This window comes from Siccirubricoccus sp. G192 (genome assembly GCF_019084075.1).
Lineage (GTDB): Bacteria > Pseudomonadota > Alphaproteobacteria > Acetobacterales > Acetobacteraceae > G192.
Genome location: NZ_JAHREN010000001.1, coordinates 1083706 through 1139592, shown reverse-complemented (window position 1 = coordinate 1139592; position 55887 = coordinate 1083706). Strand labels below are relative to the sequence as shown.

Here is a 55887-nt window from a genome sequence, read left to right as displayed (position 1 = left end):
CGTCGTCGTGACGAAGCGGCCGAAGCTGGCGTGTCGCGCCTGCCCCGGCGTGGTCATGCAGGAGCCCGCGCCGGCCCGCCTGATTGAGGGGGGCATGCCGACCGAGGCAACGGTCGCGCATGTGCTGGTCTCCCGCTACGCCGACCACCTGCCGCTTTATCGCCAGTCGCAGATCCTGGCGCGGCAGGGGATCGAGATCGGCCGCGAGGTGCTCGCCGACTGGGCCGGCACGGGTGCGACGGAGATCGTCCCCGTGGTCCGGCGGATGCGCGAGATCCTGCTCGGCTCGTTGCGGCTGTTCGCCGACGAGACCACCATGCCGGTCCTCGACCCAGGACGCGGCAAGACGAAAAAGGGCTATGCCTGGGCGATCGCGCGCGACGATCGGCCCTGGGGCGGAGTGGACCCGCCGGCGGTGGTGTTCCACTACGCGCCGGGCCGCGGCGCCGAGCATGCAAAAGCACTGCTGGCCGGCTACCAGGGCATCCTACAATGCGACGGCTACGGTGCGTACAAAACGCTGGCCGCGGCGGATGGCGGCATCACGCTGGCATTCTGCTGGAGCCATGTGCGGCGGGAATTCATCGAACTGGCGAGGGGCAAGACCGCGCCGATCGCCCAGGAGACGTTGAAGCGCATCGCTGCCCTCTACGCGGTCGAGACGGAGCTGCGCGGCAAGCCACCTGACCTCCGTCGAGTGGGCCGGCAGGAACAGAGCCGTCCCCTCGTCGAGGCGCTGTTCGCCTGGCTCTCGGAGCAACTGGCACGCCTGCCCGGCGGCAGCCCCACCGCGGGGGCCATCCGCTACGCGCTGAACCATCGCGACGGCTTGGTGCGGTTCCTGGATGACGGCAGGATCGAGCTCGACAACAACACCGTGGAACGCGCCATTCGGCCGATCTGTCTCAGCCGAAAGAACGCGTTATTCGCCTCCGGCGACGATGGCGGGGCAAGATGGGCGGCCGTGGCCTCCCTGGTCGAGACCTGCAAGCTGAACGGCGTCGACCCGCAGCGCTACTTCACTGACGTGCTGACCCGCCTCGTGAACGGCTGGCCCAACGGCCGCATCGACGAGCTCATGCCGTGGTGCTGGGCGCCCAACCACAACGGCTGACCGTCAAACGCGAGCCACACGGGCCTCGTCGCCGCGCTTACCTTCTTGCTGAAGGGATGGGAGGAACCGCAGCCCGCCGGGACCTATGCCGTCGAGACCGAGGAGGAGCTCATCGAGGGGCTTTCCTTCCCAGCCTATCGCCGAGTCTCGACCACCATCATGCGCCAGGCGTCCCGCACCGGCGCATTCACCCAAGCGATCCCCGTCGACCCACGAGAGCTGGCCGAGGCGCAGGCGGCCGACGGCGGCTGAACCAGGTAGCCGCGAGCCACTGCCGAGGCGGTCGGCGCCTATCCGTGGCGAAACCTGGCAATTCTACCATCTCGTAGATGCCAAATACCAGGACAGTTCACGTGGCGCTTTACCGTACCCGCCGGAGAGGGCACAGCATGTTTGGGATGATGAGGGTATTCCTCGGCAAGATTCAATACCGCCGACGCTGGGGCCGGCTTGCCGCGGCCGCGGAGGCGGCTGCCGACAGCGCCACCGCCGATCTCGACCATCGCGAGCAAAGCCGGAACTTCCGGCATCTGCATTCGCAGATCGAGCATACCGCCGCGTCCTCCCGAGCCATGGAGCCTCAGCAGGCGGCGTTTCGTCGGTAGCCGCATGACCGACCAGAAAGGGGATGAAGTGCATGGCTCGTGAGGTTTTAATGGAAGGCGGCGCTATTCGGGAACATCGCTTTCCCGTTGGACGCCGATGTCTCCCGGAAGCGTATCATGCTAAACACTGACGCATACGCATTGCAGCGTTCAGACCTGAATGGGTTCTTGTTCGCTGAGGTCGGCGTCGAGGCGAGCGGGATGGCGCTGAGCGTGCTCTCGACCCTTGCGCGCCTGGAGATGGACCCGTGGCAGGAGGCAGGGCGCTTGGCGCATTTGCCGCGGCTGGCCGCGGTTGACGGACTGGCTCGGATCATAGCCCTAATGCCGGCCAGCATCTGGTCCCTTCCGGATGCTACCATCATCGCGGAACGGCTAGTGATGCTGCTGCCGGCGCGCGGCAGTGTCGGCCCCTCGACCGATCCACCAATGCCGCAAGCATCGGACAACCGTCAACCATCCCGGCATGGGACTGCCATGCTGATTCTGATCGGGGCCGCGCTTGCCGCCGCACTGATGCTGAGCTTCGCCGGTCACTAAGGTGTGGTGGGGCCGGGCAGTGATGCCACCACACGGTGGCCGGCTAGCCAGTGGATTTTCCCCTCTCAGGCATGTTGTTGCACGGGTCGCCCAGTCCGGGGCGGTTGGGTAAGCTGGGGAGGAGGGTGAGCCCTCGATTGAGGGGAACCCGCGATGCCGTTCAAGTCGAATGCTGCTCGCCGGCACCATATTCCGGCCCAGCGCCAGAAGGTCATCAACTGGGCCGAGTACGATGCCGGCCTGCGGGCTCGCGGCAGCCTCACCGTGTGGTTCACAGCCGAGGCTATCGCGGGCTGGCGGGCCGAGGCGCGCGTTGGCCGAGGTGGTCAGCCGAAGTACTCGGCCTTGGCGATCGCAACTGCCTTGACGCTGCGGGCCGTGTTCCGCCTGGCGCTGCGTCAAACCGAGGGCCTGATCGGCTCCATCCTTGCCCTGCTTGGCCTTGAGCTCGCCGTGCCGGACCACTCCACCCTCAGTCGTCGGGCCGAGACGCTGCAGGTGCCGCGGCCGAGGACGGGCAGCCGGCCAGTGCACCTGCTGGTCGACAGCACTGGCCTACGGCTGTGCGGTCCCGGCGAATGGCTGGAGGAGAAGCATGGCAGCAAGCGGCGCCGGGCCTGGAAGATGCTCCACCTTGCGACGGACGCCGACACCGGCCAGATCGTCGCCTCGGTGCTGACCGAGAGGGATGCCGACGATGGCTCGCAGGTCGGCCCCTTGCTCGACCGGGTTGATGGTTCCGTGGTGTCCTTCATCGGCGATGGTGCCCACGACCGAGACGATGTTTACGCCGAGGTCGCAGCGCGTCATCCAGATGCCGACGTCATCGTGCCACCACGCGCGAACGCGGTGCCGAGTACAGCGGCTGGGACCACGCCGACCCAGCGAGATGTGCATCTGCGATGTATCGCCGAGCGCGGTCGCATGGGCTGGCAGCGAGCGTCGGGGTACAATTGGCGTGCTCTGGTGGAAGCCGATGTCTCGCGCTGGAAGCGCGTCATTGGAGATAGGCTACGCTCGCAAACGAACGGGCGACAAGCAACCGAAATGGCCATCGCCACCAACGTCCTGAACCGGATGCTGGACCTCGGGCGGCCGAAGTACATCCGGATCACATGACCCCGCACGAGGCAGGGGTCGACGCGTCCATACCGTCGACCGATGCAACACGATGCCTTGCCACCCCATATCCGACGGAGATGACTGGTTTCTCCGCAACACCTCTCCTCGACATCCACCGCATCTATTTCGAACCCGCTGCGGAGGCCTATGCCCGGGGGCGGGAGATCCTGGCGCGCTTCCCGGCGGCCGAGCGCATTCCCGTCGAATCGCACTGGCGCATCCCGGACCTGCGGGAGAGCGATCCTGGTGACTTCCTGCGCCCGAAGCGGGAGGTGCTGGTGCTCGGCCTCAAGAAGGGCCTGGCCTGCCGGCCGAATGGCCGCAGCGCCGATTTCATCGCCCCTTCGACCTCTAATGGCTGCGCCATGGCCTGCGCCTATTGCTACGTTGCGCGCCGCAAGGGGCACGCCAACCCGATCACCGTCTTTGCCAACATCGAGGAGATCTCGGCCGCCATCGTCCGCCATGCCGCGCGGCTCGGCCCCAAGCCGGCGCCGAACCAAGTGGACCCACGGGACTGGGTCTACGACATTGGCGAGAATGGTGATCTCTCGGTGGGCGCTCTTATCTCCGATAATGTCCGGGAACTGGTGGCAGTCTTCCGCAACCTGCCGAATGCCAAGGGCAGCTTCGCCACCAAATGGGTGAACCGCGATCTGCTCGGCTATGACCCGCAGGGGCGCACGCGCGTCCGCATGTCGCTGATGCCAGCGAGCCCGGCAAAGCTGCTCGACGTGCGGACCTCTCCGGTGGCGGAGCGCACCGCTTTCATTCCCGAACTGCACCGCGCCGGCTACGAGGTGCACCTGAACTTCTCCCCCGTAGTGCTGCGCGAGGGCTGGGAAGCGGAATGGTCCGAACTCTTCGCCGAACTCGATGACGTGTTGCCGGCGTCGGTGAAGGATCAGCTCGCCGCCGAGGTCATCATGCTGACCCACAATGCCGAGCTGCACGAGGTGAACCTCGCCTGGCACCCCAAGGCCGAGGCGCTGCTCTGGCGTCCCGACATCCAGGAGGAGAAGCGCTCCGAGGGCGGGCAGACCAACCTGCGCTACCGCGCCGGCTGGAAGGGCCGCTGGCTCCAGCGCTTCCTCGACCTGCTGGCCGCGCGCATGCCCTACTGCCGGGTGCGGTATGCCTTCTAGCGCGGCCGCTCAGAACAGGCGCCGCGCTCGGGCATACCAGGGCGCCGCTCTCGGCCCGCCGGCCCGTGCACGGGGCGCCAGGGCCCAGACCAGCGCGGCAAGGCCGGTCGCCAGGGCGGTGGCGCTGGCGATCGGCCTCATCTGTGCCTCGAGCAACAGGCTGGTCTGGCGGGGTGGCAGACCCCTTGAGGCTGCTGCGCTCTGAGAGGTCCTCCCGCGGTTCGTAGAGGTTGTCCCGTCGTTCTGGCCGTCCAGGGTCGTCGGTCGACTGCAACGGCTTGGCCGTCGCCTCCATGATGTAGTCGGTCAGGCGCGGCGCCAGGGCGCCGGCCACCGTGGTCAGCCAGCCGCCGGCGCCAACATAAAGGTCGCGCACCAGCGTCTCGCAGGCGTGCAGGATGGCCCGCGCCGCGACCCGTGGGTGGTAGGACGGCGGCGGGTTCCGGGTGCCCCGGGTTCCCATGGCATTCCGCGCATGCTCCATGAACGGGGTGTCGATCGGCCCGGGCTTGATGAGCGTGACGGAGATCGGCAAGCCTGCCGCCTCAAACTCCATGCGGAATGCATCCGTGGCGCCCTTCACTGCGTGCTTTGCCGCGCAGTAGGGCCCCTGCAACGCGATGGCCCGATCGCCCAGCACGCTGCCGAGGTTGACGATGGCACCACCCCGCTCCCGGAGATGGCGCGCCGCGGCCAGGGTGCCATGCACCACGCCCCAGTAGACCACGTCGAACAGGCGCCGCTGGTCTTCGAGCGACACCTGGTCCGTGCGGCCATAGATGAAGGCGCCGGCATCGTTGATCCAGGAGTCGAAGCCGCCGAACTCCGCAATGGCCTTGGCCGCGATCGCTTCGACCTGCGCCGGGTCGGCGACATCGGCCACCTGGTACGCAGCCCGGCCGCCCTGTCCACGGATCTCCTCGGCCAGACGGCGTAGCGCCTCCTCGTTGCGGGCGGCGAGCACAACGGCGGCGGCGAGGGGCGGGGAGAGGGCATCGGGCATGCCGCACAAGAACAAACTACGAACAAGCCGTGGAAGCGGAAAATGCGGAGGTGCGGCAGCAGGCGCGCTGGTTGGTAGGATAGCTCTTCCTGTTGCTGTGCATTTGTGCACAAACCCTGTTGCTGATAGTCTCCGCTGCATGGACCGGCCCGCCTTCCTCTCCGTCCGCGTCGCGCCGGAGGTCCGCAACCGGGTCAAGGCACTCGCCGCCAGCCGCGGCCTGACTGTACAGGATCTGGTTGGCGATCTGGTCGAGCGCTTCCTGGCCGAGCAGGATCGCCAGCCCCCAGTCCTCGCCGCCGTCTTGGCCCGGCTGCGCGCCCAGGCCCCCGCACTGCGGCAGCGGGGTGTTGCCAAGCTGTGGGTCTTCGGCTCCATCGCTCGCGGGGAGGCTCGTCCGGACAGCGACATCGACCTGGTCGCGGAATCGCACCCGAAGCCAGGCTCTCCTTGACTGGCTTCGCCAGCCTGCGGGCTGACCTCTCGGAGATGCTCGGCGCCCCGGTCGACCTGGCGGAATGGCACATCCTGCGCCCGCCGGTCCGCGAGCAGGCGGAGCGCGACGCCGTGCAGGTCTTCTGATGCGCGACTTGGCGGAGCGCCTCGCCGATATCCGTGCCGCCGCGGCCGACATCCTGAGCTTCGTCGAGGGCCTCGACGAGGCGGCCTTCGCCGCCCTGCCGCAAGCCGACCGGCGCACCTACCGGGCCATCAAGAACGGCCTCAGCGAGATCGGCGAGGCCATCAAAGGCCTGCCACCGGAGATCCTGGCAGGGCACCGCGAGATCGACTGGCGGGGCTTCGCCGGGCTGCGCGACATCGTGGCGCACCAGTACTTCAGCCTTGAGCTGCCGCGGCTCTGGCCGACGGTCACCGAGGAACTGCCCGCTCTCATCGCTGCGGTCGACGCTGAACTCGCCCGCCTGTCTTCGTCCTATGACCAGGCGGCTGGTCGGGCATGATGGTGCCACATGGACGAAATCGTCCCAACGGAGGTCAGGACACGAAAGTGCTCTGAGTGTCCGGCAGCGGAAAAGGTCCGGAAATCCAGGGTCTTGCGGACGGCGGGGGGATGTCCGCCAAGCCCGGGAGCGTAACGCGAAGGCGGACAGATTGATTGGCGGACGAGAAAGCGGACAGCTCTTCCCGATCTGTTCGCTCGAACCGGACGCCGGCGCGACTTTCGTGTCCTGACCTCCGATCAGGGTCACGACATAAGGCGGGGGCCGGATTCACCATAAGCGGCCAAGTAGTCGCTATGGTTGGAGAAAATAGAAGCGCACACCCCGGGGCGTGAGGGGCCCGTCGTCAGTGAGCTGGCGGTGGGGTGCATCGCCAGGGACGAGAAATCAGGCGCTTGAGAGGCCGAGCTGCCCGTGCTTGAGCGCGGTCCGCGGGGGGGGTTCCTGTTCCGTCCTGCCAAGCGTAATTCCAGCCTCCGCCCTATGTCGTGACCCCCAATTGAAGTCTGGGCACCAAAGGCAATGCGGCGTGACCGCATCTATCTGACGGCTTGAGACGGTACCGCCGGTAGCACCCGACCCAAGGACCTTCAGGGGTTGGTACCGATAGGGCAAAGCGAAAGAAGCAGGCCTTCGACCTGTACCGGCATGCTTGCGCCTGCGAAATGCTTTGGTGCGCCACTACTGGCCGTCACAGGCCCGCTGCGTGCCGTTGCCGATTGGCTGTGACAGCGCATGTCCGGAGTCCGGGAAGGGATCTAGCCGGCCGAGGCCCACCGGACCGGACGCGGTCTCAAAGTTGCCGCCGCCCTGCGCCAGGAAGCAGAAATTCTCGAAGGGTACCGATACCGGGAATCCCCGCACGCCGAAGCGCGTCGGCTCCGGGTAGATGTATTCGTTGACCGGCGCGGTGTAGAGGCCAGAGGTCAGCCCGGTCGCCAGCTTGGCGTTCGGGCTGCCGACCACGCGCACCAGCACATCGCGCCGTACCGCGCGCGCATCGTCCTTCGCCGGCCAAGTGTTGCGGAAGCGGCCGAGCTGCGGCCCGTTCGACGGCGGCAGCCCCGCCGGCCCGGTGAAGGAGGTCCCAACCTCGTTCCGCCCGCTGTCCACCAGCCGCACCTCCACATTGCGCGACGGGTCAGTGGTGAAGCCGACGATGCGGAACCGCGTCGTCTCCTCCTGCGGGATGCCGGAGAATGACTCGCCCTTGGTGCCCTGGATCGCCTCCTCGACGAAGAGATAGACCGGCTCGGTCCCGGGCGAGGTGTAAATGCCGAGCTCGGCCTCCAGCCCATGTGCGGCAATGAGAAAGCCGCCTGCTGGATCGGCCTGCAGCATGCCGACATAGGTGACGTAGTCGCCGATCGCGAGCGGCACCGGGCGTTCCGGGTCGCAGGCATGTGCCGGCGCATCCGGCGAGGCGGCTGGGGCGAGCCCGCCCGGCTGCCCCGATGCGGCGCGGCTGCAGGTGAAGCGCAGGACCCCGGCCGGCCGATTGCCGGCCGGGCATTGCGCTGAGGCGCCGGGACGCGGGATGCAGACGGGGAAGCCGGTGCGCGCATGCACGGGCGAATTGTCCGGGTCCAGGGCGAAGCGCTCGTCGAGCGGGATGCCGGCCTTAGCCCCCGCGCCATTCGCTACGCCATAAATCCCCGTCGGGTCGTTCAGCCGCACGCGGGCGCCCGTCGCGCCGCCTTTGGCGCCGATGCGCAGCTCGCCGGTGGCCGGGTCGATCGCCTGGACGAAGCCGGCGCCGATATGCAGCGCCCCCTGGCTGATCCGCACCACCCCGGCGATGTACTGCCCACCCGCGATGTTGCCGATCACCTCGGCCTCGAAGGGCACCCGCGGCGGCGTCGGGTCGGCCAGGGCCAGGCCGCTCCTTGGCTGCACGACGCCACCTTGCGGCCCGCGGAACAGGTCCTGGGGGGGTCATGTAGCGGCCGGGCATGGTCACCAGGAGGTTGCGTGGCAGCAGCACCGGGATGCCCCGCAGCGTCAGCGTCGCGGCACCGACCGGATCGGCCGGCGATGCCAGGGTGAAGTCCTCGATATGGCCGGTCAGGGCGAAGGAGGGTGTTTGCGCGCCTGCGGCCCCGGCACCGCCGAGGGCAAATAGGGCGGCGAGGCCGAAGCCCTGCCAGGGCACGATGCCAGTCCCAAAGCGCATGGTGTCAGCCTCCCCGATCGCTGCTGGCGGCGCGGCGCGCGCCGGTGATCTCGATGGCGTCGGCATCCCAGCCATGCCGCCGGTGCTGCCCGAATCGCAGGGGGGCGCCCGGCAGAGGCTCGTAGCCCCAGGCGGATGCGCGCTGCTCCGGCAGGGAGCCCTCGTGCAGCACGGCGCCGGCGCGGGCCAGCCACTCCGTCGCCAGTCGTGCCGCCGCCCGGCCGAGTTGCCGCCAGGGGTCGGGGCGCTGCCCGCCCTCGCCCGGCTCCAGCAACGCCGCCGGGAAGGGCAGCACGAGCTGTGCCTGCCAGCCTTCCGGCAGGCGACCACCAAGCGCAGCGAGGCCGGCGAGCCCGAGGCCGAGGCAGCCTGGGGCACCGGCCTCGCGCAGCGCCGCCACCAGCGAGGGCGCATCCGCGAACCAGCGTAGCCCCGCATCCTCACCCGGTGGCGCTTCGGCGATGCGCAGCGCCAGCCGCCGTCCGGGTGGGCCGCAGCGCGTCATTGCCTGGGCCAGGGTGGCCTGCTGCTCGGCCAGCGGCGGCAGCAGGTCGGCGGTCCAGGGCCCGGCCTCCCGTGCCTCCCCCCGCACCGCAAGGCCGCCAATGTGCGGGACCCGTGCGGCCGCGAGCATGACCTCTGCCACACCCTCCTTTGGCCAGAGCCCGCCCACCACCGCGTGCACCGGCTGTGCGAGGAGTTGCCGCACCGCCGCCTCGGCCCCGAGCGCGACGCCATCCGCCTCGACAAGCCGGATGCGCCTGCCATGTACGCCGCCCTCCGCTGACACCGCGTCGAACACCTCGCGCAGCCCCGCCAGCACGGCCCGGCCGCTGCCGGTCGCCGGCCCGGAGAGGGGCAGGACCGTGCCCATGGTAACGGTATCGGCGGTGACGCCCGACGGCAGGTCCGCTGCCGTGCCGGCGCGGCGCAGATACTCCATCAGCGCTTCCAGCTCCGCACCGGTCAGCCGATAATGCGGCATGACGGGGTCGAGCGGCCGGCCGCCGCGCCCGATGCCAGCAAGGATCGCCTGGTCCACCGCTTCCGCCGAGGCATAGGGCGGTTGCTCCCCCCTGTGGGCGCATCAGCTTCGCCCAGGTGATCGGCGGGGCTGCGACCCCGCCCTCTCGCCGTCCCTGCGCCAGCGGACCATGGCAGCCGGCGCAGGCGGCGTATTCTGGGGGCAGACGGCGGGCGGTGGCCTCCCGTCCAGCGGCGAAGGGGGTGAAGCCGTGATAGAGCGCCCTGCCATCCGGCGGCTCCGCAGCGGCGGCGTGCGGCAGCAGCAACAGCGCCGCGAGTGCCGCCGCCCGCCTCACTGCGAGGGCTCCAGCAGCAGGGCGGCGAGCCTCTCCGGCGGCTCGAAGGCGCTAACCCGGCGCCACACCCGGCTGCTGGTCCGGCCGATCCAGAAGAAGGCGAGATGGCTGTCCGGGCCACCGCCCGGCACCTCAAAGGCGGACCAGACCCGGGCGAGCGCCGCTGGCTCGCCGCCCAGCATCAGCCAGCCCCGCTCCAGTCCCAGCGCGATGCCGAACCGTTCGGCATAGCCCCGCATTGCTTCCGGCGTGTCGCCGGTCGGATCGAGCGAGATGGAGAGCAGCAGTGGCCCTGCCTCGGTGTCCAGTGCGGAGCGCCGGGCAAGTTCGCCCCGCAGTTCATCCAGCGCCGCGGTTTGCGGCGGGCAGATCGAGGTACAGCCGGTAAAGAAGAAGCTCACCAGCACCGTCCGGCGACGGCCGAGTTCAGCCAGCGGCCAGCGCCGGCCGGACTGGTCCACCAGCGCCACGGGCGGGAGCCGCATCCCGCGCGGCCCATTTTCCTGCGCCTGTAGTCCGCCAGGCAGCAGGCCGGCGGCGGTGGCAAGCAGGCAGAGCCGGCGCGGAATCATGGCGCCGCCTCCAGCCGGAGCGACCCGAGCCTGCCTTCGGCGAAGCTGAGGTTGCGGGAGGCGCTGGCGGCCAGCAGCTCGTATTGCGCGGGCGCGGGCAGTCGGAGCCGCGCCTCGTATTCCCCTGGCGCCACCTCCTCCAGCCGCAGCCGCGCCTGCCAGCCGCTACGCCGGTCGAAGGCCAGCAGCACCAGGTCTCGCACGCCGGCCAGATCGGCGGCGCCTTCCGCCTGGTGCAGCCGCACCCGGATGAGCCGTTGCAGCGGCGCCTCCGATGTCGCCGTCACCAGCTCCGGCCGCAGTCGCGGCTCCGGCGGCGCCACGCCCGGGACCGGCGCCAGCCGCAGGGTGGCACAGAGGGCGAAGCGCGGCGCCGCGCCGCTGAGCACCAGTTCATGCGCGCCGCCCTGGGCGTGGCGCACCGGGCTGCGGTAGCGGCCCGGCGCCACCTCGCGCAGGGAGAGGTCAAGCAGGGCAAGCCCGAGTGCGGCGCGGCGGTAGTTCGAGTAGCTGCCGATCGGCGCCATCATGCCCTCGCCATACTGGTAGAGCATGCCGTCCACCGCATTGGCCGCAAGCAGCCCATTGCCCGCTGGCGTCGCAACTGTGCGGGCGGGGCCGGCGAAGCGGGGTTCGGCGCCGGGATCGGGCCGGCCCAGCATTACCTCCACCGGCTGCACCCGACCCTGCCGCAGATCCTCCAGCAGCCAGAGGCTGGCCTGCCCCTCCCGCGCGCTGACCGCATAGGCGAAGCGATCGGTCAGTAGGATCTCATCTGCCCCCGGGGCGGCTTCGAGCCGTGGTCCTATCTCGCCCGAAGCGAGATCGAGGACGCTCGCTCGCCCCTCGCCGAGCGCGAGGGCTCGCCGGCCGCCGTCAAAGAGAGCGAGTGCCCGCACGGCATGGCCGAGTTCGCGCTGGCGTTCTGGCGGCGTGCCGGGCTCTGCCTCAGGATCGATCCAGGCAATCCCCCCCCGCCTCCGTCGCGACGATCAGCCGTCGTGCCAGCGCGCTGTAGCGGGCCAGGTGCGGCCGCCCCGCGACCTTCCAGCGCCGGGCCACACCCTCGCTCTCCCGCAGCGCTACGCCGCCATCCGCCTCCAGCGTGACCACGCCGCGCAACCGGTCCTCCGCATCCGCGAAGAGGCCGAGCGGCGCCGCGCCAGGGAGGACTCGCAGCCCCTCCTCCGGTCGGTCCGGGTCCAGCCTGCCAAGGCCGGCCACTCCTGGTAGGCCGAGCCACAGCAGCCGCTCTTCCACATCCCAGGCAAGGCTTGGGGTGCCCTCGCTCTCCGGCAACTCGATGGCGCGGGTGATGCGGCGGGCATGCAGGTCCACCGCCACCAGCCGCGCCGGCCCCGTCAGCACCACCCAGGCTTCCAACCGGTCCGGCAGGGGCAGCCAGGCCGAGGGCCTGCCGCCAAGCTCAATAATCGATTCGAGCTTGGCGTTGTTCAGCCCGACAAAGGGGTTGATGACCGCCAGCGTGCCATCCGTGTTCAGCGTCAGCAACCGGTAAGCGTTAAGGTCTATATCGGCGCGCCGGCCGATCCCTTGGCTAGCCAGTGCCTTCACCTTGTCGCCGCAGGCGATCTCGGCCTCGGGCAGGGCGGCGCGGCGCCGCTGCAACCAGGCGGCGAGGCGGCCGCGGTCGTAGCGCAGCGGCGCACTGGTTGCCGCATCCGTTGTCTCCACCTCCAGCATGCCAAGGCCGGCGGCCTCGCCGGAAAGGTAGCGCCAGGCAATGCGCACGCCACCTTGCTCTGCCATGCCGCCCTGCGCGGCCTCCTCGCCTGCCGCCGGTAGGGCCATGGCCAAGCTAAGGGCGAGGAGCAGCCGGTGCATGCGGTGCGCTCAGGTTATGCCGTGCAGCGGGCAGACCGCGATGCTGTCGAAGCGCCGGCCCCGCCCGGTGGAAATGGTGAGCCGCGCCTCCCGGATGCTGGCTCCCCCCTCCGCCTTGGCGCCGATGAAGGGCGCCGTTGCCGTCCCGCCGATGACCACGGTCCCCAGCCGGCCGTGGGTGGTGAGCGGCGGCTCCCAATCGGCGGCACCATCGCACTTCACCCAGAGCACGGCATCGAAATCCCCGCCAGTCGCACGCAGCCCGGCACCCGCGACGCGGGTGCCGACGGCCTTGACCGGCGTGGAGAACACCAAGTGAATCGGCGCGGTGTTCGGCGAGGGTTGCGCCTCGGAATCGACCGCCGCGACCAGGAGCCCGTCGCCCTCGCAGAGGTCGCAGTCGAAATCAACCTGCGAGCAGAGGCGGATCCTGGCGGAAGGTCCGTTCGGATTCACCGTTACCGTCGTCTGCGGCAGGACATAGGCGACTCCGTCCACCCTTCGGTCCGATGCTAGGGGATGCTGGCGCAGCGGGCGCATGTCGGTCACGGCGCCCTGCCGGGCCAGCACGGTGCCGAGCAGGGCATCCGGGTCCTCCGCCCAGTCGAGCCACCAGCCACCGGCGAAATCGGCGGGGCTGGCCAATTGCGTGATGCCGGCCATCAGCGTGCCTCCTGCCCTTGCCGCCGCGCCGGTGGCTCCACCCGCAGCAAGCCCCAGAGACCGTTGTCGAAGACGAAGCTCGCTTGGCTGCGGATCAGGTAGTCCATCGGCACCCGTGCCGCGCCCCCGGCATCGAGTTGCAGCGAGATGCCCATCATCGGCGCGAAGGCGTTGAACACGCCCTGATGTAGGCCGGTGCGGCGCCCGGCATCGAAGACACGGGAATCCGCCGACCAGGGGAAGGGATTCCAGCCATGGCCGCTGACCGCCAGCCCCTGCTGCCGCGTATGGCCGCCGGGATGAACGAAGTGCAGTCGCACCACCTCCCCTGCGCGCGCCGTCAGCACCGGTGTCTCCGGGTCGCAGGGCGTTGGTGCGCGCAACGACGGGTCAATGCCGGCAGCGCAGCCGCCATCCTGCAGCCGGGCGGAGGACAGCACCCGGCTGTAGTCCATCTCGTTCCGTTCGGGGAATCCGACGCTCGGGTCGTTGCCGCGGCGCGCCCAGAGGGGCTCCGTGCGGTAGTTGAGGGCCTTCAGCCCATAATCATCTGGCTCCTCAGCGCCGAAGAGGTTGCCGACCGGCAGGCCGCCGCGGGTGGCGTTCACCCCGTCCTGCACCATCAGCACGTGGTCCACGTAGCGCCGCCCACCAGGCGCGCAGATCTCTGCGCTGACACCGCCCGGCCAGGCCGAACCGTCCGGCCGCCGCCGCGCGGCGCCGAAGCGGTCGTCCGGGCAGACCTCCGACCGCTCTGGCCCGATCACCAGCGCGCCGCCAAGGCCGTGCATCGGATGCTTGATGGGATCTCCGAAGGAACGCAGCGGCAGACCGCCGAATTCCACCGGCGCATGGCCGCGCTCCAAATCCGTAGCGCTCCACCAGAAGCGCGTCTGGCAATTCTCGCCATCCTGCCGCCGGCAGGGCAGCAGCAGCGAGCCCTGACCCCAGGCGGCCGGCCCCGCGTCGCGGTCAATGACGGCGCCGTTCAGCCCGATATTGGAGCCGTCGGCCCAGAGCGGGTGCTGCGCGACACGCGGTGCCGAGAGACCGACCGAACTCGACATGCGGAACTGGTTCAGGTTGAAGCCATCCGTAATCATCGGCAGGAAGTTGTGGTAGGCGCCTGCCTCCGGCACCTCGGCGGGCTTGCCGTCCTCGCCCGTCGTCGGCCCGTCCTCGAGCGTGAGCGGCAGGTGGTTGCGCAGCGTCACCTCCAGGCACTCGCCCGCAGCGGCGCGCAGCACCAGCGGCTCCAGCGGGCGTCCCTCGGCGAAGTCGTGGCGGAGGGATTGCAGCACCTCGGCATTGCTGCGCCGTGCCGGATCGCCGCAGCCGCGCGCCAGGTTGTCGGCCATGCAGTGCCGCGGCGCGCCATTCTGCACGTAGATCACGGAGCGCTCGTCGCGGATGCCGAAGCGGCGGCTGTATTCCAGCCCGCTCGGCGCCGGGCCCCCGCAATCGCCGAAGAGGTCGCAGACCCGAACGGCGCTGACGTCGAAGGCGCGGTAGGGCACTGCGGCACCGGGCCGCGCTGGGCTGCAGACCGCAAGCTTCTTGTCGCCGGTCTCCGGCCGTGGTGGCGGCGGGTTGCCGAGCGTCGCCAGGAACTCCTGTGGTGCAAGGCGCGCCTCGCCGGCGCTGGCCGAGCTGGGCAGTGGCTGGGGCGCCGGTGAGGTCTCCGGTCGCGAGAAGCTGCGCATGACACCCCACAGTCCATCCCAGAGCTGGTCCACCGAGGAGCCGAAATAAAGATAGTCAACATGCGGGGCGTCGAGCGGGTTGACGATGACGTCGAACTCGAAATGCTCGGAGATGCCGATGGATTGGGCGTTCACGAAGCCCGGGCCCGACTGCCCGGGCGGCCGCGCGGCGCTGCGGCCAAGACCGGGCACCCGCGGCCATTTCACCCCGTTCATGGTGAAAACGTGCTGCGCCTCCTGCGCGCCCTGGATCAGCCGGATCTGCACCGGGTCACCTTCATAAGCCGGCAGGATCGGCGTCGCCGGGTCGCCAAAGACGCGCCAGGGCTCCCGCCGCTCGATCCTTGGGTCGCAGCGTTCTGCCTTCCTGTCATCCTGGTCGCCGTCCCAGGCGGGCAGTAGGGAGGCCGGATAGAGGGCACAGTTGAAATCGCGCCGCCACTGCTCGACCTGGCTGAGCAGGATGTCGAGCCGCGCCTCATGCGGCGTGCCGCGCAGTAGTTCGCGCGTCGCTGCGGTCACTGTCGCCGGCTGCCGGTGGCCCGCCAGCCACTCGTCGCGCCCGGCATGGACGCGCGTGCTGAAGGCATTGGCCATGTCGCCGAGGCAATCCGCATCCCCCGGCCGGCAGGGGCTCGCCCGGTCGGCGCGCTGGCGCGCCTGGCGATAGTCGAAGCCGCCCCGTGCCCGGTCCTCGCTCGCCTCGGCAATGCGCAATGGCAGCGGCTCGTGCCGATAGTTCACGAGCTGGCTGCCGGGATCCTCCGAGGAGATGCCGAGCGGTCGCGCCGGCGTCTCGGCCACGTGGCGCCGGCCAAAACGGATGCTGCTGGCATCGCGCAGCATCGAATCCCCGCGCGGCTCCGGATTGATTGGCTCCAGCGCCGTGTTGTAGGCGATGCCGAAATCGGCGATGGCAATGGCGAATTCCCGCCGTGTGTCGTCGCTTGCCTGGTCTGGGGGGGCAGCCGGCGGGGCCTGGACGGTTGCGCCCGACATCGGGCTGCAGCGGGTTGGAATCGCCATCGCCGATGCAGGCTGGCGCGATGATGTTGGCGATCGTCGCCGTCGGGCCGCCATCGCCGCGCAGCCGCAGCGGCTCGCGCGGCTCTAGCCGGCGGAGCAGATGGCCTTGCTCGCGCCGCAGCGCCGGCATGGTGGGGCGTGCAAGGTTCGAGCCACCGAGTAGCCTGGCCTCCACCGCCGAGCCTGGGGTCGCGAGCCCCGCCACCTCCGCCGGCGTCAGCGTCTCGCCCGGTTTTAGCCAGAGCGAGTTCGCCGGCTCGATCACCAGCCCGGCATAGAGGCCGTGCTGCTGGTGTGAACTGGGGCCCAAATGGTCATGGGTGAAGACGGTGCGCAGCGTGTTGTCGCGGCCGCTGAGGCGGTTGAGGATCGGGTCGGCCCACCAGCGCTGGGTGGTTCGCTGCGCGCCGCAGAGCGGGTGCTCCGTGTTCAGCCGCTCGGCATAGGCCTCGTCGGGCTCGGTCAGCTCCTGCGCCGGGCAGAGTCCACGCCGCAACAGGCGGCCATGCACCGGGTGGCTCACATCGCCGCCCGCGGCTTCCCAGATACTGCCGCCAGGGCGGAACAGCGGATGCGCCTGCGGTGCCAACCGCGGCTCTGGGCTGTTGGTGGCATTGAGGGTGCGGTTATAGGCGAAGATCCGCTCCCGCACCTCATCTGGCGAGAAGGTCGCGTCCTCGTAGTTCCAGCCATTGCTGGAGCCATCGGAGGAGGTGACGTCGAACTTCACCAGATGGATGTGCTGACCGATCGTGTCGGTCGGCGTGTAGATCTGGAAGTCGTCCACATTCAGTGCGCTGGGCATGAAGTTGGACGACAGGAACTGGATGCACTCGCCGGAGTTGGCGCGGAAGAAGAGCGGCTCCGGCAGTCGGGTGCGGGTCGCCGGATCAATGATGTCCTTGATGTCGTCCTCAAGGATGAGGATCCGTCCCTGCGGGTCGAACCAGCCGTGGCGGTTGTAGGTCAGCTCCGTTTGGATGAAGGCGCCGCGGTAATGGCGGACCGGCGTACCTTCCGGGCAGGGATTAGCGAAGGGGGCGCCAGGCGCGCGCGGCAAGGCGTTCACCTGGAACAGGCCCTTCTCCCCGCGGGGCCGCTGGATGGGGATGGTCGCCGCGGTGTCGGTGCGGTAGGCGAAGCGCGGCTGCCACCAGCCCGGGTTCGGCGGCGTCGGCACCGGCACCGGCACCGGCTCGAAGCCGGGGGCCCGCAGCCTGCCCTCGTGGAATTCCATGGCAGTGCGTTCCGCCGGCTCGCCGCTGTGGCGCAGCGGGCGGATAGTCAGCGTCTCCCATTCACTGGCCAGCGCCGAGAGCGCCCCAGGGTCCTGCCGCCGGACGCGCGCGGCGATGACCTGCGCGGCCTCGCCGCCGCGCCGGGCCGCGCGCTCCAGCACCTCCGGCGTGTTGCGGAGGAGCGTGCCATGCTCCACCACATGCCGCGGCAGGCCGCCATTAACGATGGCCTCGGTCGGCGGCTCGGTCTCGGGGTCGGTCCAGTTCGCCGAGGCGAGCACATCCATGTCCAGCACCGGCTGGGGCGGCCGGTGGCCGGGGTTGCCGGGGATGTAGAACGGATAGCCGCGGAATCGGAGGTCGGCAGCGGTGCGAGCGCGGTGCCCGGGATCGGCACGATGGCCGGCGTGGCGATCCCGTCCGCCACCTCGCCGTCCGGCAGGCTGCGGCCGCGCGGATCATTACTGGGGCCCGGCGGCCTTGTGGGGTCGAACAGGCCCCGGCGGCCATCCTCAAAAGTGTCGTGCACCCGCCACAGCTCCCACATGCCCTGGGCGAAATGCGGGTAAAGGTGACAGTGAAAGATGCTGTCGCCGACGGTGAGGTTGCGATTGCCGCCGCCACCGAATTCAATGCCGTAACTGAAGGTAGCGCCAGGCGAGATGGTCTGAGAGTCGAGATAGACGGAGTTGGGGTCCTCCGCATCCATGACCCACTGGTGCGCATGCAGGTGGAAGACATGCGTCTCCTTCGGCCCCGCATGTAAGTTGCGGAACCGGACCGGGTCGCCAAGATAGGAGTGGTGGACATTGGCGGGGTCGTCCGGGTAGCGCGCTCCGACCGGACGCTCGCCCTCGTAGTCCAGGATCAGCGCCGGGTCGCCATTGGCCCAGGAGCTCAGGAAGAACTCCTCGGCGCGGCATTCCGGGCAGTTGCGGGCGACGCCGGTGTTGCGCATGGCCGGCGTGGACATCACCAGCGAGCCCATGCTCGCCACGCCATAATTGATGCCCATGCCATCGCGGATGAGGGAGAGCGGGTTGTTCTCATCCTCAAGCTCGGCGAAAGCCTGCGCCGCATGCACCTCGTCATGCATGATGACGGTGAATTCGCGGAAGGATCGGCCGCAGGAGCTGCCGAACATCGCATCGCGGCAAGCCGCCGGTTCGCCGCGGCCCGGCGGTTCGGGCGCCACCACCACGGCATTAAGGTCGCTGTGCACAATGCGGTTTTCGCTGTCGAGCATGGCGAGGATCGGCACCGGGCGACCGCCGATGCTCCGCTCCTTCCCATAATCCAGCGCGGCATAGGGGTGGCGGCCATTCAAGGCCGGCCGCGCCACAGCCTGCAACTCCGCCTCGGTGACCTGCGAGCGGTACCAGACGGAGCCGGCCGGCTCGACGGTCACTGCGGCGAAGAGGCCAAGGCCGATCTGGCCGCCATCGCCCTCCCCGCCCACCGGAGCGGCGGTGGAATAGGCGAAATAGGTGCCCTCCTTGGTCGCACGCCAGCGGGTGACGGCGCGCTGGCCTGGCTTCGCCAGGGAGCCGAGATCAAAATCGGCGCGCACCGCCGCCGCCGTCTGCGGGTTGAAGGCGATGCCCTGCCGGCCGGGCAGGCCGACATTCGCGCCATCCCCGCCGCAGATCGCATCCACGGGGCATTGCGCCGGCGGGATCGGCACGAGATCGAGCCCGGTGATGTGGAAGGAGGCGGCGCGGGTGCGTGGGGCATCAAGGCTGACCGGGCTGGGATTCACCTGCCCCGGGCGCGGCGGCGCGCCGGCATGGCTTGCAGCATGCGCCGGCAGCCGGCCCCCATCCTCCTGTGGGATGCCGCCCTCCTCCTCCCAATCGGGCGAGAGGAGGTTCTCGAACTGCACCTCGAGGCAATCGCCTTCGTTGGCACGTAGGACGAGGGGGCGCGGCCGCTTGTCCGGCCGCAGCTTCACATTGCCGGGGCGGAGCGGCCCGCTACCCTCGCGCGGCACGACATCATGCCGCAGGGCATAGAGCATGCCGGCGGGCACGAAGGCGCCGAACCGGTTCAGGATATAGGCCTGCTCCAGCGCCACCACATCGGCGGTGACGATCCGCTGACAGGCAGCGTCCGGCTGCGGCGCTGTGGAGGGTCTCTCGCGTGGCGCGGTCTGCGCCTGGTCGGCGGCGAGCAGAGCAACAGCGAGAACGGCAAGCCCGCCGAGGTATTGGCCGGCCCGGGCGGCGCATATGGTCTTGCCCAGAGTTCGCATTGCAAACCCCCACAAATTCCCTGCGCCCACGGATTGGTAAGCTGCGCTTCAGCTAGGTTGGAAAGAGCCGAATACGCACCAATTCCGCTCCATCTTGAACGCCTAGATGGAAGCATCGCCGAATTCCGTATACGAAGTGAGAGAATGTTTAATCGATCACGAATTTCTTATTTATCCGCAGCGCCCTAAATCTTCTGTCTCGGTACACTGCCCGCTAGTGCGCCTCAGGGCCAGGCGGGCAGAGGCGGCCGCATATAGGCCCATTACGGAAGCACTACAGCCGGGGTTCAAGCTGGCTGCGACGCGCCACAGCCTTCCTGGGGCATCCGCCCCTGTCCCTGGACAGAGGGGAGATGTCCGCCCCTCCACGAATCTCGCGGGGTTTTTTGGCCCACTCTCGCCGGGTAATGGCTGGTCGGACATATAGCTCAGCATGTTTCAGCGCCCCTGTCCTATCCTGGGACGCCGGCCCCGAGCGGATGCCGAGGGGGTGTCCGCCACCGGCGAAGGGTGCCACCTGCCCGGCGCGGCGGCACCAGGAGGGGCATGCTCCATGACCAGGCCTCGCCCACATCCGCCCCGTGCCGCATGGGCGGCGCTCGCCTTCGCGGCCGGGTTGCTGCCCGCCGCCCTCGCGGGTGCGGAGACCTTGCAACCACCGCCCGTGTTCGCCAGCAGCAACGGGCTTCTCGACCTGATCATCGTCGCCGCGCCGCGGCAGACGGTGCTCGGCACCAGGCAGGTCCAGGCCTGGACCTACCAGGTCTGCCCCCGTCCCGCCGGCGGCGGCGACGCCTGCCCACCCGACGCCGCGGCACCCTATGGGGGCGTGCGGCTGCAATTGCAGCCCGGCGACAAGCTGCGCATCCGCCTGGTCAACAGGCTGCCGGCGCTGCAGAACTGCGACCAGGCCAAGCACGCCGTGGTGAACGACCTCGGGCTGCCGCTGCTGAGCAACCCGACCAACCTGCACACCCATGGGCTGATCGTGGAGCCGCGCCGCGCCACGCCGGCGCTGCCGAGCTTCGGCGACTACGTGTTCGTGCTGGTGCAGAATCCGTATCAGGCGCCGCCGCCGCCTGCCACTCTTCCCCCGGACACCTGCGGCGCCGTCCAAAGCCCCAACCTGTCGCCGGTCGGCGGCACGCATCCGGCCGGGCACGGCGACATCCACGACATCGCCCAGGGCGCGGTCGAGTACGAGATTGACCTGCCCGACAACCACCCGGCCGGCCTGTTCTGGTTCCACCCGCACGGGCACGGCCTGGCGCTGAACCAGGTCACGGCCGGGCTCGCCGGCACCATCACTGTAGGCGCGGTGGGCCGCTATCTCTGCGACGACCCCGATTGCACCGGCTTCAGCGGGCGGATCCGCAGGGAATACCTGATGCTGAAGGATAGCGAGGTCGAGGGTGACGGCACCTTGCTGACGCAGCAGGACCCGGGATTCTGCGCCGCCGAGCCCGCCGCGGGAAACAGGCCGTGGCAGGGCTCCTGCCCTGGCGTCCCCGGCCATGACGGCGGCGCCTGGTTCCACACGGTCAACGGGCAAGCCTACCCGGAAATCCATGTGCCGCCCGCCGGCAGCATCTGGCGCATCACCAATGCCGGTGCCAGCCGCACCTACCACCTCCAGCTCGTCGCGCCCGGCAGCGGCACCCCGATGCTGGTGCAGGTGCTCTCCATGGACGGCATCGCCTTCGACATCCCGCGGGGTACGCACTTCGAGGCGCTGCAGGGGATGCTCGGCCACAAGATCGACCTCGCGCGCTGCCCGGACGCGGGCCCGACCGTCTCGCCGCAGGGCGGCCACCGCCCGCTGCGGGGCGAGCCGGTCTGCGCCACCGGCCTGCACATGATGCCGAGCGCGCGTGCCGAGATCTGGGTGGCGCGGCGCGACCCGGCGCAGGGCCACCACCTCGCCCTGGCAGGCGCCGGCCCCTCGCATGCGGTGTTCCGCACCACCAAGGTGCAGACCGGGGAGACAGAGCAGCTTGGCGACAATTGGCCGGCCGTGGACCTCGCCAGCGTCACCTTCACGCCGGCACCGGCCCTCCCGGCGCCGCCCGTGCCCTTCCTCGGTGTGCGCGGCGAGGCCATGGCAATGCTCGATCCGCAGGGCGTCTTCGGCACGGCGCGGCTGCGGGTGCCCGGCGCCGAGCGGCCGGTGGAGGTCGCGCAGGCGCAGCAACTCGCGGCACAGGCGGCCGCGGCGCCGCTCCCGGCATTGCCGCCCGGCCTGCGCCTCGCGCCTGGCGGCATCAGCCCCGAAGTGAAGCTCGGCCACCCGGCACCCGGCGTGGATTGCCACCGCCTGCCGCCCGGGCATCGCCGCCGCATCTTCTTCGGCAAGGTAAAACCCGGCATCGACAGCCAGAACAAGCCGCAGCCCGGCGATGACAGCTTCGGCCTTGGCTATGAGGAGGTGGACGCGCAGGGCAACCCCGTCGGCCCGACGCAACCCATCACCTCCTTCCGGGCGGACGACATCACGGTCTGCGTGCCGGTGCCGGTGCTGCATCCGCCCGGGGCTCCGCCGGTCGAGGAGGAGTGGGAACTGGTGAACCTCACCGCCGAAGACCACAACTTCCACATCCACCAGACGCGCTTCCGGTTGCTGCGGGGCGGTGCCGGCCTGCCGCCGGTGCCGGGCAGCATCCAGGGCAGCGCCGTGCTGCAGGACAATGTGCCGGTGCCGCATGGCCGGATGCGGCAGGGCTCGCCGCAGCGGGCGCCGGGCTGCGACGGCACCATCGCCGCCTGGCGCCCGGCGGGCGGCGGCCAGGGACGCTGCGACTCACCGCCGGTGGTGGTGCGGATCCCGTTCAGCCAGATCGGCGACTTCGTGTACCACTGCCACATCCTGGAGCATGAGGACGGGGGCATGATGGCGCGCATCCGGGTGCAGCCGGTGCTGCTGCAGCCGCACTGACCCCGCCTTGACCGCGGCGGCGGCGGCTCGACACTACCGGGACCCCCGCCGTCGCGGCTTCTCCCCCGAACCGCGCGCCGGAGGGAGGAGCGGGGCCCCCGCCATAGAACGGGCCTCGACTTTGGCCAATCTGCGAAAGGAAGCCTGCAAAATCAGTGGCTTAGCTCACCTGGTTCGTAACAGGGGCAAATTCCCGGGCGGCTCAGGCTGGGGCGTCGGCCTGGCGGACGAGATCCGGCAGCGGCGGGATCGGCTCGGCGCCGGGGACGCGCAAGCGGTCGCCGAGGTAGCGGTAGAAGGAGACGCCGAGCTTGCGGCAGGTCTTCATCAGGCCGAGCAGGACGTCGCGGGCGGTGCGTCTCGCCTCGCTCATGGTGCCGCCGGAGATCTTGCGCTTGGTGACGCAGGCGCGGATGTCGTTCTCCGAGCCGTTGGTGTGCAGCGGGATCTCGGGCCGCTCGAGGACCCGCAGCAGTTCGGCCTTGCGGCGGTGCAGGCGCGCCAGCAGCCGGTCCAGCACGACATGGCCGGTACAGCGGGTGAAGATCCGGTCGAACCGCGCCCGCAGCGCCGCCGCCCGTCTGGGGCAGGGCTCGCGCCGCCAGGCCTTCAGGTCGGCGTAGAACCACCAGATCAGGGTTCGGGTGAGCTCAATGGCGCGGCGTTGCTCGTCGGTGGTGGGCACCAGCTTGTGCACCAGGCGCTCGGCATGGACCCAGCAGAGCGCGTGGTCACCGAGGCGGAACTGGCCGGCATCGTCGGAGACGATCACCGTCCCGGGCAGCAGGCCATGCGTCTTGATCGTGCCCCAGAGCGCTCCCTCTGTGGCAATCCGCACCGGGTCGGGGGTGACCGCCAGGCGGTCGATGCCGAGCACCGCGAGGTGCGCCGTCCAGGCGGCTTCGTCGGCGAAGACCTTCGCCGGGTGGCTCGCCAGCAGATTGACCACCGGCCCAGCCAGGGCGCGTCCGCGCATGTAGTCGAGCGCCGCCTCGCTGATCACGTATCCGCCGTGCCCGGCACGGAGCGTCGAGAGGAACGCCTCGCGCGATTTCGAGGTGCCGGTGCGGAAGGCGGTGAACCGGTCGTCGCCGATCTGCGTCGTGAAGCCGTCCTGCCGGGCGTGCCGCGCCGCGGTGTCGTCCACCGTCACCCAGCCTGCCGTGGCCAGGCCGGCGCGCAGCACCTCCCGGTCCTCGACGATGAGGTCGTCGAGCCGCGCGGTCAGCAGCCGCACCACCTGGCGCTTGGAGATCTCGATGCCGACCCCGGCCAGCAGCGCCGTCAGCCGCTCCGTTGTCACCTGGCCCTGGGCGTGCGCCACCAGCAGAAAGCGCCGCAGCCCGGGCCCGAAGCCGCCGACGATCCCCTCAGGCAGCGCCGCCAGCACCGTCTCGCCCGAGGGCGCCAGCCAGCGCTCGCGGCGATAGCGCACCACCTCGGCCGTGAGGCGCAACTCGCGCACCAGAATGTCCTGGTAGCCCTTGAAGCGCGACCCAGCTGGGGGCTCGGCCTTCACCACCACCTCAGCGGTGACTGCCTCCCGGTCGCGCTTGGCACCCCGCCGGCGCCGTGACCGCTTGCCGCCTGGGCCCGTCCCGCTGCCGCCGCCGGTCGCCTGCTCCATCCCGGAAGGCCGCGACGGCGGCCGCGGCGGAAGCCCCTTCAGCCGGGCTACCTCGTCGCGCAAGGCTTGGCTCTCAACCTTCAGGCTCGCCATCGCCGCCTGCTGCGCCTCGCTGACGGCCCTCAACCGTGCGACCTCCGACGCCAGCGCACCGACGAGGTCCCGCAGTTCAGCGAGCGAGAGGGTCTCCAGCAAGGCGGCATCCGGCGGCGACATGCACAGCGTGAATCACGCCGCCGCTCCCAGCGCAACCACCACGCCCAGGAATCTGCCCCGGTTACTCGTCTGACCCTGTATGCCGTTGATAGATCTGCATAAACAACATACTGCTCGGCTTCATCGACAGCCTCCCGGCTACATTACAGGGCAGGGCCAAGTGAGCCCAACCTTCGCATTCCACTCGCGGTGGCCTTTTGGGCCGGACAGGCTGATAGCGTGGAATTGACCAGGAGGCCGAGCTCTCAAAGGATGGAGGCCCTTAGTGGTGCATCCGGCAAGTTGAGGAGGCTTTTTCGCGTCCGGGGCGTTGGGGCTGGTGCTGACTGTCCCCAGGAATTCGGCCATGACCATTCGGGTGCGCGGACTGAGCGATGAGGAGGCGCAAGGGCTGGCGCGGATGACGCGCTCACGCACGCTCGGCGCCGGGCTGGTCCGACGGGCGCAAATCGTGCAGCACGCGGTGGACGAGGGCCTGAGCGCGCCGGAGATCGCCGCCAGGATGGGCCTGTGCGGTGCCACGGTTCGGTTCTGGCTCAAGCGGTTCAATGAGCACGGCCTGCCGGGGCTGGAGGAGGACATGCGCTCGGGACGGCCGCCGACCTACACGGCCGAGGAGCGGAGCGCGGTCATCACCGCCGCCCTGAACCGTCCGGCCGAGCTGGGCCTACCTTTCGCTTCGTGGACCCTGGACCGCCTGGTCGCCTATCTCGGTGAGCAGGGCATCGGTATGCGGCGCAGCCGGATCAGCGAGGTGCTCCTGGCTGAGGGTCTCAAGTGGCGCCAGGAAGAGACCTGGTTCGGGGCGCGGGTTGACCCGGACTTCACGCGTAAAAGGGGGCCATCGAGCAGCTCTACACCGCACCGCCCGAGGGCAGCATAGTCGTCTGCCTCGACGAAATGGGCCCGCAGGCCAGCAAGAGCTATCCCGGACGACGGCTGGTCCGGCCGGTCGGGCCTCGGGCGGAGCGGGCCAAGCAGGAGATCGACTACGGCCGGCGCGATGTCGCGGGCTACGTGTTCGGCGCCCTGCAGCCAGCCACGGGTGCCGCCTTCACCGTAACCTACGAGCGCCGTACCACGGCGAACTGGGTCGACTTCCTGGGCCAGGTGGAGGGCTGGATCGGCACCGCAGCCGAGCGGGTCTGCGCCGTCATCGACAACCTCAATATCCACGGCGGCACGGATGTGCTGCTCGAGTTCAAGTGGTCGTCGCAACACCTGTGTGCGCCGATCTCAGCAACTCGTCAAAGGCTTCGGCCGGCGTTCTCCATCCGAGTGTCTTGCGCGGCCGGCTGTTGAGCGTTGTGGCCACCGCGGTAAGGGCTGCCGCGCTGTGGTCGCTCAGGTCCGTGCCCTTCGGGAAATACTGCCGCAGCAGCCCATTGGTGTTCTCGTTCGTCCCGCGCTGCCAAGGGCTGTGTGGGTCACAGAAGTAGACCTGCACACCGGTATCGATTCGCAGCTGCGCGTGCTGGCTCAGCTCCGCACCTTGATCCCAGGTCAAGGATTGTCGCAGCTGCTGGGGCAGCGTCCTGATCGAGCGCGTGATGGCGCCGCATACCGCCACGGCACCATGGCCCGCCAGGGCAGGCCCGTTTTTCACCCGATCACCCCCCCCCCGTGTCCCGCCATGCGCGGCAGGTGGAGCAACAGGGTGAACCGTGTCGTCCGCTCGACCAGCGTGCCGATCGCCGAACTGCCCAAGCCGAGGATCAGGTCCCCCTCCCAGTGGCCTGGCACCGCCCGGTCGGCCACCTCCGCCGGCCGTTCGCTGATCATGACCTCGGGCGTGACATGCGACTTGCCCCGTCCGCGGCTGCGCGCCCGCGGCACCCGGAGCGCCCGCCCGGTCCGCAGGCAGGCGGTCAGCTCACGCCGCAGCGCGCCGCGCCCCTGTACGTACAGCGCCTGGTAGATGGCCTCATGGCTGATGCGCATTGTCTCGTCACCAGGGAAGTCGAGCCGCAGCCGTCGGGCAATTTGCTCGGGGCTCCACGCCCTCGCCCACCGGCGGTGCTGCCGGCGCCCGTGCCGACGGCCCCTCCAGGGCACGACGGGCCCGCCAACCGAAGCCCCGCCCGGACCGGCAACCGCACCCGCGAGCCGGTCCTGAACATACTTCCGCAACGTCGCGCGCACAGCCAGCTTCGCCGGCTTTGGCCGACGCGCCGCCCGCTCGGCATGCCACTGCGCCGTCGTGGCCCGGTACTCCAGACCGCCGCTACGCGTGGCTGCGTTCCGTCGCAGTTCACGCGAGATCGTCGAGGCGTCCCGCCCCAGCCGCCGGGCCGTCTCCCGCACCCCACAGCCCTGCGCCCGCAACAGCGCAATCTCCTCGCGCTCCGTGAACAACAGGTACCGCTCCGAAGGTGGCTTCGCCGATGGTGCAAGTATCTTTGGTGGCATGCCGCCCGCCTCCCGGAACCAGCGGAAGCCTACTGGCGGCGACACGCCTGCACCAATCGCCGCGTCCTCGCTCGACAGGCCCGTCGCAATCGCCGCCCAGAACTGCCGCCGGTTCTCGCGCTGAGCCACGCCTGGCCGCCCAGGTGACCGCCCCAACACCGCTCGCAGTGCTCGTTCCGAACGCCGCCGACCTGCCATCACTGACCGTCCCAACCAGAGTGTTGCGACGACCACTTGAATCCACCCTGCTCTTTGCTCTCGCCCATCCGCGCTGGGAGTTCGTGTTCCAGCCGAGGTATGCGGCCTACCTCAACCTCATCGAGCCGTGGTGGAAGGTGCTGCGCTCGCTGGCCCTCAAGGGGCGGCGGTTCGAGGCCTGGGCGGAGATCGAGCAGGCCGTCGCGCGTGCCACCACCTACTGGAACACGCACAAGCATCCGTTCGTCTGGGGCCGCCGCCGGCGCCATCGCACACCCCGCCGTCTCGGCTTCGCCGCTCCGCCAAATGTCGCACTCTTTTAGCGGATGCACCATTTAGCGCGCTGCCTCGCGTTCGAGTGCGGCCACCGTCGCAGAGATCTTTGCTTCGTCGTCGCCGAGTTCGGCCAGGATCTCGCTTGTGTGCTCGCCGATGGCGGGAGCCGGGCGGCGTATCTCGGCGGGCGTGCGCTCGAACCGCGCCGCCGGGCGGGCCTGGCGGATGCGGCCGAGGCCGGGCTGGTCGAATTCGACGATCAGGCCATTGGCGGCAACCTGCGGGTCGGCGAGCAGCTCTCGGCGGGTCAACACCGGCGCGCAGGGCACCTCGGCCTCGTCCAGGCGCGCGAGCCAATCGGCGCCGTCGCCCTGGGCCAGCATCTCGCCCACAAGACTCAGGCGCGCGGCAGCGTTGGCGGAGCGGACGGAGGGGGTCCTGAAGCGCGGGTCGTCGATCCATTCGGGCTTTTCGAGCACACGGCAAAGGCCACGCCATTCCGCGTCAGAAACCGTACCGACGGCGATGTAGCCGTCGCGTGTGCGGAAGACCAGATCCGGCGCCGACTGCGCCCGATCCGCCACTTCCTCCTGGCCAACTAGGCTGTAGCCGGCCATGCCCTCGGGCCAGAGATAGGCGACGACGGCATCGAGCATCGCTAGTCGCACGTGCTGGCCCTCGCCGCGGACCGCCTTGTTATAGAGCGCGGCGGTGATCGCCTGGGCGGCAACCAGGGCCGTAGTCTTGTCCGCAATCAGGGTGCGGATCATCTGCGGCCGGCCGGTCTCGACATTGCGCTGGATGTCGGCGAGGCCAGAGAGTGCCTGGATCACTGGGTCGTAGACGCGCTTGCGGATATAGGGCCCGGTCTCGCCGACACCGCTAATCGAGACATAGACGAGGTCGGGCCTGATTGCGCGCGCCGCCGCCTCGCCGAAGCCGAGCCGGTCCGCGACGCCGGGGCGGAAATTCTGCACGAGCACGTCCGCGGTGGCGATCAGCCGGCGCAGGATGCCGGCCCCGGTCGGCTGCTTCAGGTCTACCGCGATCGAGCGCTTGCTGCGGTTGGACGAGACGAAGCCTGGCGTGAAGCCGCCGCGGCGCATGATGTCACCGCCCGGCGTTTCAACCTTGATGACGTCAGCGCCCTGGTCAGCCAGCATCATCGTCGCGTTCGGCCCGGAGACCACGCTGGTCAGGTCCAGCACTCGCACGCCCTGTAGAGGTCCGCTCATTAAATTTTCCAGTATTCGGGCCGGTTTGCCTGCTGGGCCGCGGCATAGGCAGGCCTTGCGGTCGCCCGGTCGCGGAAGGCGAGCAGACCGTTGGTCAGCGGCAGCTCATAGCGCAGCGCCCAGTCGAGACAGGTTGTGAGGAGCATGTCGGCGCCGCTGAATGCCTCGCCCAGAAGCCAGCGCCGGCCGTCGTCCAGGGCCGCGGCGACGGTCTGCACCTGCTTCTGGAAATACGTCGTAGCTGCCTCTACCGCGGTCGGAGCCTCGCCATAGACCTGCGGCAGGCCGACATGGCGGCGCAGGATGTAGAGGCTGGTCGCGTCCAGTTCGCACACGATGAAGAAGCACCATTCGTCATAGCGCGCCCGCCCACGCGGGTCGGTCGGCACCAAGCGGTTGCCGTCCCGACCATAGGTCGCGGACAGGTAGTTGATGATCGCGGCACTCTCGGTGATGGTGAAGTCACCGTCCTGCAGCGCCGGGATCTTCTGGCGGGGGTTCACGGCGGTGTAGCGCGAGGTTTGCGTCTCGCCCGAGCGCGGCAGGATCGGCTCGCAACGATAGCGAAGGCCCAGCTCGTGCAGCGCCCAGTGGGCCCGGATGGTGCGGGCGGTCGTGCAGCCCCAGAGCACCCGGTCGGCGGTGTCGCTCATGACGGCGTTCCTCACCAGGGCTCGACGGCGGGGCGCAGGTCAAGCTCGTGCGTCCAGCCGTCGCGTGGCTGAGTGTGCAACATCCAGTAGGCGGCCGCCACGGTATCGACAGCGATCAGGCTGCCAGGCTCCGGCGGTGGCGCGTCGGGGCCGAGGCGGGCGCGGCGGCGGGCATGGATCGCCGGGCTGTCGACGCCCCCGTCGATCAACAGGTGCGCAACATGGATGCCCCGCGATCCGAACTCGCGGGCGAGGCTCTGAGCGGTCGCGCGCAGGCCGGCCTTGGCCGCGGCGAAGGCCGCATATCCCGCGCCGCCCCGCAGGCTGGCGGTGGCGCCGGTAAAGAGCAACGTGCCGCGCCCGCGCGGCAGCATGTGCCGCACCGCCTCGCGGCCGGTCAGGAAGCCGGCGTGGCAGGCGAGGCGCCAGACCTGCTCGTGCAGCCGCGCGCTGGTCTCCAGCGCCGGCATCCGCGTATTCGCGCCGGCATTGAACAGGCAGACCTCGACCGGGCCGACCTCGTTCTCGATCCGCTCGAACAGCGCGGCGACGGCAGCCTCGTCGCGGGCATCCAGGCTGAAGGCCCGCGCCCGGCCGCCTGTGCCGGCGATCTGCTCGACATGGGGCGCCGCCTTCTCGGCCGAACGGCGGGCCAGGCAAACCGTGTAGCCGCCGGCCGCGAAGCGCCTGCCGACCGCCGCGCCGATGGCGTCGCCCGCGCCGACGATCAGCGCGACGCTATTCCCGGCGCCGGTCACGGCGCGCCTCCCGCGAGGATGGCCTCCTCGACATCGCGCAGCCGGTCCTTGCCGAAGAAGATGTCATCGCCGACGAAGAATGTCGGCGCGCCGAAGGTGCGGCGCGCGACCGAGGCCTCGGTATTCCCGGCAAGCCGGGCCTTGACGGCCGGATCCTGGATGCGCTCGGAGAAGCGGGCGCCATCGAGGCCGGAGGCGTCAAGCGCGGCGCGGACCACGTCTGGCTCGTCCATCTTTTTCGGTTCCTCCCACATGTGGTGGAAGACCGCCTCGACATAGCGGGGGAGGTCGCCGTCGATCTCGGCCGCCGCGGCGCCGCGCATGAGCTGCAAGGTATTGACCGGGAAGAACGGGTTGCGGGTGAAGCGCGTCAGGCCATGCTTGCGGATGAAGCGCTCGGTCTCCAGCCGCTCGTATTCCGGCTTGTTGCGGATGCCCTTGAAGGTCTCGCCTGGCGAGCGATTGCCGGTTGCCTTGAATACGCCGCCCAGCAGGATCGGCACGTAGCGGAACGTGGCGCCGGTGCGCCGCTCGATGGCGGGGATCACCCGGTGCGCCAGATAGGCGTTCGGGCTGCCGACATCGAAGTGGAATTCCACGGTCGGGGGGGATCGGCATGGCGCGCTCACCAGGTCTCGCGGGAGGGGCGGATGTCGAGCTCGTGCGTCCAGCCGTCGCGCGGCTGCTGGTGGAGCTGCCAGTAGGTTTCGGCGATGGTGGCCGGGCTGAGCAGCCGGCCGGGCTCCAGACGTTCGGCGGCGGAGGGGTCAGTCGCCATGCGCTTCTCGATCCGCTCCCGCACCCATGCGGTATCGACGCCGCTGTCGATCACCAGATGCGCGACATGGATGTTCTGGGGCCCTAGCTCGCGCGCCATGCTCTGAGCGACGGCGCGCAGGCCGAATTTGGCGCTGGCGAAGGCGGCATAGCCGATGCCGCCGCGCATGCTCGCCGTGGCGCCGGTCAGGAAGATCGAGCCGCGCCCGTGCCGCAGCAGCACCCGTGCCGCCTCGCGCCCGGTGAGAAAGCCGGCATAACAGGCCAGTTCCCAGACCTTGCGGAACACCCGCTCGGTCGTGTCGAGCAGGGGGAAGTTCACGTTGCCGCCGATGTTGAACACCACGACCTCGAGCGGCGCCGCGGCGTCGGCCTCCGCCATGAACTGCGCCACCTGCTCCTCCTGGCGCGCGTCGAGCGAGCGGCCGACGCAGATGCCGCCCGCGTCCTCGATCTCCGCCACCAGGGGCTGAAGCTTCTCGCCGTTCCGCCGACCGCAGAAGACGGTATAGCCCTCGGTTGCGAACCTACGGGCAATAGCGGCGCCGATGTAGTCGCCCGCCCCTACCACCGCCACGCTCGCATTGCGCGTTCCCATGGTCTCCTCCGGTGGGTGTGTTTTTTGAACTGGGCCCAGAGTGGGTTTGGAAAAGGAACTCGTCAAGCCTATTCTGTCCAGGGAAAAGGGAGATGCGGATGCGGTGGAACGAGTTGGCGGACCAGACTTGCTCGGTGGCGCGCACTGTATCGGTAATCGGCGACCGCTGGACGCTGCTGGTCCTGCGCGACTGCTTTTTGCGGATCCGTCGTTTCGAGCAGTTCCAGGAGAAGCTCGGCATCACCCGGCCGGTCCTGGCCGACCGGCTGGCCAAGCTCGTTGCCGCCGGCGTGCTGGAGAAGGTGCCTTACCAGCTGCGGCCGGTGCGCCATGAATACCGTCTGACACAGAAGGGCCTTGACCTCTACCCCGTGTTGATGGCGATCGTGCACTGGGGCGATGTGTATATGACCAGCGAGGCCGGCCGGCCCCTAATGCACCGGCATAAGGCCTGCGGCCACCTATTCGACCCAATGATGGTGTGCTCGGAATGCCGCGCCGATCTGACCGCGCGCGCGGTCACTGTCGAACCCGGCCCTGGCGTCCGTGCCAAGCCCGCCAACCCGCCGGCCGGCAAGGCCGTTGGCTGACCCGACGCAAGGCCATCGCCCCGGCACTCGGCAGCCGAGCGCATCCGCGGTCTCAATGTGCCGCTGCATCTCAGGGCCTCGCCATAGAACGGGCCTCGACTTTGTCCATTCGGCGGTAGTGTGCTGGGGAGCGCCTGCCGTCATGGTGCGTAGCAGGCATGTTGTTGCACGGGTCGCCCAGTCCGGGGCGGTTGGGTAAGCTGGGGAGGAGGGTGAGCCCTCGATTGAGGGGAACCCGCGATGCCGTTCAAGTCGAATGCTGCTCGCCGGCACCATATTCCGGCCCAGCGCCAGAAGGTCATCAACTGGGCCGAGTACGATGCCGGCCTGCGGGCTCGCGGCAGCCTCACCGTGTGGTTCACAGCCGAGGCTATCGCGGGCTGGCGGGCCGAGGCGCGCGTTGGCCGAGGTGGTCAGCCGAAGTACTCGGCCTTGGCGATCGCAACTGCCTTGACGCTGCGGGCCGTGTTCCGCCTGGCGCTGCGTCAAACCGAGGGCCTGATCGGCTCCATCCTTGCCCTGCTTGGCCTTGAGCTCGCCGTGCCGGACCACTCCACCCTCAGTCGTCGGGCCGAGACGCTGCAGGTGCCGCGGCCGAGGACGGGCAGCCGGCCAGTGCACCTGCTGGTCGACAGCACTGGCCTACGGCTGTGCGGTCCCGGCGAATGGCTGGAGGAGAAGCATGGCAGCAAGCGGCGCCGGGCCTGGAAGATGCTCCACCTTGCGACGGACGCCGACACCGGCCAGATCGTCGCCTCGGTGCTGACCGAGAGGGATGCCGACGATGGCTCGCAGGTCGGCCCCTTGCTCGACCGGGTTGATGGTTCCGTGGTGTCCTTCATCGGCGATGGTGCCCACGACCGAGACGATGTTTACGCCGAGGTCGCAGCGCGTCATCCAGATGCCGACGTCATCGTGCCACCACGCGCGAACGCGGTGCCGAGTACAGCGGCTGGGACCACGCCGACCCAGCGAGATGTGCATCTGCGATGTATCGCCGAGCGCGGTCGCATGGGCTGGCAGCGAGCGTCGGGGTACAATTGGCGTGCTCTGGTGGAAGCCGATGTCTCGCGCTGGAAGCGCGTCATTGGAGATAGGCTACGCTCGCAAACGAAGGGGCGACAAGCAACCGAAATGGCCATCGCCACCAACGTCCTGAACCGGATGCTGGACCTCGGGCGGCCGAAGTACATCCGGATCACATGACCCCGCACGAGGCAGGGATCGACGCGTCCATACCGTCGACCGATGCAACACGATGTCTGGCGGTGCTTCTGGACGGATTGCGGTGGACGCCGAATTGCGCCGCACTCACGGGGCCGTCTCCAACTCCTCCGAAAGGCTGCCGTGTTCGCGGTAGAGGGCAGCGAAGCCCTCCAGGGCCGCCTCGGTGCGGGCCCTTTCTGCATCCGCCCGGGCTTCTCGGTGGGCCAGATCCGCGGCCAGGAGTTCTTCTACATAGGCCGAGAAATTATCGACGCCGACCTTGCTTTGTTCGACCAAATCAGAGTTTAGGTTGAGATTTACGGGCCGTTTTGGCGCGGAATGGTTATAGCCCACGGGCGCCTCGTCATGTTTGCGCAAGCTTGCGCAAAGCTAAGGGGCTGCACGCTGCCTTTCAAGCTGTCGCGTTGAGGTCAAGGCCAAGCAGTGCAAGGGTGGAGCCGAGTAGGCCTTCAGGCTGCGCAGCGTCAGGGCGATGGTGATCGCCAGGTTCGAGTACTTCGGATCGCCGCCTCGGCCGGTGCGCACCTCGGCTCGCCAGCCCTCGATCACCTCCTCGGCCTCGGCGAGGACGGGCACGGTCCAGCGGAGCACGCCCAAGGCCCAGGCGAGACGATCGAGGGCCATGGGCGCCTCAGCCCTCGACCCGGCCGGCGCGAAGGTCGGCCGGACCTAACGAAATGGGCTCGACTTTGGCCATTTCACGGCGTTGAGAGGTTAGGCGCGGATCCAGAACGCCGGTTCTGCCGCGATGAAAGCCAGGGCGTCGCTGATGGGCAGGACGGCGCCGAACGATCCAGTGCGGCCCCAGGCATCGCGGCGCCACCAGAGAACCTCGACACGACCATCGGACGGGAGCGGCTTCAGCCTGGCCACGGGCGCGCCCATACGGACGGAGGTCAGGGTGTAGCCGCCGCGGATACGCCGCGCTTGTAGGCCGCCGCGTGGCCAGGGATAGGCCGCGATCTGCTGCAGCACCGGATCGTCCGCCGCCATGGCAATCCTCCCCGGCCGTGACCCGTTGAGACCTGCGGCCTCACCGTAGCCCAGCAGGTCCGCCATGGCCCACCCCGCCCTCCACCTGCCTCCCAGCTTTCTCGCCTGGCTCAGCCCGTACCTCGCTGTCTCATCGTGTTGCATCGGTCGACGGTATGGACGCGTCGATCCCTGCCTCGTGCGGGGTCATGTGATCCGGATGTACTTCGGCCGCCCGAGGTCCAGCATCCGGTTCAGGACGTTGGTGGCGATGGCCATTTCGGTTGCTTGTCGCCCCTTCGTTTGCGAGCGTAGCCTATCTCCAATGACGCGCTTCCAGCGCGAGACATCGGCTTCCACCAGAGCACGCCAATTGTACCCCGACGCTCGCTGCCAGCCCATGCGACCGCGCTCGGCGATACATCGCAGATGCACATCTCGCTGGGTCGGCGTGGTCCCAGCCGCTGTACTCGGCACCGCGTTCGCGCGTGGTGGCACGATGACGTCGGCATCTGGATGACGCGCTGCGACCTCGGCGTAAACATCGTCTCGGTCGTGGGCACCATCGCCGATGAAGGACACCACGGAACCATCAACCCGGTCGAGCAAGGGGCCGACCTGCGAGCCATCGTCGGCATCCCTCTCGGTCAGCACCGAGGCGACGATCTGGCCGGTGTCGGCGTCCGTCGCAAGGTGGAGCATCTTCCAGGCCCGGCGCCGCTTGCTGCCATGCTTCTCCTCCAGCCATTCGCCGGGACCGCACAGCCGTAGGCCAGTGCTGTCGACCAGCAGGTGCACTGGCCGGCTGCCCGTCCTCGGCCGCGGCACCTGCAGCGTCTCGGCCCGACGACTGAGGGTGGAGTGGTCCGGCACGGCGAGCTCAAGGCCAAGCAGGGCAAGGATGGAGCCGATCAGGCCCTCGGTTTGACGCAGCGCCAGGCGGAACACGGCCCGCAGCGTCAAGGCAGTTGCGATCGCCAAGGCCGAGTACTTCGGCTGACCACCTCGGCCAACGCGCGCCTCGGCCCGCCAGCCCGCGATAGCCTCGGCTGTGAACCACACGGTGAGGCTGCCGCGAGCCCGCAGGCCGGCATCGTACTCGGCCCAGTTGATGACCTTCTGGCGCTGGGCCGGAATATGGTGCCGGCGAGCAGCATTCGACTTGAACGGCATCGCGGGTTCCCCTCAATCGAGGGCTCACCCTCCTCCCCAGCTTACCCAACCGCCCCGGACTGGGCGACCCGTGCAACAACATGTCTAGGCCCGTCAGACGGTTCGCTCGAGCCGAGCCGCTGGCGCGGTGGCGAGCGATGCCGCGACCTGGTCTGCGAGCTGCTGCGCGGTGACAGGCTCGCGCAACAGGGCGAAGGTGCCGTCGACGGCCGCGCCAACGGCGAGCGCGGCCGCATCGCCAGCGTAGCCGGTGACCAGGATCGCGGGCAGGCCGGGGCGACGGCCCTGCGCCGCCCGGATCAGGGCGACCCCGTCCATCCCCGGCATCGCCAGGTCGCTGACGAGGATGTCAAAGGGCGCGCCCCGGTCCAACAGGTCGAGCGCGGCCGCGCCGTCCCCGCCTTCCGCCACCTCGTATCCCATCTCCCCGAGCTGGGCCGCTAGTACCTCGCGCACGACCGGCTCGTCGTCCACCAGGAGCACGCGGGGGCGCCGGCCTTGCCCGGCGGGCGGAGGCATCCAGTCCGCCGACGCGGGACTGGGATGATGGCTCGGCTCCCGGTCGGTGACCGGCAGCCAGAGCGACACTGTTGTGCCCTGGCCCGGCTCGCTGGCAATGGCCAACGCCCCGCCCGACCCCTTGGCGAAGCTCCGCGCCATGGCCAGCCCAAGCCCAGTGCCCTGACCCTGGGGCTTGGTCGTGAAGAAGGGTTCGGACGCCCGCGCGAGCGTGTCCGCGCTCATTCCCTGGCCGGTGTCGGCGATCGCGAGGTGCACGTACGGGCCGGCTCCCTTGAGACAGCCGGGGCCGCCTTCGCCTCCTGCCCGGTGCATGCGGGTAGACAGCGTGAGCGTGCCCCCGTCCGGCATCGCGTCGCGCGCGTTGGTGGCCAGGTTGACCAGCACCGTCTCAAGCTGGCCGCGGTCGGCCAGCACAGGCGGCAGGCCGGGCTCCGCCTCCACCTCCACCCGGATCCGGGGCCCGAGCGTGGCCGACAGCACCTCCCGCAGGCCGCCCAGGAGCTCGCCGGCGTCCAGGGCGGCCGGGCGCAGCTCCTCGCGGCGCGAGAAGGCCAGCAGGCGCCGGGTGACGGAGGCGCCGCGCCGGGCCGCCTCCTCCACCATGCCGGTCAGGCGCTCGACGGCCGCTCTGTCACCGGCGCGGCGGTGGATCAGGCCGATGCCACCGGAAACCGCTTGCAGGACGTTGTTGAAGTCGTGTGCGATGCCGCCGGCGAGCTGCCCCACCGCCTCCATCTTCTGGGCATGGCGTAGGCTCGCCTCCGTGGCGCGGTGCTCCGCCATCTCTGTCCGCAGCTTGGCGTTGCTGACGTCCAGCTCGCGCGTGCGCTCCGCGAGGTCGAGGCGCAGCCGCAAGGTCTCGCCGAAGTACCGGCTCGAGCGCCTGACGGTCACGACGAGCACGACGAGGAACACGCCGATCATGGCGGCCGCGGCGAACCGGCGTCCCGAGCCCTCCAGGGCAAACCGAATGGCCAGGAGGCCGCCGGCGGGGATGATGAAGGCGAGGGCGCTCGGGAGGTGCGCGTAGTGCAGCGCGGCGGCACCGGCGCACATGCCGGCGATCACGAACGCCCAGAACAGCTGGTGGATCTCGGTCTGGGGGAACAGCAGGACCGAGCCCCCGCCCCAGAGCAGCCCGGCGGCGAGCGCGCCGCAGATGCTGGTGGCAGACCAGCGCCGGTGCTGCGCGATCGCTGGTCCGGCGCGGCGGTATGCCCACCAGGCGGCGAGCCGGGCCGCCGCGACGAGCACGGCCGCGCCTAGCCACGTGTAGGTGCCACTGCCCTGCCCGTCCGCCACAAGGACCGCGACCATGAGCGCCGCGTTCGTCATCGTGGCAAGCGCGGCGACCGGGATCTGCTCGAAGGCGGCCCTGACCCGCTCGGTCTGGAGCTCGGCCTCCTTAGTCATGCGACAGCCGTCGGGAGACTCGGGGCATCCTCTCGATCCGGGTGGTTCCCGGAAGCAGCGTAGTTGAGGATAGGGCGGAAGGCCACAATCGCCGGGGGCATAGGTGCGTTGAGGCAGCATAGGCCATCGCGGCGCCCCACAGCGCGAAGCCGACGAAGGCGCGGCCGGTCAGGCACAGCATCTCGGGGCGCAGCTGCTCCAGCAGCGGCGGCGCCAGGTCGAGCTCGCTGACGTCGTAGCGGTCGAGCGCTACCGCGAAGACCGCGTTCGTGCGGCATTCAGCCAGCCCCAGCAGGCGCCGCTGCGGGAAGCCGCTGACCCCACGTGAGGCGCTCGGTCGGCCATAGCGGCCCTTGAGTTCGGGCGTGTCCAGCAGGTCGAGGGTGGTACAGTCCAGGCTGACCAGCCGGCGGCCGCGATACCACGCCCCTGTGGCGCCGGGCGTGGCGAAGGGACGGGCGAGATGCCGGAAGACAGGCTTAAGTCAACGGTATTGGGCCTAGACCACCACCGATCCAAGCCGGTCATCCGCCGTCCGTAAGATGCCGGCGTGCCTCGGTGACCCGGTGCCGATCGGCCGCGTCCGCCACCAGCCCGGCCGCGGAGAACCCCTTGAACGCGGCATCCACCTCCGCCGAGGCGGCGAGCAGGCCCTGCTCCATCCGCAGGCCTGGTCCGGCCCAGAACGCCTCGACTTCGGCTGCCGGCAGGCCCTTCAGCTTGCGATGGGCCGCCAGCAGATGCTCCTGGCCGGCCTGGAAGGCCAGCAGCGCCCGCCGCAGGCGATCCCGGACCGTGACCTCGTCCCTAGCCGTCACACGCCGCCCTCCGGTATCTCCGGCCCGGTCGGGTGCGGGGTGGTGGCCGGCACTCCTAGCCGGACGGCAGCGATCTCGAGGAGCCGCACGTCGCCTTCACGCCATTGCCGCCGGATCAGCAGCCTCTCCGCCTCGTGCGCTGAGATCCCGAGGATTGTGCCAACCGTCTCGGCGGCGGCTTCGATTCCTCTCTCTTCCAACACTCGGCCGATGGCCATCCGCAGGCGCAGCGCCGCAAGCCGATCTGCGTCCCGCGCCCGCCGCTCCGTGGAGGAGAGTCTGGGCTTCGGTGGCGGCATGTCCTGATCGTTCACCCTGGCTTACCTTCTACTTTCGCCGCTGCCTTCCTGTGGTCCGGCAGGCGGCCCTCATCCAGCCAGGTATCGGCCTGGCACATGCTGCCGCATCATGGTCCCAACGGCGAACGCCTGCCCGTCCAGCGGGTGCCGTTCCCACCAACAGGCCGCAGGTGTGCGTACCCCCTCATGCACTCGATGTGAGCCCCACGGCACCAGACGGTCGGGCCGCCTCATGGGTCTTTCTGCTCGGCCACCTCCGGCGAGCGGTGGATCGGCGGTGCTGGTAGGAGCGTCATAAGGGTTGCGGTTCACCCTCTAGGCTGCGGCAAGGCGCTGAGCCCCTCCATCAACGTCGCTGCCGCTGCCGCTGCCGTTGCGCTTACGCGTAGCCCGTCGACCGAGAACACGCCGCAACACGGCCTCGCCTGCGTCGTGATGACCAAGAGCTGCCAGTTCCTGGGCGAGCTCTATCCGTGCCTGGCGGCCTTTAGGATCGGCTGCCACGGCTGCTTTGAAATATCGCACGGCAGCCAGCCTGTTGCCGCTTTGCCGTGCCACTATGCCGTCGCGCATGAACTCCGGCGCATCGGCCGGCGACAGACGGTGGGCCATCGCAATAATCCTTTGCCTCGAGGGACAGGTTAATATCGAACCAGATTAGATACGTCCCATAAGTCCGGCTCCAGGAATGTATTGCAACTAAAAGTTTTATGCGTGCGGCTGAATGCGCGCTTTTAGGGCTTCCACCTCTGCGGCCACGAGACCGTCCAGAACCTGGGGGGGTCTTACGCTGTTGGGCGGAACGGCCGGCGGGCCCACTGCTCGGCGGCGACATGGTCCTTGGCAAGGGTGTCATTCGCAACGGCGGTGCGGACCTTCAGCATCCAATGTGCGCCCCTTGGCGACCATCGCATCTGCTGGTTGGCGCCCATCCGACGGTGCAGCAGCCACTGCACCGTGCTCTCCGTGGTCGCCGTCGAGATCGGCTCGCCGCTGCGCCGTGCCGTCGCGTAGTCTATGATCAGGTCGGCCTGCCCGGCGACGTAGGTCTCGAGCCCTCGCCGTAAAGCCGTCACCTTCGCAGCGGCGGCTGGTGCCGCGTCGGGCATGCCCTCGAGCCACGCCAGTGTCTCGCCGATGAGATCGAGCGCGCGCCGCACCTGGCCGTGCCAGAGACGCCATCGGATGCGCTCGACCGCGTCGGCCAGCCGCGCGCCGTCCTCGCGCTCGCCCGGCGTGTCGGCAGGCCATCCCTTGGCCGCCTGCGCCACATGCTGGATGCGCATGGCAAGATGAAACCAGTCGAGCACATGGTTGGTCGGACCGATGCAGACTGCCTCACCGAGCGAGCGCGGCCCATCGGCGCCATCACTCAGGATGGTGACTGGCGTTCGCGGCGTCGCGCCGAGGCGGAGCAGCACACCCCGCAACTGTTGTTGCTGCCGGTCCGCCTCGGCCTGCACGCTGCTGAACACGACAGACTTGCCCTCGTCGCCGCTGATCTGGGCAACAAAGACCTCGAAGGAGCGCACCTGGTAGCGGCGCACCGACCGCACGTGGCCGCCGTCAATGCCGAGCGCAATCGAGCTCGCCTCAGGTACCGCGGCGGGCGGTTGAGGAGGCGCGAGTGTCGCGCGCTCGAGCCGGGCACCAACCCGCAGGGTCCGCTGCCGCGTAGTCTCGACCGCGGGGGCATTCCTCAGCGGGAAGAACTCGCCCAACAGCTTCAGGGCTCGGCGGTAGGGTAGCGCGGCACCCATGGCGGCAACAACGCGCTCATACTCCGGCGTGCAACGGTCGGGCATGATCTCCGCCACGGGCGTGATCGAGCGCCGGCAGGCGACACCGCACCGGCATGGATCGAAGCGGGGGGGGCACGCACCTCCACCACCCCGAACAGCGAGATCAATCGCCGTGGCCGCCGGTCTTTGAGCGGGCGCTGCGCCCCGCACCGGTCGCAGCGGCGCCGGCTGCGGCAGTGTTCGTCCACCTGCGCCGCGACCAGATGGCACTGCACCGCGGCCAGGATGGCCTTGCTCTCCTCCAGGTCGAGGCCCAGCATCGCTGCGGTATGCCCAGTTGAGATGCGCTCGCCAGAGCCGACCTCATGCCGCTGCGGCGTACCGTCGAGCCCGGCCAGCTCCAGCATGATCCACCACCGCATCGTGTCCCCGCCCCACAACCGCCAGCGGCGAACATAGCAGCCCCCCAGCTTCTGGACGGTCTCGTCGACCATCCCAGGCTCAGGAAATGGCCAAACCCGAGCGAAGCGGACATGAACAAATCCGATCCAGCTTGCAGCGGGGGCGAAAACGGCGTCTGATCCTGGGCGGGCCCGAAACGTGCCGCACACCGCGCGGACGTGGCGGACGGGAGGCCATGATGGTACGCAAGGCCATCGCGACCGGATTGTGCGTGCTGCTTCTTGCCGCCACCCGGCCCGCGAGCGCGGAGGATCGCGCGCTGCTGCAACTCGACTGGATCCCGACGGGCGAGCACGCCGCCTATTTCGCCGGCCTCGCCCGCGGCTTCTGGCGCGAACAGGGCATCGTCCTGTCGATCACTCGCGGCTACGGCTCGGGCGACACCGTGAACAAGGTTGCGGCAGGCGCCGCACAGTTCGGCGTGGCCGACATCGGTGCAGTGTTGGCGGCGCGCGCCCGGCAGAACGTGCCCGTGCGCTCCATATCCGCGGTCTACACCCATTCGCCGCACTCGCTCTTCGTGCTGCGCAGTTCCGGCATCACCAATTTCCGGGGGCTGGAGGGCAAGCGCATCGCGATCACCCCCGGCAACAGCCACCGCCTGTATTTCCCGGAAGTCGCCCGCCGCTCCGGCACGGACCCGAGCCGCATCACCTGGGTCAATACCGATGCCTCCGCCATGGCGGCGATGCTGATCAGCAAGCGGGTGGATGCCGCGCCCTTCTATTCCATGCACTGGTACTACCAAAACAAGGCGGCGCGCCGGGCGGGGGAGGAGATTGTCGTCCTGCCCTTCGTCGAGACCGGCTTTGCCATCTACGCCGCCTCCCTCATTGCAACAGATGAGCTGATCCAGCAGAACCCTGACCTGGTGCGCCGCTTCTTGCGCGGGGCGCAGAAGAGCTTCGAATGGGCCAATGCCAACCAGGCGGAAGCCTGCAAGCTGCATGTACAGCGCAATCCGGAGGTGGAGCAGGACGACTGCGAAGGCTCGCTCCGCGCCACCATGGGCTTCGTCTTCAACGACCATGAGCGGCAGACCGGCCTCGGTCGCTTCGACCCGGAGCGGCTGGCCTTCACCTGGAAGGTGGTGGCGGAGAGCCTGCAACTGGACCCGGCCTGGGACCCCACCCAGGCGGTCGATACCAGCCTGCTGCCGTGATCCGGCTGGAACGCGTCGGCAAGACCTTCCCCGGCCGGGAAGGCGGGGTGGAGGCGCTGCGCGAGGTCTCCCTGCGGGTCGCGCCGGGGGAATTCGTGGCCATCGTCGGCGCCTCCGGTTGCGGCAAGTCCACCCTGCTGCGGCTGGTGGCGGGGCTGGTGCCACCCAGCGCCGGGCGGGTCCTGCTGGACAGCGTGCCGGTGGAGGGGCCGCGCGCCGAGACCGCTATGGTCTTTCAGGCGCCCACCCTGCTGCCCTGGGCGGATGTGCTGCGCAACGTCACCTTCCCGCTACGCCTGATGAAGCGGGCCGGCCCCGCCACCGAGGATCGCGCCCGCGGCCTGCTGGCCACCGCCGGCCTTTCCGGCTTCGAGCACCGCTTGCCGCGTGAGCTTTCCGGCGGCATGCAGCAGCGCGTGGCGATCTGCCGCGCCCTGTTGCAGGAGCCGCGGGTGCTGCTGATGGACGAACCCTTCGGCGCCCTGGATGCCCTGACGCGGGAGGAGATGAGCCTGGAATTGCTGCGCATCTGGCAGGGCAGGCAGATGGCGGTGCTGTTCGTGACCCATTCCATCCCGGAAGCAGTGCTGCTGGCCGACCGCGTGGTGGTGATGTCGCCCCGCCCTGGCCGCGTTGCCGACATCATTGAGGTTGGCCTGCCCCGCCCGCGCGGCTTCGAGCAGGAGGGCAGCGATACGTTCCAGCACTGTGCCCGGCGCATCCGCGCCCTCATCTACGGCGACCGCCTGTCCCGTGCCGCCTGACCTGCCCCAGCCTGTCCCCGCTATGCAGGAAAGGCCTGCGGGACCGGCGGGTGGCGGTTTCCGCCTGCCTGCCGCCCTACGCGGCGCCGCCCCCGGCCTGCTGGCCGTCATTCTGCTGTTCCTGATCTGGGAGGCCGTCTGCCGCCTCTTCGGTATCCGCGAATTCCTGCTGCCGACGCCCTCCGCCATCTTTTCAGCCAGCATCGCCGCCTGGCCGCTGCTGCTATGGCATGCCTGGGCGACCTTCCTGACCGTGCTCTGGGGCTTCTTCGCCTCAGTTGCCATCTCCCTACCCCTGGCGATGCTGATCGCCTCCTCCCCCGCCGTCTCGGCCGCCATCTACCCGCTGCTGGTCATCACCCAATCCATCCCGAAGGTGGCGCTGGCGCCCATCCTCATCATCGCGCTCGGCGCCAATGAACTGCCACGCATCATCGTCACCTTCCTGGTCGCCTTCTTCCCGCTGGTAGTTGGCACCGTGGCCGGCCTGCTGGCGACGCCGCCGGAGCTGATCGAGCTCGGCCGCGCCTGTCGCGCCGGGCGGATGCAGGAGCTGTTGCGGATCCGCCTGCCCTTCGCCATCCCCTTCGTCTTCGGCGGGCTGAAGGTGGCGGCGGCGCTGGCGGTGGTCGGCGCCGTGGTGGCGGAATTCGTCGGCGCCGATGCCGGCCTTGGCTATCTCATCCAGACCTCCATGGCCTTCTTCCGCACGCCGCTCGCCTTCGCCGCGGTGGTGGCCCTGGCTATCATGGGTATCCTGATGTTCCAGGCGGTCTCGCTGACCGAGCGCCTGCTCTTCCCCTGGTCGAGTGGCGCCGAGCCGCCGGCCCCCGGTATCTGAGGGATCTCCACCATGGCTGCCATCGAACCCGGCTTCCTCCTCATCCGCGGCGCCCGCCTGGCGGATCCGGCCAGGCGCCGCGCCGAAGCGGCGGATGTGCTGATCCGGGACGGGATCATCCGTGAACTCGGCTCCGGCCTCGCCGCCCCCGAGGGCACCCGGATCATCGAAGCCAATGGGCTGCTAATCCATCCCGGGCTGATCAACGCGCATACCCATGGCCATACCGGCCTTTCCAAGGGCCAGGGCGACAAGTGGACGCTGGAATTGCTGCTGGCGGCCGCGCCCTGGATCGGCGGCAACCGCGCCACCGCGGACAAGAAGCTGAGCGCGATGATCTGCGCCGCCGAGATGGTGGCGAAGGGCTGCACCGCCGCCTACGACCTCTACTACGAATTCCCCTTGCCGACGCGCGAGGGGCTGGACGCCACCGCCGAAGCCTATGCCGAGATCGGCATGCGCGCCGTCATCGCCCCCATGGTCGCCGACCGCACCATGTACGAGGCGATCCCGGGCCTGATGGACGCCCTGCCCGATGCGCTGCAGCGGCAGGTGGAACGCCTTCGGCTGATGCCCTGGCAGCAGACGCTCTCCGCCATCGGCGACGTCCTGAAGCACTGGCGTTGGTCCGGCCAGGACATCCTGCCCGCCATCGCCCCCACCATCCCCCTGCACTGCGCCGACGAATTCATGTGCGGCTGTGCCAGGCTGGCGCGGGAGCACGGCGTCGGCCTGCACAGCCATGTCGGCGAGAGCAAGGTGCAGGCCGTGGCCGGCATGAAGCGCTACGGCAAGACCCTGGTGGCACATCTGGATGAGCTCGGCCTGCTCGGCCCAGACTTCACCGCGGCGCATGCCGTCTGGCTGGACGATGACGACCTGAAGCGCATGGCGGCACATGGCGCCTCCATGGCACACAACCCGGGCAGCAACATGCGGCTGGGCAACGGCATGTTCCGCCTGCGCCAGGCGCTGGATGCCGGCGTCAATATCGGCATCGGCACCGACGGCGCGAGCTGTGCCGATAACCAGAACATGTATGAGGCGATGCGCTACGCCTCCATGGTCTCCAAGGTGCAGGGGCCGGATCCGCGCCTCTGGGCCACCAGCGAGGAGGTCTACCGCGCCGCCACCCTGGGATCCGCCCAGGCGCTGGGCTTCAGGGGTCTCGGTGCCGTTGCGCCGGACATGAAGGCCGACATCGTTTTTCTCGATCTGAACGCGCTGAACTGGATCCCGCACAATTGGACCACGAACCAGATCGTGCATACCGAGGACGGGACCGCAGTAAAGCATGTGATGATCGGTGGCCGTTTCGTCTTCCGGGACGGCAGGCACACCACGATCGACCTGGCGAAACTGGCGGCGGAGGTTGAGGCGGCGCGGGAGCGGCTGGAGGCGCTGAACGCCGAATGGCACGGGTTTTATCAACGGCTGGAACCGGTGGTGGCCAGCTTTTGTCCCGCTATCGCGGCACAGCCCTACCATCTGCGCCGGTATCTCTGCGACGCTCCAAGGAATTGATCGACCCCCATCGGCTGGTCCAGGCACTACACAACTTCTGGGGCACGCCTCGCGCATACGCCCAGAGGTCCAACTCCCGCGAGATGAACTGGCAGCTCTGGTCAACACGGATGGATCCGGGCACACCATGCTGCCGCACTACCTCGTCCAGTGCTGTGGTGGCCTCCGCCGCGCTCGCCACCCGGCAGACCCGCAGGGTTCTGTCAGCACTCACGCCAACCCTGACCTCCCGAGTTGGAGGGCGAGTTCCGCCTACGCTGCCTCGAGGATGGCGCGCACAGCAGTGGCACGACGGAGGTGAAGCAGGCGGCGGCGATTGGCGGGGACGTGCTGGTTGTGGCGGCTCTGGAGGCGGAGGAAGTTGCGGAGTTCGTCATAGCTGCGGCAGAACCGCTCCGCTGAATCGAAGCTCTTGAAGCCGCGCATACATCGGATCCGGCCTTTCACGCCGCGATGATCTTGTTCCAGTCTATTGTTCTTGTAAGCGCTGGTGCGATGGACAACCCGCCGGCCGAGAGTGCTGCGGATGGCTCGCGGGTAGGAGCCGTGCCCGTCCGTGGTCACCTGGTTGGGGACTTGGCCGGTGGCCGACTGTGCCGAGCGGAAGAAGGCCTGGGCCGCCGCCATGTCCCGGTGCTCGCTCAGCATCGTGTCCACGAGGTCACCATTGCGATCGATGGCGCGATACAAATAGCACCAACGTCCCCGCACCTTCAGGTAGGTTGCGTCGATATGCCAGCGACGGCTGCGGGGGCCGCCCCTGCCGTGCCGCCGCTGCCGGAGTTCGCCGGCCAGGATGGGCGCAAGCTTCGCTTCCCAGTCGCGCACAGCTTCATGGCTGAAGACGATCCCGCGCTGGAGGAACATCTCGCTGAGGTCGCGTAGGGTCAGGCGGTAGCGCAGCCGCCACAGCACCACCAGCGCGATGACGTCGCTCGGGTACTGCGCCCGGTTCAGCAGGCCGGCGCTCCGCTCGTTGAACTGCTTCCCGCAATCGCGGCAGCGGAACCGCCGATAGCCCTGGGCGGTGCAGTCCGGCCGCTCAGTGACAGCGGACGAACCGCAGCAGACGCATTCCATTCCCGAGACCCTGGCCAGTATTCAGCAGGCCCGGAGCCTACCCGCCGCTGCCCGGGCGGCCAAACCAAGCGTCGCGGGCGCGAAGCCTGACAGAACCCCCCGTAGCTGCGCAGGCCATCGGTGATGAGGCGCTTGGGCTTGTACTTGAGCCCGGCGAGCAGACGCTTGAAGAAGCGCTTCGCAGCCCTGGCATTCCGGCGGCCCTGCACCAGGATGTCGAGCACGACACCGTGCTGGTCCACGGCGCGCCAGAGAAGTGCAGCTCGCCATTAATCTTCAGGAACACTTCATCAAGGTGCCAGGTATCGCCCGGCTCCAGCCGGCGCTGCCGGACCTTGCGGGCGAAGTCAGCGCCGAACTTGAGGCACCACTGGCGAATGCTCTCGTGGCTGACCGTGATGCCCCGCTCGGCGAGGAGCAGTTCCACCTCTCGGAAGCTCAGGCCGAAGACGTGGTAGAGCCAGACGGCGTAGCTGATGATCTCGGCCGGAAAGCGGTATCCGGGGTAGGTGGCGGGCTCGAACGTCATACAGCCAGCATGCCCCAGCTACTTCGTTCCAGCCAGAGAGTGCGTAGTGGACAATGCCCAGCTTACGTGTCGCGCCTACCGCAACGGGCCTAGCTTGCCAACTTCCATCGCCTTGATTTGCAGCGCCAGATATTTCGAGTTGATCCGGCACTGCGACAGGCCTCCGGCGATGAACCACAGGCCCTGCTGCGGCGTGCGCTTGTACATGTTATTCAGCTCGCCATCCTCGCCGATGCCCCAGACGGGTCCGATGCGCTGAACTATTTCCTCGCCCAGCGCGCGGCGGACCAGTTCCTGTTGCGGGTAGTATCCGGTCGCCAGCACGATGAGGTCGGCGGGCACGGTCGAGCCATCCTTCAGCAGCGCGCCGTCGGCGTTAAAGCGCTCGATTTGATCGTACTGCAGCAGACCCAGATCGCCCTTGATCAGCAACGCTGAGCTGCCGGCGTCGAGGTTATAGCCGCCGCCTCGCCGGAAATATTTCATCTGGTGGCCGGTCTCGTCCTCGCCGACATCGTGCTTGAAGCCGATTCGCTTGAGGCCCGCGATCATCTCCCGGTCGAGTTCCAGCATGCGCTGTGTCACAGCCTTGTAAGCCTTGATGACAATCGGCGGCGGCGCGGAGGCGACGATCAGGTCACAGTCCTCCAGCGCCCCGCCCTCATCCCAAATCGCCTCGTTGAGCCTGGCACTCGGGTCGATCGACACAACGGTCGTGGAGCCGCGCTGGATGAGCGTCGTGTTCACACCGTGGCTGTGCAGATCGAGCGCGATGTCGTTTGCACTGCTGCCGGTCCCCAGGATGAGCGCGTTCTTCCCCTGCCAGTCCACGCCGCTGTCGAAGCCTTCGGAATGAATGACCCGCCCCTCGAACTCGTCCAGGCTAGGAAGATCCGGGATCATAGGATAGCTGCTGACGCCGTTGGCGAAGACCAGGTGCCGCGGCCGGACCTTGCGCTTGCTCCCGTCGGAGCTCCTCAACACCGCGGTCCAGCACTTGTCGCCTTCGTTCCACGCGCCGCTGACGAACTCGGCGTCCGTCCAGCAGTTGATCTCGAGCACGTCGGCGTAGAACTCGAACCAGCTCCCTAGCATGTCTTTCGGGATATACTTCGGCCAGGTCGGTGGGAATTCCAGGTAGGGGAGGTGGTTCAGATGGATCGAGTTGTGCAGTGCCAGCGAATGGTAGCGCTTCCGCCAGCTATCGCCAATGCGCGGCCATTTCTCGACGACGAGCGTGTCGACGCCTAGCTGGTTGAGGCGGGCGGCAATTGAGAGGCCGGCCTGTGCGCCGCCGATTACCAGAACGGCGGGTTCCCGATCCTCATAGGCCACGGCCTTGCGGCGCACATCCGCCCAGTTGTCGCCGCCGAAATTTCGCGAATAGGCGGCTCCGGTCGGCCGGTTGGCGCCAGTCTTCTCCTCGTGGCCGGTCAAGGCCTCGAGCGTGGTCGATAGCAGCCACGCCTTCATCGCGCCACCGAACTCAGGCGGCGCCGACAGGCGGACGATACCGGCACCGCGGCCAACCACGGTCCTGAACTCAAAGATCGCTTCGATGCTGTCGATGCCGAGGCGCGTCACCCGCCGCGGCGGTTTGCGGCCACGCGGCAGGTGGAAACCATGCGCGCCAATGGCCGATTGCACCGCGGCGAGGCGTTCAGCAATGCTGTCCCGCTCCGCGATGGACGTGAAATCCCAAGTGAAGGCCAGCACATCGCGCCAGTGGGAGTCATCGTGGAACAGGGCGCCGACCCGCGCCACGTCGCAAGCGGCCAGCGCTGCCTCGAAGGCGCCGAGCCAGTCTACGACGGTGCGGCGCGCCTGTTCCGCGGCCTGGAACTCCTGCAGGGCCTGGTTGAAATCGTCCATCATCTCCTCACCGGGACGCATCGCTCTCGCAGCTTGATCTGCTTGAAGCAGCATTAGCGGGATGGGTTGCCAGCCTGCACCATCGAGCAGCCCCCCTGCCCGAGGGGACGGTAGCTCTCCTCCAACGGAACCTCCCGCAGCAGGCGATAGACATCGTAGCGCCCGTGCGATTCCGCCGGCGCCTTCACCTGGAACATATAGACTGGGCTGGTACGCCGGCCGTCGGCCCGGATGGAACCTCGACCGAACAGTGGATCTTCCGTCGGCATGGCCTTCATCCGGGCGACGACGGCGCGGCCATCGGTCGAGCCGTGCTCGGCATCGACGGCGCGCAGGTAGTGCGTCACCGCGGCGTAGACATTGGCCTGCAGGGCGGAAGGCATCTTGCCGCCGTTGTGCTCGGCGAAGCGGCGGGAGAAGGCGCGGGTCTGGTCGTTCAGGTCCCAATACCAGTTCGAAGCGATGGTCGCGCCCTGGGTCGATTCCAGCCCGAGGGCGACGATATCCGGCACATAGACCGCGAGACCAACGACCTGCTGGCCACGCCGGGTCAGCCCGAACTCGCCCGCCTGCTTCATCGCGTTGATGAAGTCCGCTTGCGAATTAGCGAGCGCGACCACCTGTGCCCGCGATGCCTGGGCTTGCAGCAGTACCGACGAGAAGTCGGTGGCGCCGAGGGGGTGACGCACCGCTCCGAGGACGCGGCCGCCGGCTCGCGTCACGGCCTCGGAGGACTGCTTCTCGAGGTCATGCCCGAAGGCGTAGTCGGCGGTGATGTAGAACCAGGTGCTGCCGCCATTCTGGACCAGGGAGCGGCTCGGTACGTTCGACATCGACCAGGTGTCGAGCGAATAATGGATGAGGTTGGGCGAGCAGGCATCGCCGGAGAGGCGGCTCGAGACCGCGGCGGTGACCAGGGCCACGCGGTTGGCGTTGCGGACCACCTCGCCGACCGCCAGGGCGACCGCCGAGTTGGGCAGATCGACGATGGCGTCGATGCCGTCTGTATCCACCCAGCGGCGGGCGAGGCTCGAGGCGACATCCGCCTTGCTCTGGTGGTCGCCCGAGACGACCTGCACCGGCAGGCCGGCGGCGCGCCCACCGAAATCCTCCACCGCCATCTGCGCCGCCACCACGGAGCCAGGACCGGCGACATCCGCGAAGCTGCCCGAGAGGTCGCTCATGACGCCGATCCGGATGGCGTCGCGCGGGCGTTGCTGAGCTGGCGCCGGCAGCGCTAGGGCCAAGCCAAGGGCCAGCATGATGCCGGCCAACAGGTGACGTCGCATTCTTGCTTTCCTCCCTTTGGTTCTCGCCGGAACTATCTGCCTGGCACCGGCAGAGTCATTCGCCGCGGCCGGAGAACTCCTTCTCCACCATGCCCGTCAGTCCAGCCCGATGGCGGGCTTCGGACAGCATGGAAGGGAGCGGCCTGGCGTAGTGCCCTGCCCGGCTGACGCCGAGTCCAAGCGCCGACCGGGCGCCGGCCATGAAGCTGGCATAGTGGAACAGCGTCCCGAGCGCGTCCAGCACGACCGCGCCATGGAGTTGCCGCACGCCATGGCGCCAGACGAACTCGTTGAGGAAGCCATCGGCCGGAATGAGCACCTCGGCGCCCCTTGCCACCAGACGGTAACAGGCAGCGGTGAAGGCATCGAGCAAGGGCCGCGCCTGAGCGTCGTCGCCTTCGAGCATGTACTCGTCGATCGGCGGCTGCATCGGCACCACGCCCGCCAGCCTGGCGGCGAGGCCGTAGGCATGCGTCAGTTCCTCGTGCCGGGCACGCTGGTTCTCTTCCAGCGTCACCATTCCGAAGCGCCGCCCCACCGAGCAGGCGACCAGCATGCAGGTCTCGGACAGGCCGACGCAGGGAATGTCGACCAGCGAGCGCACTTCGCGCAGGGCCGGGTCATGGAAGCAGCCGAGAGCGAAGGCATCGTAGCCCGCGCGCTCGGCCGCCAGGGCAGCCTCGCATATTTGAGCTTCGTTCAGGAACTCAAGGTAGCGATGCCGGATGGCGTGGATTGGCGCAAAGTCTGGCCCATAGGTGCCAGGGCGCAGGCCGTGCAGGGTGACAGTGGTGTCGCTGGGCAAGACATCGGCGGCGTGCCGCTGCAAGGTCGTGCGGTACAGCGGCACGCGATCCAAATCGCTGAAGCTCTGGTGCCAGATGCGCATCGTCCTGGGCGTTTCCGTATATTCTAGCCCTGCGAGCTTAACAGAAGAAATTTGCGCTACCAGAGCCTGGGCACGGCTCTGTGGCGCGCCGCCTTGTTGCACCGATCGCCCGCCTTGATGGCTTCGGGTAGGGTGAGGCCGGAGCGTGTCCCCTCACCGGGCGTTGGTGCAGGGAGCCGGGCCGGGTGGTCCAGTGGCGGCCAAGCCGTTACGCTCTTGGGCATGCCCTTCAAGCACAACGCCGCCCGCCGCCACCGCATCCCAAGGGGCCGCTACCGGGTCCAGAACTCGCCAGCCTACGAGGCCGGGCTACGGCGGCGTGGTGACCTGACGCTCTGGCTCGATGAGGATGCCGTGACCGGGAGGCAAGCGCCAGGGCGGACCACGCCGGGCAGCCGAAGGTCGTCCCGGACGGCCCGCCGCACCTGGTGATCGACAGCACCGGCCTGAAGCTGTTCGGTCAAGGCGAGTGAGATGAGGCGAAGCACGGCCGGACGCGCCGGTCCTGGCGCAAGCTGCATCTTGCCGTGGACGCCGGCGCCGGCGAGATCGTCGCCTGCAGACCCGGACACCAGAGGGGACCGGGATCATCCGCGCAGCGCCGCCAGCACGCGCCGCAGGGCCACGATGCTGATCGCCTCAGGAACCCGGACCGCGGTGCCGTCCGGCAGCACGATCACGATGCGGGCGTCGGGTTCGCGTCCTGGATCGGCAGCGGGCGGGGATGCGGCCGATGTGCCCTGCGGCTCTGGTGGCGGCAGTTCCGGCACAATGCGCAGGGGCACGAAGGCCGGCTCCTCGGCCACCAGCGTGCCGCGCCTCTGCGCATGCCGCCACTGCCACAACAGGCCACGGCTGACCTCGTACCGGCGCGCCGCCTCGGCAAACTTCACCCCAGGCTCGTCCAGTCCGGCCAGGATCCGCTGTTTCTCCTCCGGCCGCCAGCGCCGCCGCCGCTCAACCCCGGTGATGATCTCCATCCCGCCACCCGCTTCCGCCCTTAACGGCGCTTCAAAGAACGCTCATTGGAACCAGGGCAGGTTCACACCAGCCGCAGTAGGCGGCCGTTACCGGAGGGATACGAACATATTCGGCCCGAACGATGTCATGGATGCCAGGACGCTTCCAGGCATCCGGACGCCGAACACGCCCTCCTTCTTCAACTCCTCGGCCAAGCGCGACCACACGGCACGTACCATGCGGGTGGCGGTAATGGGCGCGCTTGGAACCCTGGCACTGCGCCCGGGCTGATTGGGCGGCGGTTGCCGTAATGTGGTACTCAGCCCTGCCGCTCTGACCATCTTTCGCGGACCGTGAAGAGTGCTTTTAAGCCCGCGGCGCTCACAGCGGTTGCGTTGCGGCGCGAGGCGGTGAACCCTGCCCGCGAACACAGACAGGGAACGGCAGGGTCGCCATGGCAGGATCCACCAGGCAGGAGGTTTTTGATCTTGTCGTCGTCGGCTGCGGCGTAGCGGGCCTTTCGGCGGCAACGGCGGCGGCGGAGGGCGGCGCGCGCGTGGCGGTGCTGGAACGCGCGCCGCGCGAGGAGCGGGGCGGTCAGTCCCGCTGGACCGAGGCCTATCTCCGCATGAAGAGCCATACGGAGGTGACCGACGATTTCGAGGCGATGCTCGCCGAGAACGGCTCGCCCCCCTATCTTGATCCCGACCTGGCCCAGGAGGTGGCGCGCGGAACGGAGCATCGTGCCGGCCATGCACGTGGCGTCGCGCTGCTGGATCCGGAGGTGGTCGGCACCTTCGCCGACGAGGCCGGGCCGACCATCGCCTGGCTCAAAGGCCTCGGCGTCCGCTTCGACTTCCTGCCTACCCAATTCCTGACCAGGTCGCAACCGCGGCTGCTGCCGGTCGGCGGCGGCGCCGCGCTGGTGGAGGCGCTGGCCGCGCGCGCCGAGACACTCGGTGTCGCCTTCCACTATGAGACCACGGCGCAGAGCCTGATCCAGGACGAGGAAGGACGCGTCACCGGGGTGGTCGCGCGCGCCGAGGGCGGACTGCGCCGCTTTCGCGGCCCCGTGGCGCTGGCCGCCGGCGGCTTCGAGGGCAATGGCGAGATGCTGACGCGCTATCTCGGCCCACGCTCGGTCTATTTGCGGCCGGTCTGCAAGGGCGCGAACTACAACCGCGGCGAGGGCATCCGCATGGCGCTCGACATCGGCGCGGCGGCCAGCGGCGACTTCGGCAGCTATCACGCCGAGCCGGTGGACCCGCGTTCCGGCATTGCCGAGCCCTCGGTCTTCATCTTCCCCTACGGCATCCTGGTGAACAAGGAAGGCGTCCGCTTCTGTGACGAGGCGCCGGGCACGGTGGATGCGTATTACGAGCGGGTGACGCGTCGCATCTACGAGCAGGCCGAGGGCATCGCCTGGGTGGTGCTGGATGCGCGGCACATGCGCATCCCGAATTACAGGCTCGGCATCCGCACGGACAAGCCGCCAGTCGTGGGGCAGAGCATTGCCGAACTGGCCCGCGCCATCGGGCTGCGGCCGGAGGCGCTGCAAGCCACGGTCGAGACCTACAACGCCGCCTGCGCGGAGGGCGAGTGGAAGCCCCTTGAATTGGACGGGCTGGCGACGAAGGGTCTCCACCCCCGAAATCGAACTGGGCGATGCCGCTGGTCGAGCCCCCCTTCCACGCCTATCCGATCGTCTCCTCGAACGTCTTCACCTTCGGTGGGGTGAAGGTGGACGGCCAGGCCCGCGTGCTAGACGCGAATGACCGCCCGATCCCTGGCCTCTACGCCGCGGGCGAGGTGGTAGGAATGTATTGGGGCAACTACACCGGCGCGACCTCCGTGCTGAAGGGCCTGGTGTTCGGCCGGCTCGCCGGCACCGACGCTGCCCGGCGGCGGCCCAACGCTTGAGCGCGCAGCCCCTCGCCGGGCGCGTCGCGCTGGTCACCGGCGCGGCCGGCGGCATCGGCCGCGCGACAGCGGCGGCGCTGGCCGAGGCCGGTGCCGCGCTGGCGCTGGCCGATGTGAAGGAGCCGGCGGCACCGCCGGGCGCGCTTGCCATGGCGGTGGACGTGACGCGGCGCGACGAGGTCCTCGCGATGGTCGCGCGCAGTGTGGAGTGCTTCGGTCGTCTCGACATCCTGGTGAACGTGGCGGGCGTGGTCTCCACCGGCCCGGCCGCGACGCTGGCCGAAGCGGAGTGGGACCGCGTGCTCGATATCAACCTGAAGGGCACCTTCCTCTGCTGCCAGGCGGCGATCCCGGCGATGCGGGCGAACCGCTATGGGCGGATCGTCAATATCGGCTCGATTGTCGGCAAGAACGGCGGGAATGCGCGCGCCTGGCTCGACAAGGCGGAACTCGATCGCGCCGGCAACGTCGCCTATGGCGTCTCCAAGGCCGGCGTGCACGCGCTGACCTTCTTCCTGGCGCGCGAGGTGGCCTCGGAGGGCATCACCGTCAATGCGGTGGCGCCAGGCCCGATCGCCTCGGACATGACCACGAACTTCCCGGCCGCACTGCGGGCACTGATCCCGGTGGGGCGCATGGGGCGCGCGGAGGAGGTGGCGGGGGCGATCGCTTTCCTCGCCGGCCCCTCGGCGGGTTTCATCACCGGCGAAGTGCTCGACGTGAACGGCGGCATGTGGGCCGACTGAGCGGTCCTGCCGGCGAAGGGCGCAGCCCGACGCCGCAGATCGGCCGGCAAGATATAAGGGGAGTGACCATGCGCATCTGGCACCACAGCTTCACCGTGCTGCAGAACCTGCCGCCCTATGCGGAGGCGCTGAAGCAGCACTTCGCGCGTGTCGCGGCACCAGGGACCGAGGTGGTGATGCACGGCATGCACCCACGCACCTACCAGACCGAGTATCCCGGCAACGACATCCAATACGCCTATTTCCAGACGTTGCACAGCCAGCAATTCGTCACGGGCGCGATCGCGGCGGAGGAGCAGGGCTTCGACGCCTTCGCGCTGACCACCCTGCCCGAACCGTCGCTGCAGGAGATCCGCAGCCTGGTGGACATCCCGGTGGTTGGCTACGGCGAGAGCGCGATGCTGGCGGCCTCGATGCTCGGCCAACGGATTGGCGTGCTGCTGTTCATCCGTGGCATGGCCGGCACGGTGGAGCGCAATGTGGAGCGGATGGGCCTCTCCTCCCGCTTTGTCGGCGCGCATGACGTGAGCTTCGGCTTCAACGATGTGCTCACCGCCTATGCCGGCGATACGGCTCCGCTGATCGAGCGCTTCCGGGCCGATGCCCGCGCCCTGATCGCACGTGGCGCCGACGTGATCATTCCGGGTGAGGCGCCCCTCTGCCTGCTTCTGGCGAAGAGTGGCGTGAACGAGGTGGATGGCGTGCCGGTGGTGGACTCGCTCGCGGCGACGATCAAGGTGGCGGAGATGATGGCCGGGCTGAAGCGCGCCACCGGCGTCTCGCCCTGTCGCCGCGGCTACTTCCAGGCCAGGCCGCCGCGCGAGCGGGTGAAGGAGCTGCTGAGCTTCTACGGCCTCGACCAGGTGGCGAACCGCCCGGCCTGAGGCGGAAACGGTCGGAGGGGACGACGATGCTGAGGCGGAATTTCTTCAGGATGGCGGCGCTCGCGGCACTGCCTGGAGCGGCGCGCGCGCAGGAGCGGTTTCCCGCGCGCCCGATGCGCATCATCATCCCCTTCGCGGCGGGTGGCAGCACGGACATCCTGGCACGCACCTGCGCGCAGCTTCTGACGGATCGGCTCGGCCAGTCCGTGGTGCCGGAGAATATCACCGGCGCCGGCGGCACCATCGGCGCGCAGCGCGCGCTGGAGGCGCCGGCGGATGGCTACACGCTGCTGGCTGGAACGCCCGGGCCGGTCACCATCAATCCCCAGCTGCTGCCGCATATCGCATATCATCCGCTGCGCGACTTCGAGCCGGTGGTCTTCGTCGGCGACAGCCCCGCCGTGGTAGTGGTGCGCCGTGACAGCCAGATCCGCTCGGTGCGCGAGCTGGTGGAGCGCGCCAAGGCGCAGCCCGGGCGCATGACCTTCGCCTCGGCCGGCATCGGCTCCTTCGCCCATCTGAGCGGCGAGCTGTTCAATCGCCGCGCCGGCGTCGACATTTCCCATGTGCCCTATCGTGGCACAGCGCCCGCGGCGACGGACCTGCTGGCCGGCCACGTGGACGTGATGTTCGAGAACTACCCCTCCGTGCAGCCTTATATTCCCTCCGGAGACATGCGGGTCCTGGCGATCGGCGCGCGGCAGCGCTCCGCCCTGCTGCCGGGCGTGCCGACGCTGATCGAGGAGGGCGTGCCGGACTACGAGTCCACCTCCTGGTTCGGCCTCTTCGCCCGCGCCGGCACGCCGACGGCCAGGATCGCCATGGTGAACGCCGCAGTCAATGAGGGCCTGCGCGCGCCCGCGCTGCGCGAGCGACTCGCCGGCATGGGGGTGGAACCGGTGGGCGGCAGCCCGGCGGAGTTCCGCAGCTACATCACGCGACGCTTCGAGGAAACCGGCGCGCTGATCCGCGACGCACGTATAACAACCGATTAGAAAAAGAGCCATGCAGAGGAAAACCAACCACACGCCGCGCCGCAGCGTCCTGCTCGCGGCGGCCGGACTGCTCGCCCTGCCAGGCGTCGCGCGCGCGCAGGCTTGGGCACCCACCCGCCCTGTGCGCTTAGTCGTCGCTTATCCGCCGGGCGGCGCGACCGATCTCGTGGCGCGCTGGGTCGCGCGCGAGCTTACGCCACGGCTTGGCCAGCCCGTGGTGGTGGAGAACCGACCGGGTGCGAACGGCATCC

The 55887-nt window shown here is 69.1% G+C and carries 52 protein-coding genes and 6 pseudogenes (2 of these 58 cut by a window edge); 26 read left to right on the top strand and 32 right to left on the bottom strand.

Annotation, left to right across the window (positions count from 1 at the left end; genetic code table 11):
• The 6 genes from tnpC to KSF81_RS05430 all read left to right on the top strand — a co-directional run.
• Positions 1-1114, top strand: the 3' portion of a protein-coding gene (gene tnpC / locus KSF81_RS05455; RefSeq protein ID WP_217377329.1) for an IS66 family transposase. 482 nt of this gene lie to the left of the window's left edge; the window shows 1114 of its 1596 coding nt (coding positions 483-1596); its start codon lies off the left edge, out of view; it ends in the stop codon at positions 1112-1114.
• Positions 1115-1159: 45 nt separating this feature from the next.
• Positions 1160-1366: a hypothetical protein gene (locus KSF81_RS05450; protein WP_217378116.1), complete on the top strand. Its 207-nt coding sequence runs from the start codon at positions 1160-1162 to the stop codon at positions 1364-1366.
• Between the two features lie 137 nt (positions 1367-1503).
• Entirely contained in the window at positions 1504-1719 is a 216-nt protein-coding gene (locus tag KSF81_RS05445) for a hypothetical protein (protein WP_217378115.1), read from the top strand.
• Positions 1720-1836: 117 nt separating this feature from the next.
• Positions 1837-2259 carry a hypothetical protein gene (locus KSF81_RS05440; RefSeq protein ID WP_217378114.1) on the top strand — a complete coding sequence of 141 codons (423 nt, stop codon included), beginning with the start codon at positions 1837-1839 and terminating at the stop codon, positions 2257-2259.
• A 153-nt stretch (positions 2260-2412) separates the two neighbouring features.
• Complete coding sequence (locus KSF81_RS05435) at positions 2413-3378, top strand: IS5 family transposase (RefSeq protein ID WP_217378113.1); 966 nt, start codon at positions 2413-2415, stop codon at positions 3376-3378.
• Between the two features lie 80 nt (positions 3379-3458).
• A complete protein-coding gene (locus KSF81_RS05430; RefSeq protein ID WP_217378112.1) occupies positions 3459-4526 on the top strand; it encodes a spore photoproduct lyase family protein in 1068 nt (355 codons plus the stop codon).
• A gap of 9 nt (positions 4527-4535) precedes the next feature.
• Here the strand turns inward: KSF81_RS05430 and KSF81_RS30880 are convergent, their stop codons facing one another.
• Both KSF81_RS30880 and KSF81_RS31895 read right to left on the bottom strand, forming a co-directional pair.
• Positions 4536-4667, bottom strand: a complete 132-nt coding sequence (locus tag KSF81_RS30880; protein ID WP_256444247.1) for a hypothetical protein — start codon at positions 4665-4667, stop codon at positions 4536-4538.
• A 109-nt stretch (positions 4668-4776) separates the two neighbouring features.
• Positions 4777-5529: pseudogene (locus tag KSF81_RS31895) on the bottom strand (SDR family oxidoreductase); the annotation flags it as partial.
• A 139-nt stretch (positions 5530-5668) separates the two neighbouring features.
• On the opposite strand from KSF81_RS31895, the gene KSF81_RS05420 reads away from it, so the two are divergent.
• Genes KSF81_RS05420 through KSF81_RS05415 form a run of 3 tightly spaced genes read left to right on the top strand, consistent with a single transcriptional unit; the run spans position 5669 to position 6491 of the window.
• On the top strand, positions 5669-5983 hold the full coding sequence (locus tag KSF81_RS05420; protein WP_217378111.1) for a nucleotidyltransferase family protein: 315 nt from the start codon (positions 5669-5671) through the stop codon (positions 5981-5983).
• Positions 5980-6111 (top strand): hypothetical protein, encoded by a 132-nt coding sequence (locus KSF81_RS30875; RefSeq protein ID WP_256444246.1) that lies wholly within the window; start codon positions 5980-5982, stop codon positions 6109-6111. The genes KSF81_RS05420 and KSF81_RS30875 overlap by 4 nt, the downstream gene beginning before the upstream one ends.
• The gene (locus KSF81_RS05415) at positions 6111-6491 is read left to right on the top strand and encodes a DUF86 domain-containing protein (protein ID WP_217378110.1); all 381 of its coding nucleotides are present in this window, start codon (positions 6111-6113) and stop codon (positions 6489-6491) included. Before KSF81_RS30875 ends, KSF81_RS05415 begins: the two co-directional genes overlap by 1 nt.
• 681 nt (positions 6492-7172) lie before the next feature.
• On the opposite strand, the gene KSF81_RS05410 is transcribed toward KSF81_RS05415, so the two are convergent.
• From KSF81_RS05410 to KSF81_RS05375, 8 genes are all read right to left on the bottom strand, one after another.
• Entirely contained in the window at positions 7173-8387 is a 1215-nt protein-coding gene (locus KSF81_RS05410) for a hypothetical protein (protein ID WP_217378109.1), read from the bottom strand.
• A 281-nt stretch (positions 8388-8668) separates the two neighbouring features.
• Positions 8669-9706 (bottom strand): ABC transporter substrate-binding protein, encoded by a 1038-nt coding sequence (locus KSF81_RS05405; protein ID WP_217378108.1) that lies wholly within the window; start codon positions 9704-9706, stop codon positions 8669-8671.
• Between the two features lie 276 nt (positions 9707-9982).
• Positions 9983-10471 carry an SCO family protein gene (locus KSF81_RS05400; RefSeq protein WP_217378107.1) on the bottom strand — a complete coding sequence of 163 codons (489 nt, stop codon included), beginning with the start codon at positions 10469-10471 and terminating at the stop codon, positions 9983-9985.
• Positions 10472-10554: 83 nt separating this feature from the next.
• Positions 10555-11457 carry a hypothetical protein gene (locus tag KSF81_RS05395; protein WP_217378106.1) on the bottom strand — a complete coding sequence of 301 codons (903 nt, stop codon included), beginning with the start codon at positions 11455-11457 and terminating at the stop codon, positions 10555-10557.
• 49 nt (positions 11458-11506) lie between these two features.
• Complete coding sequence (locus tag KSF81_RS05390; RefSeq protein WP_217378105.1) at positions 11507-12403, bottom strand: hypothetical protein; 897 nt, start codon at positions 12401-12403, stop codon at positions 11507-11509.
• Between the two features lie 9 nt (positions 12404-12412).
• Positions 12413-13066 (bottom strand): hypothetical protein, encoded by a 654-nt coding sequence (locus KSF81_RS05385; RefSeq protein WP_217378104.1) that lies wholly within the window; start codon positions 13064-13066, stop codon positions 12413-12415.
• On the bottom strand, positions 13066-15513 hold the full coding sequence (locus tag KSF81_RS05380) for a hypothetical protein (protein ID WP_217378103.1): 2448 nt from the start codon (positions 15511-15513) through the stop codon (positions 13066-13068). Before KSF81_RS05380 ends, KSF81_RS05385 begins: the two co-directional genes overlap by 1 nt.
• 1566 nt (positions 15514-17079) lie before the next feature.
• The gene (locus KSF81_RS05375; RefSeq protein WP_217378102.1) at positions 17080-19284 is read right to left on the bottom strand and encodes a hypothetical protein; all 2205 of its coding nucleotides are present in this window, start codon (positions 19282-19284) and stop codon (positions 17080-17082) included.
• 553 nt (positions 19285-19837) lie between these two features.
• Here KSF81_RS05375 and KSF81_RS05370 point away from each other — a divergent pair.
• The gene (locus KSF81_RS05370) at positions 19838-22216 is read left to right on the top strand and encodes a multicopper oxidase domain-containing protein (protein WP_217378101.1); all 2379 of its coding nucleotides are present in this window, start codon (positions 19838-19840) and stop codon (positions 22214-22216) included.
• A gap of 202 nt (positions 22217-22418) precedes the next feature.
• On the opposite strand, the gene KSF81_RS05365 is transcribed toward KSF81_RS05370, so the two are convergent.
• On the bottom strand, positions 22419-24059 hold the full coding sequence (locus KSF81_RS05365) for a transposase (protein ID WP_254453372.1): 1641 nt from the start codon (positions 24057-24059) through the stop codon (positions 22419-22421).
• A gap of 346 nt (positions 24060-24405) precedes the next feature.
• Between KSF81_RS05365 and KSF81_RS05360 the strand changes: the two genes are divergently transcribed.
• Both KSF81_RS05360 and KSF81_RS05355 read left to right on the top strand, forming a co-directional pair.
• Positions 24406-24942, top strand: coding sequence for a helix-turn-helix domain-containing protein (locus tag KSF81_RS05360; protein WP_217378100.1), 537 nt, complete (start codon positions 24406-24408; stop codon positions 24940-24942).
• On the top strand, positions 24903-25361 hold the full coding sequence (locus tag KSF81_RS05355) for a transposase (protein ID WP_309139703.1): 459 nt from the start codon (positions 24903-24905) through the stop codon (positions 25359-25361). Before KSF81_RS05360 ends, KSF81_RS05355 begins: the two co-directional genes overlap by 40 nt.
• Here the strand turns inward: KSF81_RS05355 and KSF81_RS05350 are convergent.
• A pseudogene (locus KSF81_RS05350) lies at positions 25261-26666 on the bottom strand (IS30 family transposase). The gene KSF81_RS05355 and the pseudogene KSF81_RS05350 overlap by 101 nt on opposite strands.
• Between KSF81_RS05350 and KSF81_RS05345 the strand changes: the two are divergent.
• Positions 26612-26989 carry a hypothetical protein gene (locus KSF81_RS05345; protein WP_217381868.1) on the top strand — a complete coding sequence of 126 codons (378 nt, stop codon included), beginning with the start codon at positions 26612-26614 and terminating at the stop codon, positions 26987-26989. The pseudogene KSF81_RS05350 and the gene KSF81_RS05345 overlap by 55 nt on opposite strands.
• Before the next feature lie 12 nt (positions 26990-27001).
• On the opposite strand, the gene KSF81_RS05340 is transcribed toward KSF81_RS05345, so the two are convergent.
• Genes KSF81_RS05340 through KSF81_RS05320 form a run of 5 tightly spaced genes read right to left on the bottom strand, consistent with a single transcriptional unit; the run spans position 27002 to position 30963 of the window.
• Positions 27002-28177, bottom strand: a complete 1176-nt coding sequence (locus tag KSF81_RS05340) for a CaiB/BaiF CoA-transferase family protein (RefSeq protein ID WP_256444245.1) — start codon at positions 28175-28177, stop codon at positions 27002-27004.
• Positions 28177-28830, bottom strand: coding sequence for a glutathione S-transferase family protein (locus KSF81_RS05335; protein ID WP_217378097.1), 654 nt, complete (start codon positions 28828-28830; stop codon positions 28177-28179). Before KSF81_RS05335 ends, KSF81_RS05340 begins: the two co-directional genes overlap by 1 nt.
• A gap of 11 nt (positions 28831-28841) precedes the next feature.
• Positions 28842-29588, bottom strand: coding sequence for an SDR family NAD(P)-dependent oxidoreductase (locus KSF81_RS05330; protein ID WP_217378096.1), 747 nt, complete (start codon positions 29586-29588; stop codon positions 28842-28844).
• Positions 29585-30187 (bottom strand): 2-hydroxychromene-2-carboxylate isomerase, encoded by a 603-nt coding sequence (locus tag KSF81_RS05325; protein ID WP_309139479.1) that lies wholly within the window; start codon positions 30185-30187, stop codon positions 29585-29587. Before KSF81_RS05325 ends, KSF81_RS05330 begins: the two co-directional genes overlap by 4 nt.
• Positions 30188-30213: 26 nt before the next feature.
• The gene (locus tag KSF81_RS05320) at positions 30214-30963 is read right to left on the bottom strand and encodes an SDR family oxidoreductase (RefSeq protein ID WP_217378094.1); all 750 of its coding nucleotides are present in this window, start codon (positions 30961-30963) and stop codon (positions 30214-30216) included.
• A 98-nt stretch (positions 30964-31061) separates the two neighbouring features.
• Between KSF81_RS05320 and KSF81_RS05315 the strand changes: the two genes are divergently transcribed.
• The gene (locus tag KSF81_RS05315; protein WP_217378093.1) at positions 31062-31553 is read left to right on the top strand and encodes a helix-turn-helix domain-containing protein; all 492 of its coding nucleotides are present in this window, start codon (positions 31062-31064) and stop codon (positions 31551-31553) included.
• 240 nt (positions 31554-31793) lie between these two features.
• On the top strand, positions 31794-32759 hold the full coding sequence (locus KSF81_RS05310; RefSeq protein WP_217378089.1) for an IS5 family transposase: 966 nt from the start codon (positions 31794-31796) through the stop codon (positions 32757-32759).
• 105 nt (positions 32760-32864) lie between these two features.
• On the opposite strand, the gene KSF81_RS05305 is transcribed toward KSF81_RS05310, so the two are convergent.
• The 9 genes and pseudogenes from KSF81_RS05305 to KSF81_RS05265 form a co-directional block, all read right to left on the bottom strand.
• Complete coding sequence (locus KSF81_RS05305; RefSeq protein ID WP_217378092.1) at positions 32865-33113, bottom strand: type II toxin-antitoxin system CcdA family antitoxin; 249 nt, start codon at positions 33111-33113, stop codon at positions 32865-32867.
• A 36-nt stretch (positions 33114-33149) separates the two neighbouring features.
• Positions 33150-33404 carry a hypothetical protein gene (locus tag KSF81_RS05300; RefSeq protein WP_217378091.1) on the bottom strand — a complete coding sequence of 85 codons (255 nt, stop codon included), beginning with the start codon at positions 33402-33404 and terminating at the stop codon, positions 33150-33152.
• A gap of 90 nt (positions 33405-33494) precedes the next feature.
• Positions 33495-33839 (bottom strand): hypothetical protein, encoded by a 345-nt coding sequence (locus tag KSF81_RS05295; protein WP_217378090.1) that lies wholly within the window; start codon positions 33837-33839, stop codon positions 33495-33497.
• A gap of 120 nt (positions 33840-33959) precedes the next feature.
• Positions 33960-34925 (bottom strand): IS5 family transposase, encoded by a 966-nt coding sequence (locus KSF81_RS05290; RefSeq protein ID WP_217378089.1) that lies wholly within the window; start codon positions 34923-34925, stop codon positions 33960-33962.
• Positions 34926-35018: 93 nt separating this feature from the next.
• Complete coding sequence (locus KSF81_RS05285; RefSeq protein WP_217378088.1) at positions 35019-36860, bottom strand: ATP-binding protein; 1842 nt, start codon at positions 36858-36860, stop codon at positions 35019-35021.
• Positions 36861-37384: 524 nt separating this feature from the next.
• Positions 37385-37678 (bottom strand): hypothetical protein, encoded by a 294-nt coding sequence (locus KSF81_RS05280; protein ID WP_217378087.1) that lies wholly within the window; start codon positions 37676-37678, stop codon positions 37385-37387.
• On the bottom strand, positions 37675-37992 hold the full coding sequence (locus KSF81_RS05275) for a hypothetical protein (protein ID WP_217378086.1): 318 nt from the start codon (positions 37990-37992) through the stop codon (positions 37675-37677). Before KSF81_RS05275 ends, KSF81_RS05280 begins: the two co-directional genes overlap by 4 nt.
• 300 nt (positions 37993-38292) lie before the next feature.
• Positions 38293-38589: a tetratricopeptide repeat protein gene (locus KSF81_RS05270; RefSeq protein WP_217378085.1), complete on the bottom strand. Its 297-nt coding sequence runs from the start codon at positions 38587-38589 to the stop codon at positions 38293-38295.
• 173 nt (positions 38590-38762) lie between these two features.
• A pseudogene (locus KSF81_RS05265) lies at positions 38763-40141 on the bottom strand (ISKra4 family transposase).
• 215 nt (positions 40142-40356) lie between these two features.
• On the opposite strand from KSF81_RS05265, the gene KSF81_RS05260 reads away from it, so the two are divergent.
• The 4 genes from KSF81_RS05260 to KSF81_RS05245 are packed head-to-tail and all read left to right on the top strand — an operon-like array spanning position 40357 to position 44472.
• Positions 40357-41343 carry an ABC transporter substrate-binding protein gene (locus KSF81_RS05260; RefSeq protein WP_254453371.1) on the top strand — a complete coding sequence of 329 codons (987 nt, stop codon included), beginning with the start codon at positions 40357-40359 and terminating at the stop codon, positions 41341-41343.
• Entirely contained in the window at positions 41340-42107 is a 768-nt protein-coding gene (locus KSF81_RS05255; protein WP_217378084.1) for an ABC transporter ATP-binding protein, read from the top strand. Before KSF81_RS05260 ends, KSF81_RS05255 begins: the two co-directional genes overlap by 4 nt.
• Positions 42108-42129: 22 nt before the next feature.
• Positions 42130-42948 (top strand): ABC transporter permease, encoded by an 819-nt coding sequence (locus tag KSF81_RS05250; RefSeq protein ID WP_217378083.1) that lies wholly within the window; start codon positions 42130-42132, stop codon positions 42946-42948.
• A gap of 12 nt (positions 42949-42960) precedes the next feature.
• Complete coding sequence (locus KSF81_RS05245; protein ID WP_217378082.1) at positions 42961-44472, top strand: amidohydrolase family protein; 1512 nt, start codon at positions 42961-42963, stop codon at positions 44470-44472.
• Positions 44473-44724: 252 nt separating this feature from the next.
• On the opposite strand, the gene KSF81_RS05240 is transcribed toward KSF81_RS05245, so the two are convergent.
• The 5 genes and pseudogenes from KSF81_RS05240 to KSF81_RS05220 form a co-directional block, all read right to left on the bottom strand.
• Entirely contained in the window at positions 44725-45552 is an 828-nt protein-coding gene (locus KSF81_RS05240; protein WP_217378061.1) for an IS6 family transposase, read from the bottom strand.
• Between the two features lie 161 nt (positions 45553-45713).
• Positions 45714-45761, bottom strand: a pseudogene (locus KSF81_RS31890) (hypothetical protein); the annotation flags it as partial.
• 395 nt (positions 45762-46156) lie between these two features.
• Positions 46157-47953 carry an NAD(P)/FAD-dependent oxidoreductase gene (locus tag KSF81_RS05230; RefSeq protein WP_217378079.1) on the bottom strand — a complete coding sequence of 599 codons (1797 nt, stop codon included), beginning with the start codon at positions 47951-47953 and terminating at the stop codon, positions 46157-46159.
• A gap of 53 nt (positions 47954-48006) precedes the next feature.
• The gene (locus KSF81_RS05225) at positions 48007-49242 is read right to left on the bottom strand and encodes an ABC transporter substrate-binding protein (protein WP_217378078.1); all 1236 of its coding nucleotides are present in this window, start codon (positions 49240-49242) and stop codon (positions 48007-48009) included.
• 55 nt (positions 49243-49297) lie between these two features.
• On the bottom strand, positions 49298-50131 hold the full coding sequence (locus tag KSF81_RS05220; protein WP_217378077.1) for an aspartate/glutamate racemase family protein: 834 nt from the start codon (positions 50129-50131) through the stop codon (positions 49298-49300).
• A 222-nt stretch (positions 50132-50353) separates the two neighbouring features.
• Between KSF81_RS05220 and KSF81_RS29115 the strand changes: the two are divergent.
• A pseudogene (locus tag KSF81_RS29115) lies at positions 50354-50688 on the top strand (transposase); the annotation flags it as partial.
• A gap of 30 nt (positions 50689-50718) precedes the next feature.
• On the opposite strand, the gene tnpA reads toward KSF81_RS29115, so the two are convergent.
• Positions 50719-51111, bottom strand: coding sequence for an IS66-like element accessory protein TnpA (gene tnpA, locus KSF81_RS05215; protein ID WP_217378076.1), 393 nt, complete (start codon positions 51109-51111; stop codon positions 50719-50721).
• A gap of 431 nt (positions 51112-51542) precedes the next feature.
• Here tnpA and KSF81_RS05210 point away from each other — a divergent pair.
• The 6 genes and pseudogenes from KSF81_RS05210 to KSF81_RS05185 all read left to right on the top strand — a co-directional run.
• Positions 51543-52829, top strand: a pseudogene (locus KSF81_RS05210) (FAD-dependent oxidoreductase); the annotation flags it as partial.
• Entirely contained in the window at positions 52757-53011 is a 255-nt protein-coding gene (locus tag KSF81_RS05205; RefSeq protein WP_217378074.1) for an FAD-binding protein, read from the top strand. The pseudogene KSF81_RS05210 and the gene KSF81_RS05205, both read left to right, overlap by 73 nt.
• The gene (locus KSF81_RS05200) at positions 53008-53757 is read left to right on the top strand and encodes an SDR family NAD(P)-dependent oxidoreductase (protein WP_217378073.1); all 750 of its coding nucleotides are present in this window, start codon (positions 53008-53010) and stop codon (positions 53755-53757) included. Before KSF81_RS05205 ends, KSF81_RS05200 begins: the two co-directional genes overlap by 4 nt.
• 68 nt (positions 53758-53825) lie before the next feature.
• Positions 53826-54641: an aspartate/glutamate racemase family protein gene (locus KSF81_RS05195; protein ID WP_254453874.1), complete on the top strand. Its 816-nt coding sequence runs from the start codon at positions 53826-53828 to the stop codon at positions 54639-54641.
• A 26-nt stretch (positions 54642-54667) separates the two neighbouring features.
• Complete coding sequence (locus tag KSF81_RS05190) at positions 54668-55636, top strand: tripartite tricarboxylate transporter substrate binding protein (RefSeq protein WP_217378071.1); 969 nt, start codon at positions 54668-54670, stop codon at positions 55634-55636.
• Between the two features lie 10 nt (positions 55637-55646).
• Positions 55647-55887, top strand: partial view of a tripartite tricarboxylate transporter substrate binding protein gene (locus KSF81_RS05185; protein WP_217378070.1) — the 5' portion only. The gene runs 746 nt beyond the window's last position; only the first 241 of its 987 coding nucleotides appear in the window; its start codon is at positions 55647-55649; its stop codon lies beyond the right edge, outside the window.

What these genes read in the sequence shown, in the direction of transcription:
- KSF81_RS05190 (WP_217378071.1), top strand. Translation starts at nt 54,668, where the DNA reads ATGCTGAGGCGGAATTTCTTCAGGATGGCGGCGCTCGCGGCACTGCCT.
- KSF81_RS05360 (WP_217378100.1), top strand. Translation starts at nt 24,406, where the DNA reads ATGACCATTCGGGTGCGCGGACTGAGCGATGAGGAGGCGCAAGGGCTG.
- KSF81_RS05285 (WP_217378088.1), bottom strand. Translation starts at nt 36,860, where the DNA reads ATGACTAAGGAGGCCGAGCTCCAGACCGAGCGGGTCAGGGCCGCCTTC.
- KSF81_RS05225 (WP_217378078.1), bottom strand. Translation starts at nt 49,242, where the DNA reads ATGCGACGTCACCTGTTGGCCGGCATCATGCTGGCCCTTGGCTTGGCC.
- KSF81_RS05270 (WP_217378085.1), bottom strand. Translation starts at nt 38,589, where the DNA reads ATGGCCCACCGTCTGTCGCCGGCCGATGCGCCGGAGTTCATGCGCGAC.
- KSF81_RS05375 (WP_217378102.1), bottom strand. Translation starts at nt 19,284, where the DNA reads ATGCGAACTCTGGGCAAGACCATATGCGCCGCCCGGGCCGGCCAATAC.
- KSF81_RS05290 (WP_217378089.1), bottom strand. Translation starts at nt 34,925, where the DNA reads ATGCCGTTCAAGTCGAATGCTGCTCGCCGGCACCATATTCCGGCCCAG.
- KSF81_RS05335 (WP_217378097.1), bottom strand. Translation starts at nt 28,830, where the DNA reads ATGAGCGACACCGCCGACCGGGTGCTCTGGGGCTGCACGACCGCCCGC.
- KSF81_RS05245 (WP_217378082.1), top strand. Translation starts at nt 42,961, where the DNA reads ATGGCTGCCATCGAACCCGGCTTCCTCCTCATCCGCGGCGCCCGCCTG.
- KSF81_RS05320 (WP_217378094.1), bottom strand. Translation starts at nt 30,963, where the DNA reads ATGGGAACGCGCAATGCGAGCGTGGCGGTGGTAGGGGCGGGCGACTAC.
- tnpA (WP_217378076.1), bottom strand. Translation starts at nt 51,111, where the DNA reads ATGGAGATCATCACCGGGGTTGAGCGGCGGCGGCGCTGGCGGCCGGAG.
- KSF81_RS30880 (WP_256444247.1), bottom strand. Translation starts at nt 4,667, where the DNA reads ATGAGGCCGATCGCCAGCGCCACCGCCCTGGCGACCGGCCTTGCCGCG.
- KSF81_RS05230 (WP_217378079.1), bottom strand. Translation starts at nt 47,953, where the DNA reads ATGGACGATTTCAACCAGGCCCTGCAGGAGTTCCAGGCCGCGGAACAG.
- KSF81_RS05370 (WP_217378101.1), top strand. Translation starts at nt 19,838, where the DNA reads ATGACCAGGCCTCGCCCACATCCGCCCCGTGCCGCATGGGCGGCGCTC.
- KSF81_RS05195 (WP_254453874.1), top strand. Translation starts at nt 53,826, where the DNA reads ATGCGCATCTGGCACCACAGCTTCACCGTGCTGCAGAACCTGCCGCCC.
- KSF81_RS05310 (WP_217378089.1), top strand. Translation starts at nt 31,794, where the DNA reads ATGCCGTTCAAGTCGAATGCTGCTCGCCGGCACCATATTCCGGCCCAG.
- KSF81_RS05240 (WP_217378061.1), bottom strand. Translation starts at nt 45,552, where the DNA reads ATGGAATGCGTCTGCTGCGGTTCGTCCGCTGTCACTGAGCGGCCGGAC.
- KSF81_RS05400 (WP_217378107.1), bottom strand. Translation starts at nt 10,471, where the DNA reads ATGCGGCTCCCGCCCGTGGCGCTGGTGGACCAGTCCGGCCGGCGCTGG.
- KSF81_RS05205 (WP_217378074.1), top strand. Translation starts at nt 52,757, where the DNA reads ATGCCGCTGGTCGAGCCCCCCTTCCACGCCTATCCGATCGTCTCCTCG.
- KSF81_RS05430 (WP_217378112.1), top strand. Translation starts at nt 3,459, where the DNA reads ATGACTGGTTTCTCCGCAACACCTCTCCTCGACATCCACCGCATCTAT.
- KSF81_RS05435 (WP_217378113.1), top strand. Translation starts at nt 2,413, where the DNA reads ATGCCGTTCAAGTCGAATGCTGCTCGCCGGCACCATATTCCGGCCCAG.
- KSF81_RS05315 (WP_217378093.1), top strand. Translation starts at nt 31,062, where the DNA reads ATGCGGTGGAACGAGTTGGCGGACCAGACTTGCTCGGTGGCGCGCACT.
- KSF81_RS05420 (WP_217378111.1), top strand. Translation starts at nt 5,669, where the DNA reads ATGGACCGGCCCGCCTTCCTCTCCGTCCGCGTCGCGCCGGAGGTCCGC.
- KSF81_RS05295 (WP_217378090.1), bottom strand. Translation starts at nt 33,839, where the DNA reads ATGGCGGACCTGCTGGGCTACGGTGAGGCCGCAGGTCTCAACGGGTCA.
- KSF81_RS05385 (WP_217378104.1), bottom strand. Translation starts at nt 13,066, where the DNA reads ATGGCCGGCATCACGCAATTGGCCAGCCCCGCCGATTTCGCCGGTGGC.
- KSF81_RS05250 (WP_217378083.1), top strand. Translation starts at nt 42,130, where the DNA reads ATGCAGGAAAGGCCTGCGGGACCGGCGGGTGGCGGTTTCCGCCTGCCT.
- KSF81_RS05440 (WP_217378114.1), top strand. Translation starts at nt 1,837, where the DNA reads ATGCTAAACACTGACGCATACGCATTGCAGCGTTCAGACCTGAATGGG.
- KSF81_RS05365 (WP_254453372.1), bottom strand. Translation starts at nt 24,059, where the DNA reads ATGTCGCCGCCGGATGCCGCCTTGCTGGAGACCCTCTCGCTCGCTGAA.
- KSF81_RS05340 (WP_256444245.1), bottom strand. Translation starts at nt 28,177, where the DNA reads ATGAGCGGACCTCTACAGGGCGTGCGAGTGCTGGACCTGACCAGCGTG.
- KSF81_RS05390 (WP_217378105.1), bottom strand. Translation starts at nt 12,403, where the DNA reads ATGCACCGGCTGCTCCTCGCCCTTAGCTTGGCCATGGCCCTACCGGCG.
- KSF81_RS05415 (WP_217378110.1), top strand. Translation starts at nt 6,111, where the DNA reads ATGCGCGACTTGGCGGAGCGCCTCGCCGATATCCGTGCCGCCGCGGCC.
- KSF81_RS05300 (WP_217378091.1), bottom strand. Translation starts at nt 33,404, where the DNA reads ATGGCCCTCGATCGTCTCGCCTGGGCCTTGGGCGTGCTCCGCTGGACC.
- KSF81_RS05220 (WP_217378077.1), bottom strand. Translation starts at nt 50,131, where the DNA reads ATGCGCATCTGGCACCAGAGCTTCAGCGATTTGGATCGCGTGCCGCTG.
- KSF81_RS05445 (WP_217378115.1), top strand. Translation starts at nt 1,504, where the DNA reads ATGTTTGGGATGATGAGGGTATTCCTCGGCAAGATTCAATACCGCCGA.
- KSF81_RS05260 (WP_254453371.1), top strand. Translation starts at nt 40,357, where the DNA reads ATGATGGTACGCAAGGCCATCGCGACCGGATTGTGCGTGCTGCTTCTT.